The 54327-nt window shown below is 35.2% G+C and carries 55 protein-coding genes and 1 pseudogene (1 of these 56 cut by a window edge); 43 read left to right on the forward strand and 13 right to left on the reverse strand.

Annotated elements, in window-relative coordinates:
* From BMW29_RS07570 to BMW29_RS07615, 10 genes and pseudogenes are all read left to right on the forward strand, one after another.
* Positions 1–490 carry the 3' end of an aminotransferase class I/II-fold pyridoxal phosphate-dependent enzyme gene (locus tag BMW29_RS07570; protein ID WP_092652026.1) on the forward strand. Its footprint begins 935 nt before the window's first position, so 490 of the gene's 1425 nt are visible here — the last part of the coding sequence; the start codon falls outside the window, past its left edge; the stop codon is at positions 488–490.
* A gap of 58 nt (positions 491–548) precedes the next feature.
* A complete protein-coding gene (gene tmk, locus BMW29_RS07575; RefSeq protein ID WP_092652028.1) occupies positions 549–1190 on the forward strand; it encodes a dTMP kinase in 642 nt (213 codons plus the stop codon).
* A gap of 22 nt (positions 1191–1212) precedes the next feature.
* The gene (locus tag BMW29_RS07580; RefSeq protein ID WP_092652030.1) at positions 1213–1542 is read left to right on the forward strand and encodes a cyclic-di-AMP receptor; all 330 of its coding nucleotides are present in this window, start codon (positions 1213–1215) and stop codon (positions 1540–1542) included.
* A 15-nt stretch (positions 1543–1557) separates the two neighbouring features.
* Entirely contained in the window at positions 1558–2544 is a 987-nt protein-coding gene (gene holB / locus BMW29_RS07585) for a DNA polymerase III subunit delta' (RefSeq protein ID WP_425431595.1), read from the forward strand.
* 40 nt (positions 2545–2584) lie between these two features.
* Positions 2585–3391, forward strand: a complete 807-nt coding sequence (locus BMW29_RS07590) for a PSP1 domain-containing protein (RefSeq protein ID WP_092652034.1) — start codon at positions 2585–2587, stop codon at positions 3389–3391.
* Positions 3392–3461: 70 nt separating this feature from the next.
* The gene (locus BMW29_RS07595; RefSeq protein ID WP_092652136.1) at positions 3462–3803 is read left to right on the forward strand and encodes a DNA replication initiation control protein YabA; all 342 of its coding nucleotides are present in this window, start codon (positions 3462–3464) and stop codon (positions 3801–3803) included.
* An 88-nt stretch (positions 3804–3891) separates the two neighbouring features.
* Positions 3892–4407 carry an NUDIX hydrolase gene (locus tag BMW29_RS07600; protein ID WP_092652036.1) on the forward strand — a complete coding sequence of 172 codons (516 nt, stop codon included), beginning with the start codon at positions 3892–3894 and terminating at the stop codon, positions 4405–4407.
* A gap of 252 nt (positions 4408–4659) precedes the next feature.
* Positions 4660–4893 carry a type II toxin-antitoxin system PemI/MazE family antitoxin gene (gene mazE, locus BMW29_RS07605; RefSeq protein ID WP_092652038.1) on the forward strand — a complete coding sequence of 78 codons (234 nt, stop codon included), beginning with the start codon at positions 4660–4662 and terminating at the stop codon, positions 4891–4893.
* Positions 4886–5231: pseudogene (locus tag BMW29_RS14220) on the forward strand (type II toxin-antitoxin system PemK/MazF family toxin). Before mazE ends, BMW29_RS14220 begins: the two are co-directional and overlap by 8 nt.
* A 209-nt stretch (positions 5232–5440) precedes the next feature.
* Positions 5441–5755 carry a hypothetical protein gene (locus BMW29_RS07615; protein ID WP_092652040.1) on the forward strand — a complete coding sequence of 105 codons (315 nt, stop codon included), beginning with the start codon at positions 5441–5443 and terminating at the stop codon, positions 5753–5755.
* 59 nt (positions 5756–5814) lie between these two features.
* On the opposite strand, the gene BMW29_RS07620 is transcribed toward BMW29_RS07615, so the two are convergent.
* Positions 5815–6066 (reverse strand): GlsB/YeaQ/YmgE family stress response membrane protein, encoded by a 252-nt coding sequence (locus tag BMW29_RS07620; RefSeq protein ID WP_092652042.1) that lies wholly within the window; start codon positions 6064–6066, stop codon positions 5815–5817.
* Between the two features lie 160 nt (positions 6067–6226).
* On the opposite strand from BMW29_RS07620, the gene BMW29_RS07625 reads away from it, so the two are divergent.
* The 6 genes from BMW29_RS07625 to BMW29_RS07650 all read left to right on the forward strand — a co-directional run bounded on the left by BMW29_RS07625 (position 6227) and on the right by BMW29_RS07650 (position 11228).
* Complete coding sequence (locus BMW29_RS07625; RefSeq protein WP_425431597.1) at positions 6227–6973, forward strand: tRNA1(Val) (adenine(37)-N6)-methyltransferase; 747 nt, start codon at positions 6227–6229, stop codon at positions 6971–6973.
* Entirely contained in the window at positions 6957–7301 is a 345-nt protein-coding gene (locus BMW29_RS07630) for a GIY-YIG nuclease family protein (RefSeq protein WP_092652046.1), read from the forward strand. The genes BMW29_RS07625 and BMW29_RS07630 overlap by 17 nt, the downstream gene beginning before the upstream one ends.
* Positions 7291–8175: a 16S rRNA (cytidine(1402)-2'-O)-methyltransferase gene (gene rsmI / locus BMW29_RS07635; protein ID WP_092652048.1), complete on the forward strand. Its 885-nt coding sequence runs from the start codon at positions 7291–7293 to the stop codon at positions 8173–8175. Before BMW29_RS07630 ends, rsmI begins: the two co-directional genes overlap by 11 nt.
* Positions 8176–8189: 14 nt before the next feature.
* Complete coding sequence (locus tag BMW29_RS07640) at positions 8190–9389, forward strand: MFS transporter (RefSeq protein WP_092652050.1); 1200 nt, start codon at positions 8190–8192, stop codon at positions 9387–9389.
* A 10-nt stretch (positions 9390–9399) separates the two neighbouring features.
* Complete coding sequence (locus BMW29_RS07645) at positions 9400–10242, forward strand: Cof-type HAD-IIB family hydrolase (RefSeq protein ID WP_092652052.1); 843 nt, start codon at positions 9400–9402, stop codon at positions 10240–10242.
* A 266-nt stretch (positions 10243–10508) separates the two neighbouring features.
* Positions 10509–11228: a DUF554 domain-containing protein gene (locus tag BMW29_RS07650; protein ID WP_092652054.1), complete on the forward strand. Its 720-nt coding sequence runs from the start codon at positions 10509–10511 to the stop codon at positions 11226–11228.
* Here BMW29_RS07650 and ybaK read toward each other — a convergent pair.
* A complete protein-coding gene (ybaK, locus tag BMW29_RS07655; RefSeq protein WP_092652056.1) occupies positions 11225–11710 on the reverse strand; it encodes a Cys-tRNA(Pro) deacylase in 486 nt (161 codons plus the stop codon). The genes BMW29_RS07650 and ybaK overlap by 4 nt on opposite strands.
* A 192-nt stretch (positions 11711–11902) precedes the next feature.
* Here ybaK and metG point away from each other — a divergent pair, with 192 nt between their 5' ends.
* The gene (metG, locus tag BMW29_RS07660) at positions 11903–13933 is read left to right on the forward strand and encodes a methionine--tRNA ligase (RefSeq protein WP_092652058.1); all 2031 of its coding nucleotides are present in this window, start codon (positions 11903–11905) and stop codon (positions 13931–13933) included.
* A gap of 114 nt (positions 13934–14047) precedes the next feature.
* Here metG and BMW29_RS07665 read toward each other — a convergent pair whose 3' ends face one another.
* Positions 14048–15283, reverse strand: coding sequence for a glycosyltransferase family 2 protein (locus BMW29_RS07665; protein WP_092652060.1), 1236 nt, complete (start codon positions 15281–15283; stop codon positions 14048–14050).
* A gap of 255 nt (positions 15284–15538) precedes the next feature.
* The gene (locus BMW29_RS07670) at positions 15539–16837 is read right to left on the reverse strand and encodes a nucleotide sugar dehydrogenase (protein ID WP_092652062.1); all 1299 of its coding nucleotides are present in this window, start codon (positions 16835–16837) and stop codon (positions 15539–15541) included.
* Positions 16838–17313: 476 nt separating this feature from the next.
* On the opposite strand from BMW29_RS07670, the gene BMW29_RS07675 reads away from it, so the two are divergent.
* Positions 17314–17682, forward strand: coding sequence for a DUF6483 family protein (locus BMW29_RS07675; protein ID WP_092652064.1), 369 nt, complete (start codon positions 17314–17316; stop codon positions 17680–17682).
* 66 nt (positions 17683–17748) lie between these two features.
* Positions 17749–17949: a hypothetical protein gene (locus BMW29_RS07680; RefSeq protein ID WP_092652066.1), complete on the forward strand. Its 201-nt coding sequence runs from the start codon at positions 17749–17751 to the stop codon at positions 17947–17949.
* Positions 17950–18007: 58 nt separating this feature from the next.
* Here the strand turns inward: BMW29_RS07680 and BMW29_RS07685 are convergent, their stop codons facing one another.
* Positions 18008–18457, reverse strand: coding sequence for an ASCH domain-containing protein (locus BMW29_RS07685; protein WP_092652068.1), 450 nt, complete (start codon positions 18455–18457; stop codon positions 18008–18010).
* A 249-nt stretch (positions 18458–18706) separates the two neighbouring features.
* Between BMW29_RS07685 and BMW29_RS07690 the strand changes: the two genes are divergently transcribed.
* The 5 genes from BMW29_RS07690 to BMW29_RS07710 all read left to right on the forward strand — a co-directional run bounded on the left by BMW29_RS07690 (position 18707) and on the right by BMW29_RS07710 (position 22283).
* Entirely contained in the window at positions 18707–19477 is a 771-nt protein-coding gene (locus tag BMW29_RS07690; RefSeq protein WP_092652070.1) for a TatD family hydrolase, read from the forward strand.
* Positions 19474–20037 carry a ribonuclease M5 gene (rnmV, locus tag BMW29_RS07695; protein ID WP_092652072.1) on the forward strand — a complete coding sequence of 188 codons (564 nt, stop codon included), beginning with the start codon at positions 19474–19476 and terminating at the stop codon, positions 20035–20037. Before BMW29_RS07690 ends, rnmV begins: the two co-directional genes overlap by 4 nt.
* Positions 20027–20914 carry a 16S rRNA (adenine(1518)-N(6)/adenine(1519)-N(6))-dimethyltransferase RsmA gene (gene rsmA, locus BMW29_RS07700; RefSeq protein WP_092652074.1) on the forward strand — a complete coding sequence of 296 codons (888 nt, stop codon included), beginning with the start codon at positions 20027–20029 and terminating at the stop codon, positions 20912–20914. The genes rnmV and rsmA overlap by 11 nt, the downstream gene beginning before the upstream one ends.
* Positions 20915–21036: 122 nt before the next feature.
* Positions 21037–21294 (forward strand): Veg family protein, encoded by a 258-nt coding sequence (locus BMW29_RS07705; RefSeq protein WP_092652076.1) that lies wholly within the window; start codon positions 21037–21039, stop codon positions 21292–21294.
* Between the two features lie 350 nt (positions 21295–21644).
* Positions 21645–22283: a VanZ family protein gene (locus BMW29_RS07710; protein ID WP_092652078.1), complete on the forward strand. Its 639-nt coding sequence runs from the start codon at positions 21645–21647 to the stop codon at positions 22281–22283.
* A 14-nt stretch (positions 22284–22297) separates the two neighbouring features.
* On the opposite strand, the gene BMW29_RS07715 is transcribed toward BMW29_RS07710, so the two are convergent.
* From BMW29_RS07715 to BMW29_RS07725, 3 genes are all read right to left on the reverse strand, one after another.
* Entirely contained in the window at positions 22298–22876 is a 579-nt protein-coding gene (locus BMW29_RS07715; protein WP_092652080.1) for a TetR/AcrR family transcriptional regulator, read from the reverse strand.
* Position 22877: 1 nt separating this feature from the next.
* Positions 22878–24368 (reverse strand): phytoene desaturase family protein, encoded by a 1491-nt coding sequence (locus BMW29_RS07720; RefSeq protein ID WP_177165711.1) that lies wholly within the window; start codon positions 24366–24368, stop codon positions 22878–22880.
* A gap of 158 nt (positions 24369–24526) precedes the next feature.
* Positions 24527–24961: a GNAT family N-acetyltransferase gene (locus tag BMW29_RS07725; RefSeq protein WP_092652084.1), complete on the reverse strand. Its 435-nt coding sequence runs from the start codon at positions 24959–24961 to the stop codon at positions 24527–24529.
* 183 nt (positions 24962–25144) lie between these two features.
* Between BMW29_RS07725 and BMW29_RS07730 the strand changes: the two genes are divergently transcribed.
* From BMW29_RS07730 to BMW29_RS07745, 4 genes are all read left to right on the forward strand, one after another.
* Positions 25145–26323, forward strand: a complete 1179-nt coding sequence (locus BMW29_RS07730) for a class I SAM-dependent rRNA methyltransferase (RefSeq protein WP_218139656.1) — start codon at positions 25145–25147, stop codon at positions 26321–26323.
* Between the two features lie 31 nt (positions 26324–26354).
* On the forward strand, positions 26355–27179 hold the full coding sequence (locus BMW29_RS07735; RefSeq protein WP_092652088.1) for a Fic family protein: 825 nt from the start codon (positions 26355–26357) through the stop codon (positions 27177–27179).
* A gap of 168 nt (positions 27180–27347) precedes the next feature.
* Positions 27348–28265: an ABC transporter ATP-binding protein gene (locus tag BMW29_RS07740; protein WP_092652090.1), complete on the forward strand. Its 918-nt coding sequence runs from the start codon at positions 27348–27350 to the stop codon at positions 28263–28265.
* Position 28266: 1 nt separating this feature from the next.
* The gene (locus tag BMW29_RS07745; protein ID WP_177165712.1) at positions 28267–28962 is read left to right on the forward strand and encodes an ABC transporter permease; all 696 of its coding nucleotides are present in this window, start codon (positions 28267–28269) and stop codon (positions 28960–28962) included.
* Between the two features lie 263 nt (positions 28963–29225).
* Here BMW29_RS07745 and BMW29_RS07750 read toward each other — a convergent pair whose 3' ends face one another.
* Together BMW29_RS07750 and BMW29_RS07755 are read right to left on the reverse strand one after the other, a co-directional pair.
* On the reverse strand, positions 29226–30290 hold the full coding sequence (locus BMW29_RS07750) for a hypothetical protein (protein WP_092652094.1): 1065 nt from the start codon (positions 30288–30290) through the stop codon (positions 29226–29228).
* Positions 30291–30430: 140 nt separating this feature from the next.
* A complete protein-coding gene (locus tag BMW29_RS07755; protein ID WP_092652096.1) occupies positions 30431–31702 on the reverse strand; it encodes a BaiN/RdsA family NAD(P)/FAD-dependent oxidoreductase in 1272 nt (423 codons plus the stop codon).
* Between the two features lie 184 nt (positions 31703–31886).
* On the opposite strand from BMW29_RS07755, the gene BMW29_RS07760 reads away from it, so the two are divergent.
* The 8 genes from BMW29_RS07760 (at position 31887) to BMW29_RS07795 (ending at position 42510) form a co-directional block, all read left to right on the forward strand.
* Positions 31887–32762 (forward strand): GRP family sugar transporter, encoded by an 876-nt coding sequence (locus tag BMW29_RS07760; RefSeq protein ID WP_092652098.1) that lies wholly within the window; start codon positions 31887–31889, stop codon positions 32760–32762.
* Between the two features lie 21 nt (positions 32763–32783).
* Entirely contained in the window at positions 32784–34169 is a 1386-nt protein-coding gene (locus BMW29_RS07765) for an amino acid permease (protein ID WP_092652100.1), read from the forward strand.
* Positions 34170–34439: 270 nt separating this feature from the next.
* On the forward strand, positions 34440–35111 hold the full coding sequence (locus BMW29_RS07770) for a Fic family protein (RefSeq protein WP_092652102.1): 672 nt from the start codon (positions 34440–34442) through the stop codon (positions 35109–35111).
* Between the two features lie 244 nt (positions 35112–35355).
* Positions 35356–36057 carry an ABC transporter ATP-binding protein gene (locus BMW29_RS07775; protein WP_092652104.1) on the forward strand — a complete coding sequence of 234 codons (702 nt, stop codon included), beginning with the start codon at positions 35356–35358 and terminating at the stop codon, positions 36055–36057.
* Positions 36058–36072: 15 nt separating this feature from the next.
* Positions 36073–39387 carry an ABC transporter permease gene (locus tag BMW29_RS07780; protein ID WP_177165714.1) on the forward strand — a complete coding sequence of 1105 codons (3315 nt, stop codon included), beginning with the start codon at positions 36073–36075 and terminating at the stop codon, positions 39385–39387.
* A 347-nt stretch (positions 39388–39734) separates the two neighbouring features.
* The gene (locus BMW29_RS07785) at positions 39735–40253 is read left to right on the forward strand and encodes an NfeD family protein (protein ID WP_092652108.1); all 519 of its coding nucleotides are present in this window, start codon (positions 39735–39737) and stop codon (positions 40251–40253) included.
* A gap of 26 nt (positions 40254–40279) precedes the next feature.
* Positions 40280–41731, forward strand: a complete 1452-nt coding sequence (locus BMW29_RS07790) for a flotillin lipid rafts scaffold protein FloT (protein WP_425431598.1) — start codon at positions 40280–40282, stop codon at positions 41729–41731.
* A gap of 104 nt (positions 41732–41835) precedes the next feature.
* Positions 41836–42510: a YisL family protein gene (locus BMW29_RS07795; RefSeq protein ID WP_092652112.1), complete on the forward strand. Its 675-nt coding sequence runs from the start codon at positions 41836–41838 to the stop codon at positions 42508–42510.
* A gap of 243 nt (positions 42511–42753) precedes the next feature.
* Here the strand turns inward: BMW29_RS07795 and BMW29_RS07800 are convergent, their stop codons facing one another.
* A complete protein-coding gene (locus BMW29_RS07800) occupies positions 42754–43278 on the reverse strand; it encodes an FUSC family protein (protein WP_092652114.1) in 525 nt (174 codons plus the stop codon).
* A gap of 593 nt (positions 43279–43871) precedes the next feature.
* Entirely contained in the window at positions 43872–45347 is a 1476-nt protein-coding gene (locus tag BMW29_RS07805; RefSeq protein WP_092652116.1) for a helix-turn-helix domain-containing protein, read from the reverse strand.
* A 368-nt stretch (positions 45348–45715) separates the two neighbouring features.
* Here BMW29_RS07805 and BMW29_RS07810 point away from each other — a divergent pair, with 368 nt between their 5' ends.
* From BMW29_RS07810 to BMW29_RS07840, 7 genes are all read left to right on the forward strand, one after another.
* A complete protein-coding gene (locus BMW29_RS07810) occupies positions 45716–47872 on the forward strand; it encodes a WxL domain-containing protein (RefSeq protein ID WP_092652118.1) in 2157 nt (718 codons plus the stop codon).
* A gap of 16 nt (positions 47873–47888) precedes the next feature.
* Positions 47889–48236: an LPXTG cell wall anchor domain-containing protein gene (locus tag BMW29_RS07815; RefSeq protein WP_177165715.1), complete on the forward strand. Its 348-nt coding sequence runs from the start codon at positions 47889–47891 to the stop codon at positions 48234–48236.
* A complete protein-coding gene (locus BMW29_RS07820; RefSeq protein WP_092652122.1) occupies positions 48220–49026 on the forward strand; it encodes a WxL domain-containing protein in 807 nt (268 codons plus the stop codon). Before BMW29_RS07815 ends, BMW29_RS07820 begins: the two co-directional genes overlap by 17 nt.
* 22 nt (positions 49027–49048) lie before the next feature.
* Positions 49049–49840 (forward strand): WxL domain-containing protein, encoded by a 792-nt coding sequence (locus BMW29_RS07825; protein ID WP_092652124.1) that lies wholly within the window; start codon positions 49049–49051, stop codon positions 49838–49840.
* 74 nt (positions 49841–49914) lie between these two features.
* The gene (locus BMW29_RS07830) at positions 49915–51015 is read left to right on the forward strand and encodes a WxLIP family cell surface protein (RefSeq protein WP_092652126.1); all 1101 of its coding nucleotides are present in this window, start codon (positions 49915–49917) and stop codon (positions 51013–51015) included.
* A 264-nt stretch (positions 51016–51279) separates the two neighbouring features.
* Positions 51280–52194: an undecaprenyl phosphate translocase family protein gene (locus BMW29_RS07835; protein ID WP_092652138.1), complete on the forward strand. Its 915-nt coding sequence runs from the start codon at positions 51280–51282 to the stop codon at positions 52192–52194.
* 62 nt (positions 52195–52256) lie between these two features.
* Positions 52257–53144, forward strand: coding sequence for a GNAT family N-acetyltransferase (locus BMW29_RS07840; protein ID WP_177165716.1), 888 nt, complete (start codon positions 52257–52259; stop codon positions 53142–53144).
* Between the two features lie 63 nt (positions 53145–53207).
* Here BMW29_RS07840 and BMW29_RS07845 read toward each other — a convergent pair whose 3' ends face one another.
* Positions 53208–53483, reverse strand: coding sequence for a hypothetical protein (locus tag BMW29_RS07845; RefSeq protein ID WP_092652130.1), 276 nt, complete (start codon positions 53481–53483; stop codon positions 53208–53210).
* Positions 53484–54327 lie beyond the last annotated feature (844 nt).

Below are 54327 nucleotides of genomic sequence, written 5' to 3' on the forward strand. Positions count from 1 at the left end.
CTTGATGAAGCTCATCGTGTTTAAAGAAGCTGTTTCTGGTTCAGCGTTAGCTACTTTTTTAGAGAAAGATGGGCTCTATGCTGAAATGGCAGATGCAACCAAAGTAGTGCTGACATTGCCATTATTAAAAGTCGGGCAAGTAGTGAAGCGGCCAAGCTTAACGCAAACAATGGCTAGCTTAAAGGAATATTCAGCTGCTTCAGCGGTTTTACCTTATGGGCAGTGGCAACCAGTAGCAATGAGCTTATTAGCGCTGACTTATCAAGAACAAGCTGAACGAGCAGTGGAGAGTATCCAATTAGCCCAAGCAGTACAACGAGTCGTAGCAGAAAATATCACGATTTATCCACCAGGGATTCCTTTTAAGGTTGCTGGAGAGGTGCTAACAGCTGCTGATATTGTTCAAATAGCTGATTGGCGCCGAAAAGGGTTAAGGGTTGTTGGACTGGATGCAGCAACAACAGAATTGGCTGTTTACCTCCTAGATTAGACGTTCAGAAAAAAGTACAGTATAATGTAGTTATTAATTAAAGTAGGTGTGTGCAAACGTGAAAGGGATATTTATTACCGTAGAAGGTCCAGATGGCGCAGGAAAAACGAGTGTCATTGAACGATTGATTCCAATGTTAAAAGAACAATTAGTGCCAGCCTTAGTTTCAACTAGAGAGCCAGGTGGGGTTCGGATTGCAGAGGAAATTAGAGAAATTATTTTAGACCCTAAAAATACTGAGATGGATGAGCGAACGGAAGCGATTTTATATGCTGCTGCAAGAAGACAGCACTTAATCCAAGTTGTTTTACCTGCTATTAATGCTGGAAAAGTCGTCTTATGTGATCGTTTTGTCGATAGTTCAATTGCTTATCAAGGTGTTGGTAGGGGGATTGGTGTGGCAGAAGTTGCAGATTTAAATGAATTTGCAACAGAGGGCTTAGCGCCAGATTTAACCTTATATTTAGATGTACCAGCTGAGGTTGGTTTAGCGCGAATTGCACAAAATAAAGAACGTAAAAATGACCGTTTGGATCAAGAAAAATTATCTTTCCATGAAAAGGTTAGAGCGGCTTATCTAACGATTTATGAGCAGCAGCCAGAGCGTGTGTTATTAGTGGATGCAACGCAAACTATTAATCAGGTAGTTGCAGTCTGTTTGGATCAAATCAAAGCAAAATATCCAACTGTATTTAAATAGAAAATGGAGAGGATGGTTCATAATGAAATTAATTTTAGCGATTGTACAGGATAAAGATAGCAACCGATTATCAAATAAATTTATTGATGGGAATATTCGTGCGACAAAGCTTTCAACAACAGGTGGTTTTCTAAAAGAGGGCAATACGACTTTTATTGTTGGGATTGAAGAAAAGCGTGTCAATGAAGTGCTAGATATTATTCGTGAAACTTGCCAAGCAAGGGAGCAATATATGACACCTCCGATTAGCTTAGATTTAACAATGGATACACAAATGCCTTATCCAATTGAAGTTCAAGTAGGTGGCGCAACAGTCTTTGTGATGCCGATTGAACAATTCCACCAATTTTAGAAATGAGACTTGATGATGGTGAATAATGAAATCAAAAGATTACAACCTCAATTAACTGAACAATTTAAAGCAAGTGTAAAGCATGGGCAATTAGCACATGCTTACCTTTTTGAAGGCGAGCCTGGGACTGGGAAAAAGGCTATGGCCAAGTGGTTAGCCATGGCGAAATTCTGTGAAGAACAGCTTGATGATGAGCCTTGTGGTGTGTGTCATAACTGTTTGCGGATTCAAGCAGAGGAACATCCTGATGTGATGATTGTTGCACCAGATGGTCTTTCTATTAAAGTGGATCAAGTGAGAGAGTTAAAAACAGCTTTTTCTAAAACAGGTGTAGAAGGCAGTCAAAAAATCTTTATTGTTGAAGATGTTGAAAAAATGACAGTTGGTGCAGCCAATAGTTTGTTGAAATTTTTAGAGGAGCCAGATGGTAGCGTCAGTGCTTTTTTATTAACCACAGCCAAACAAAAAATCTTGCCAACTATTTTATCCAGATGCCAAGTCGTGACCTTTTTCCCGCTTGCTAAAAAAGACTTATTAAAAGCTTTAGAAGCTGCTGGTATCAACCCTGCTAAAGGCGCTTTATGGGTTCATTTAACAAATAATTTTCAAACAGCAGTTGAAATGGAGCAAGATGAGTGGTTTAATGAAGCTAAGCAGATTATTTGGAAGCTGTTTCAAAATATTGCAAGTGGCGATTATCAAGGGTTCATTATGATTCAAACACATTTTATGCCTCATTTTAAAGAGCGAGAACAGCAGCTCATAGGATTAGACATGCTTGTGTACCTTTATCGCGATTTGTTGATGTTATCTTATGGAACAGCACAGATATTGGCTTATCCAACAAAAGAGCAAGAGTTGCAGCGCATCATAGAAAAACAAACAGGTACCAAAACCAATATGCAACTGGCGTTTATTTTGAAGGCAAAACGTAAATTAGAAAGTAATGTTGGTGCACAAGGCGTTTTTGAGCAACTGGTGTTACAACTAATTAAAAGCTAAGAGCTTTCTGACTAGCTGAACAAAGCGAGGGAAAAAATAGATGGAAACAGTCATAGGTGTGAAACTAAAGAATTCCGGGATGATTTATTATTTTTCTCCTGGGAAGCATCATGTGCAATTAGGTGATTATGTTGTGGTGGAAACGCAACAAGGTGTTAGTGTAGGGCGTGTTGTCAAAGGAAAGCATGAAGTACCAGAAGATGATATTGTCAAACCACTTAGAAGTATCACTTCAATTGCAAATGAAAAAGATATGGCACAAGTCCATGCAAACAAAGAAGATGCAAATGCAGCTTTTAGTGTGGGTGCTGAAAAAATTAAGAAGCATGGATTAGAAATGAAGCTAATTGATGTTGAATATAGTTTTGATCGTAGTAAAATGGTTTTTTATTTTAGTGCGGAAGGTCGAATTGATTTTAGAGAATTAGTAAAGGATTTAGCGAGTATTTTTAGAACACGGATTGAGTTAAGACAAATTGGTGTACGCGATGAGGCCAAATTACTTGGTGGTATTGGCCCATGTGGCAGAATGCTCTGTTGTTCTACTTTCTTAGGAGACTTTATGCCAGTATCCATTAAAATGGCAAAGGATCAAAACCTTTCATTAAATCCAACCAAAATATCAGGTCTTTGTGGTCGTTTAATGTGTTGCTTAAAATATGAGAACGATGAATATGAAGCAGCCAAAAAAGAATTACCTGATTTTGGTAAAAAAGTCAAAACCCCTGAAGGTGAAGGAACTGTGATTGGCTTAAATATGTTAAGTCGTATTATCAAGGTTCGTTTACAAGGTAGAGAAACACCCTTAGAATTTACATTAGAAGAATTAAACGAGGCAAAAGCTTAGGTTATTGTCCTAAGAGAAAATAAAAAGAAAGGCTTCATTTTCATTTCATGGAGAAAAGATGGTGAACATATTGGATAAAAAAACATTATATGATACAGTGAGCCAGCTTGAGCTAGAGACTGAAGTGATGTTGAAGCGTCTCTCGAGTTTTCGCTCAACGATTGGTGAGTTGGTTGAACAAAATGCAGCCTTGCAAATTGAGAATGAACACTTACGTTCAAGGTTGGCAGAAATTGAAAAAGATGGTTCAATAGAGCAAGCAGAATCAGGCATGACAAAGTCTAGAATGAATTTAGAAAAATTATATGAAGATGGTTTTCATGTTTGTAATATGTTCTATGGTTCAAGAAGAGTAGACGATGAACCCTGTGCCTTTTGTTTAGATGTTATTTATGGTGAACGTGAAAGATAATGAGTTAAGATAATTGGAAAGCTTATTTTCCGATTGTCTTAGCTTTTTTTGTACATCATGAGCAGTTGAATTAAAAAAGGAGGACAAAATGAGAGAAGAACAATTAGATATTTATACTAGAGAAGGTCAGTTAACAGGCAGAACTTTTACGAGGGGAACACGTTTGCATAAAGGAGATTATCAATTAGCAGCGAGTGTTGTTTTAATAGATGATCATAACCGCTATTTATTGACACAGCGGCATCCTGATAAGCAAGCTGGATTATTATGGGAATTTTCTGGTGGTGCTGTTGGAATAGGAGAAACTAGTTATCAAGCAGCATTTAGGGAGCTATATGAAGAAATTGGTGTTTCAGTGGAACCAGATGAAACACTATTTATTGGGACAATCTGTGAGGAAGCGGAGTCTCTACTAGTAGATGTTTATTTAGCTTATCATCCAGTTTCTGTAGCATCATTGGTCTTACAAGAGAATGAGGTGATAGCTGCTAAAAAAGTAACCACATTAGATATCATGAAGATGCAGGATAAAAAAGAGATCACTACTTTTGACTGGAAAATTTTTTGTTTGGCAGATGAATATTTGAAAAAGGGGCATAAGTAAGCGAGTGCTGAGAATAGCAATTGGTGTAAAATACATAGTCTTAGTATGACTTAACTGTTTTTAACCGCAACATGATTGGTTGTTTCTTGAACTAACGTAAGAATATCTGTTTACCTCAGTTAAACCTAAATGCACCAAGACATTCATGCGCTTATCCAATATGAAGAAATGCTACTACTTTTTGTTTTGCATTCCAAATGGAATTCATGTAATTACATGATATGCTAGTAGTGTAGAGGGGAGTGTTCTATTATGGATACAGTGAGGGCGAGAAAACAAGGTAACTCTATCATGGTTACTCTATCAAGCAAATTGGAAGTAAAAGAAGGTCAAGAATTTTTTTACTATAAAGATAAAGAGGGTGTCATTTCGCTGATTCCAAAGGTTTTAGATTATTTTGAAAAAGCTGAAAAAGGTGAATTTGTTGATGAGGAAGATGACCTAATAGCAGATTTTTACCCAGTTAAGAGTGAGTTAGATGATTAAGCAAGGGGATATTGTAACGATTAATTTTGATCCTTCAAAGGGAAGTGAAATAAAGAAAAGACGACTAGCTTTAGTGATTAGTCGTGATGAATACAATCTTTCTTCAAATTTAATTATTGTTTGTCCGATTACTTCAACACAAAAAAAAACGACCCTATTTTGTTTCTATAAATAATGACGCTTTAATGAAGGATAGCAAAGTGAATATAAAGCAAGTCTTCTCACTGGATTGTACAAAAGATGGAAAACGTCATGTTAAAGTGATAGGGGCTGTTGAAGCAAAAGAGTTCTTGAATGTCGCACAACATTTTTTATTAAATTTCAATTTTCCATTTTAAAAAATAAAAGTTTGTGATAATGTGAATAGATAAATGCTATTAAAATTAGGAAACAAGTTGAGACAAAAAGTCACCACATTAGATATCATGAAGATGCAGGATAAAAAAGAGTTGACTACTTTTGACTGGAAAAATTTTTGTTTGGCAGATGCATATTTGAAAAAGGGACAGAAACAATAACGTTTAGACTTATTAAAGGGGGAAGCATGATGTATTTAACCTTATATGATTTTTATGAACATTATTGGTGGGCAATGACAAGTATTTTTATCCTAATTGGACTGCTCATCACAATCAATTTTTTTAAAGTACAGCTTTTTCGCAAGAAAACATTATTTAAAGAGAAAATGTTTGATTTGGTGGGGTCTTTTATTTTGTTATTGATCTTAGGTTGTGCTAATTTTTTTACAGCGATTTTGTATGATGAATTTAATTTACCAACAGACGATATACTTCTTTTGCTATCAGGATACGCAGTTTGCGTCTTTATTGCGCAAATTGTTGTAACGGTGAGGGATACATGAATCAATGACGTAAAAAAAACTTTGTAGCAATTATTCGCTACAAAGCTTGTATTCATTGATTAACGAGAGCGTGTTTTCAAAATAGCTGACACAATAAAAATTAATAAGACAGCCCCAATTAATGCTGGGAAGAAAGCAAATCCTCCAATGGTTGGTCCCCAAGTTCCAAAAATCAATGTACCTAACCAACTCCCTACAAAACCAGCAACAATATTTCCCCAAATACCGCCTGGTACGTCACGACCAAGAATCATCCCTGCAATCCAACCAATAATACCACCAATAATAAGTGACCAAATAAATCCTATCATAAAAATCTCCCCCTATTCCTTTTATTACCTTTATTTTAACGCTCTTGTTTCTAGACTACAAATAATTAGACTTGAAAAGAAAATAAGATAAAAATTAAAAGGGGAATTTGTGCTATAATAATGGATGACTTTATTTAAGAAACAAGGGAGTGAAAAGAGATTGGTAGAAATTTATCAAGATGAGCGGCTGGATCAGTTAATTGCTGAAAAATTACAGATTATCCAAAGCAGCAGTGTCTTTTCATTTTCGTTAGATGCCGTCTTACTTGCCAATTTTGCGCAAATCCCTACAAGGGCAAAAACCATTGTGGATTTATGTACTGGTAATGGTGTCATTCCACTATTTTTAAGTCCTAAAACCAGAGGCAAAATTATCGGTGTAGAATTACAAGAGCGCTTAGCAGATATGGCACAAAGAAGTGTTAAACTGAATCATTTAGAAGACAAAATTACGATTATTCAAGATGATTTAAAACAAGCTCCTACCCTAATTGGCAAAGATAAAGTGGACATTGTGACCTGTAATCCCCCTTATTTTACTAGCCGACCAACAAGTCAGAAAAATCCAAATGAACATTTAGCAATTGCTAGACATGAAATTCATACGAATTTAGAAGAAGTGATTCGAACGACCAGTGAGCTATTGAAAATGAATGGCAAAGCTTATTTTGTTCATCGTCCAGAACGTTTAGTTGATATTTTAACCACCATGGCTAGCTATCGTTTAGCACCTAAAAAAATACGTTTAGTCTATCCAAAAATGGGGAAAGATGCGAATATTTTATTGATTGAAGGGATTAAAGATGGCAAGCAGGGACTAAAAATCCAAGCACCATTATATGTTTTTGATGAAAATGATGACTATTTACCAGAAGTGAGAGCGATGTTATATGGAAAAGAAGAGTAGTTTTTTTTATGTTTTATTTTGTCAAGATGGCACTTATTATGGTGGTTATACAACAGACATTGTTAGACGTGAGAAAGAGCATAATGATGGGGTAGGTGCGAAATATACCAAGCCTCAGTATAGAAGGCCACTAAAAATGATTTATGCTGAGGAATTCGTGACAAGAAGTGAAGCGACTAAAGCGGAATATGCTTTTAAAAAACAACCTAAGTTTAAAAAACAACAATTTCTAGCGCAGCAAGGAATTGCTTTTCCACCAGATATGCATAAAAAGTGTGTGATTAAAACCTTATCAGAGAAAGGGGAAACGAAGCAGTATGATCAATAGTCAAAAAAGTTATAGTATACAGCCCTTTGGCCAGCTTTATTTGGTACCAACACCAATTGGTAATTTAGAAGATATGACCTTTCGTGGGGTAAGAACCCTTTCAGAGGTTGATTTAATTGCAGCTGAGGATACTAGAAATACACAAAAATTATTGAATCACTTTGAGATAAAAACGCCACAGCTTAGTTTTCATGAGCATAATTCAAGAGAACGAATTCCTCAGTTAATTGAACGCTTAAAGAACGGCGAAAGTATTGCACAAGTGAGTGATGCTGGGATGCCTTCTATTAGTGATCCGGGGCATGATTTAGTGCTTGCCTGTCTTCAGGAGCAAATTGCCGTGATTCCTTTGCCAGGTGCAAATGCAGGGGTGACTGGATTAATTGCGTCAGGACTTGCACCACAGCCTTTTTACTTTTATGGTTTTTTACCTCGACAAAAAAAGGAACGCAAAGAAGCTTTGGAGCAATTGAATCAGCATCAAGAAACCACGATTTTATATGAATCACCACATCGTTTAAAAGAGGTGTTAAAAGCGATGGTTGATGTATTTGGGACGCAGCGTCAGGTGGTTTTATGTCGTGAATTAACGAAAAAATTTGAAGAATTTTTAAGAGGAACACTAGAGGAAGCTTTAACTTGGGCCAATGAATCTGACATTCGTGGAGAGTTTTGTTTATTTTTAGAAGGAAATAAAGAAGGATCAAGAGTAACTGAGCAAGATGCTGAATGGGAAAATTGGTCGATTCTTGAACATGTTGAGCAGCTCATAGCTAACCAATTAAGTAGTAAAGAAGCGATTAAAGAAGTGGCGAAAGTACGTGGTTTGAAAAAGCAAGAAGTCTATCATGTGTATCATGTTGAAAATGATTAGGGGAGAGCAGAAAGATGACAAAAGCACCAAATTATAAACAAGCAATTGCCATTTTATATTTGAATTATTTGATTCATGGTATGGGTGTACTGATGCTTTCACAAAATATGGGCGCTTTAATGACCCAATGGCAAACAGGTAGCGATGGTGTTTTCTTTGTAGCATCTGCTTTAGGGATTGGCCGATTATTGATTTTGCCAGTTTCAGGCGTGCTATCAGATAAGCTTGGTAGAAAGCCAGTCATTATAACAGGAATGTTGGTTTATATTGGGTTCTTTTTAGGTATTTTAGTGAGCCCAACGATTCAAATTGCTTTTGCGGTGGCCTTATTAGCAGGTGCTGCAAACTCTATTTTAGATTCAGGCACTTATCCGGCATTAATGGAGGCTTATCCTGCGGCGGCGGGGAGTGCAGGGATTTTAGTCAAGGCCTTTATTTCAATTGGACAATTTCTATTACCCTTCCTTGTGAATTTAATTGCAAAGCAGCAGGCTTATTATGGCCTCACCTTTTTATTGAGTGCAGGGATTTTATTCGTCAGTCTATTATTTTTAATCAAAGCCCCCTTTCCAACTAGCCAAATCACTCAAAAGCAACAGTCAAGTGATGAAAAAATCATTCCTTTTGTAAAAAAAGCACATTTATTACTAGACGGATTGCCTCTTATTTTAATTGGGTTTACCTCCACAGCAACTTTTCTACTTGTGTCAAATGGCATCGGACAATATGCTCAAAGTGTGCTGCATCTGTCTGAAGCTACAGGAAGACAACTGGTTAGTTATTATAGTGTAACTTCTTTATTAGGAGCGGTTCTGACCTCAATTTTTGTAAAAAAATGGGTAAAAGGTACCGTTTTATTAATCATTTATCCATTCATTTCATGTCTGTCTTTATGCAGCTTATACTTTTTTCCATCTCAACAAATGGTGACGATAGTGACGGCTCTTGTAGGGTTTTTCGCAGCAGGTGGGGTGCTTCAATTAGCCATTACAACAATGTCCGAATTATTTCCACAAGGAAAAGGACGGGCAACTGCAATGGTGGGGATTGCTTCTAGTTTTGCTTCGTTTGCAGCACCCGCAATTTTAGCCATTATTTCAAAAAGTGATGTTAGTTTAATGATTTTAATTGATGCTGGAATTGCTTTATTGGGTTGTTTATGTGCAATCATTGTTTATTTGCGTTATCATAAGTTGTTAGGACATGTAAAGTGAGGGTGTAAAAATGAAAAAAATTGTATTTTTTGATGTAGATGGTACCTTGTTAACACCTCAAAGAGAAGTGCCTAAAAGTGTAAAGTCGTCTATTCAAGCTTTGCAAGAGCAGGGGATTATTTGTGCGATTGCGACAGGTCGACCACCTTTTGGTATTTTCCCATATTTAGAATCTTTAAATATGGATACCTTTGTTTCTTTAAATGGTCAATATGTGATATCAAAAGGTGAAGTTGTTTATGCCAACCAAGTAAACCATCATTCATTGAAGCAGCTAGTTGAAGTCGCAGAACAGCATAAGCACCGCATTTCATTTGTGACACCAGATGAGATGATAGGGAATGCACCCAATTGGTATGGCTTGATGCAATCAAAGAATTTTTTGATTAAATTGGGAAGTTTAATTGTACCTGAACGGATTCAAAAGAAAGTAGCAGAATTTGTAACAAGACATCACAAGTACCAAAAAATAGTACCTTCAGACTATGAAGGTAAAGAAATCTATCAAGTGATTTTACATGCACCTGAAATTTTTGATAGCTACTATCAAGAGAAATTTCCAGATTATCGTTTCACAAGATGGGGTTCAGGCTCAATGGATGTTTGTCCAGATAATGGGTCAAAAGCAGTTGGAATTGAAGCGTTACTTGATTATTTGGAGATTGATTTAGCACATAGCTATGCTTTTGGTGATGGCTTAAATGACATTGAAATGCTGCAATATGTTGGGACTGGGGTTGCCATGGGAAATGGCCGTGTAGAATTAAAAGAAGTCGCAGATGTGATTACGGCAGATGCTAAAGATGATGGAATTTTAAAAGGGCTACAAAAAGTTGGCTTACTAAAAAAATAATAATTGTCATGCCTCTTAGGATTTTTAATCCTTAGAGACATGATACAGATCAAACACAGTTTGACTCTGAACCTTATGAAGTTGTTGTGATCGAAGCGGAGTAGGTACCAATCTGTATTTGTTCAACTCATTTACAGTGGTTCTTGACAATTGCAAACCAAACCAAATTTTTGGACACCGTTTATAGAAGCAATTTACGCGGTTGTGATAAAACTTTAGAGTTTTGTTACAACCACATTTTAATGAATCAGAAAGGATGTGCGTTTATGCTACCAGTTGGACCAATTGTCGATTGTTTAGGAGCGTTATTAGGAGCAGTTTTAGGATCAGTAATCGGACATAAAATTCCGAGTAGAATTAGAGAGGGGTTACCATTAACCTTTGGCATTATCTCGTTAGGCATGGGGATTAGTATGGTGATGAAAGTACATAGTTTACCACCAATTATTTTGTCATTGTTAATAGGAAGTGTGATTGGAGAAGGCTTTCGTTTAGAGCAATTGGTTGAAAAAATCGCATTTAAAGTGAAAAGACCAATTGATAAGCTATTTCCAAATAATCAATCTTCAGAGTCAGATGATGTATTTATGCAAAAATTTGTTGCAGTATTAATTGTTTTTACAGTGGGACCTACTGGGATTTTTGGGGCTTTAAATGAAGGGATTACTGGAGATGCGAGTATGTTGATTTCTAAAGGGTTATTAGATTTTTGTACCGCCGCTATTTTTGCTGCCGCCCTAGGCTATATTGTTTGCTTAACTGTGATTCCTCAAATGATTATTACCTTTGGCTTGTTTTTCTTAGCGGGTGTTATTATGCCACTGACCACTCCTGAAATGATTGCAAACTTTTCTGCTTGTGGTGGCATGATGATGATGGCAACAGGATTTAGAATTTCAGGAATTAAAAACTTTCCGATTACGAATTTAATTCCTGGTTTAATTCTTGTGATGCCAATTACAGCATTATGGATGATGATTTTTTAAGAAGCCTCAATTGTACTGATTTGTGCAAGGGTTGCGTGAACGACTGTGGTTAAATCAAGAGGGGAAATTTCAATTTGCATCCCTCGTTTGCCAGCAGAAATGTATAAGCTCTCTTCTTTTATTGCCTCTTCGCAAATAAAAGTTGGGTAGCTTTTTTTCATGCCGATGGGGGAACAACCACCACGAATATAACCAGTATATTTTTGTAAATCTTTCATCGGCAGCATCTCAATTTTTTTATGTCCACTGACTTTAGCGAGTGCTTTTAGATTTAAATGATGATGTGCTGGGATACAGGCAACGACGATTTCTTTTTGATCGGTGGTGGTAACCAAGGTTTTATATAAACGGGTAGGTGCAATCTGGAGTTTTTGTGAGACTGAGACAGCATCTAAGTGTTCTTCATCCCAAGCAATTTCATGGGTTTCATAAGGGATTTTTTGCTGATCTAGCAAGCGACAAGCATTGGTTTTTTGTACCATTATTTTTCCTTCTTTCTTAAGCAATAGCTGATTGTATTATAGCGTACAGAAACATTTTGAGCAAAATCGGTTATGGTGTCTTAGAAAATCCTGAATCTATCAAAAAAACAAGAGAATTTATGGTATAATGCAAAAGAGCAAACTCACGAGTTATTGTGATGTTTAATGAGATTACTTTTAGGAGGCAACGAAATGGCTGAAAAAAATACATTTTATATTACGACACCGATTTATTATCCAAGTGCAAAAGCCCATATTGGACATGCATATACAACGATTGCGGCAGATGCTATGGCGCGTTATAAACGTTTAAAAGGCTTTGATGTGTTCTTTTTAACTGGAACAGATGAACATGGTCAAAAAATCCAACAAAAAGCAGAAGAACAAGGTGTAACACCACAAGCTTATGTGGATGAAATCGCAGCTGGTTTCCAAGAATTATGGAAAAAATTAGCGATTACGAATACTGATTTTATTCGTACAACTGAGCCACGTCATAAAAAAGGCGTTCAGAAGATTTTTCAACAGTTGTTAGATCAAGGGGATATTTACTTAGGTGAATATGAAGGCTGGTATTCTGTTTCTGATGAAGAATATTTTACTGAAACACAATTAGAAGAAGTCTATAAAGATGAATTTGGTAAGGTAATTGGTGGAAGAGCGCCAAGTGGTCATGAAGTAGAGCTGGTAAAAGAAGAGTCTTATTTCTTCCGTATGAGCAAGTATGCAGACCGTCTAGTTGAATACTATGATAGTCATCCAGATTTTATTTTACCTGAATCACGTAAAAATGAAATGATTAATAACTTTATTAAACCTGGTCTAGAAGATTTGGCTGTTTCAAGAACAACCTTTGATTGGGGCATTCCTGTTCCAAGTAATCCAAAGCATGTGGTTTATGTTTGGATTGATGCGTTAAGTAACTATATTACTGCACTTGGTTATGGCTCAGATGATGAAGGCAATTTCCAAAAATATTGGCCTGCTGATGTGCATGTGGTTGGGAAAGAAATTATTCGTTTCCATACAATTTATTGGCCGATTACATTAATGGCGTTAGGCTTACCTTTACCGAAGAAAATCTTTGGTCATGGCTGGTTATTAATGAAAGATGGCAAAATGTCTAAGTCTAAAGGGAATGTTGTCGACCCAATTACGTTAATTGACCGTTATGATTTAGATGCTTTACGTTATTATTTATTGCGTGAGGTACCTTTTGGTTCAGATGGTTTATTTACACCAGAGGACTTTATTGCTCGCATGAATTATGATCTTGCTAATGATTTAGGAAACTTATTAAATCGTACAGTGGCAATGATTAATAAATATTTTGATGGTGAAATTCCTGCTTATCAAGGTGCGATGACTGAGTTTGACAAGTCAATTGAAGCTTTTAAAGATGAAACTGTGGCGTTATATGAAGAGAATATGGAGGAAATGCAATTTTCTGTTGTGCTTTCTCATGTTTGGGCTTTTGTTTCGCGTACGAATAAATATATTGATGAAACAGCGCCTTGGGTTTTAGCGAAGGATGAAGCGAAAAAAGCAGAGCTAGGGAATGTGATGGTTCACTTAGCAGAAAATCTTCGCATGATTGCAGTGATGCTACAACCATTCTTAACCAATGCACCAGAAAAAATCTTTGAGCAATTAGGCTTAACAAGTGAAGACGCTAAAACTTGGACATCACTTTCAGGTTACGGACATATTCCAGCTGGTACAAAAGTCGTTGCAAAAGGTGTGCCAATTTTCCCAAGATTGGATGTGGCAGAAGAAGTAGCTTATATTCAGTCAACCATGTCAGGTGGCGTAAAACCTACTGAGGAGGAAACCGCAATGTCAGAAGAAACCGTTTGGAATCCAGAAGAAACAGAACTTGTTTCAACAAAAGAAAAACAAATTAAGTATGAAGACTTTGATAAAGTAGAATTAAAAGTCGCTGAAGTCATTGCTTGTGGTAAGGTTGAAGGTGCTGACAAATTACTACAATTCAAATTAGATGCAGGAGATAAAGGCCATCGCCAAATTCTTTCAGGAATTGCTGAATGGTATCCAAATCCAGAAGCTTTAGTTGGGAAAAAAGTTGTGATTGTCGCGAATTTAAAACCACGTAAAATGCGTGGTCAAATTAGCCAAGGCATGATTTTATCGGCTGAAAAAGATGGGAAATTACAAATTGTAGAAGCACCTCAAGAAATGCCAAATGGTGCTGAAATCGCATAAGAATGTTGGATAAGGTGCCTTTGCTTAAGACAATAAAAATAAAAAACACATGAAATGCTTGTCTGCATTTCATGTGTTTTTTTTTAGATTTATATTTTTTCAAAAGCAATCAATTTAGCCTCTTGTTAACCAGCCGTCTTCTTTTAAGCTTAATAAAGACATAAATTTTACAACAACTAAAATAAAAGAAGATAAAACAACCTCTAAAGGTGTAATCAATAACCAGGTTGCAAATTTTTCAAGTGGCTTCATATGTGGTGCACCTATTAAGTATAAAGCGGCTTCCAAATAGCGAATCGTTAAACGCATGATGATATAAAAAATCACAAAAGGATAGTAGCCAACCCAAATGGCATAAAAAAATGTGACCATAAAAACAGGTGTAGCTAGCCATTGAACCATACCAATAAAAGGAAAGAATAAATCAACAACTGAAAGATTGGTAACTTGAAATGGAAAATATTTCCAGCCACCTTTTCCCCAACGTTTGCGTTGGTTTACTAAACCAGAAAATGTTTCTGGCATAGCAGAGTAGACCACGGATTCTTGAACACCTGTAGCTTTTCCTGTCATCACACAGTATAAACAAAGCTGTCTATCATCACTATAAGTACCTGCTGTGATATAGTGGTCAATATTATCAAAAAAGATTTCTTTACGATACATTGCCAATGCGCCGGAAGTCGTTTCAAGTGAGCCAGTGATGGAACGTGATGGGCGTGTGATGACACAGGAAATCCCAATATTTAAATCTGAAATACGTGTAATCAAATTATGATTATAATTTCTTGTAACGACAAAACCTGTACAGCCTTTTAATTTTTCATCTTGTTCAAAGGCCAACATTAGTTGATAGACAGCATCATCTTCTAAAACAGAATCTGAATCCACCGTTAAAATGAAATCAGTTGTTTCGGAATCAATGGACTTTAGAGCCAGTGCTTGAGCTAGCCTCTTCCCTTTATTTTCTTGTACATGCCAATGAACACCTGGGCAATCAAAAGGGATAACGGCTGGTTTGGAGCCATCATCTACCACATGGATTTCTGCCACAGAGTAGCTTTGTCGCTTAATAGAAAGAATGGTTGCTTTTAATAAATCGGCATCTTCGTTAAAAGCTGGAATAATAGCAACGACTTTAGCATTTTTTAGCTTATCTAGTTTAGCGTTTTTAGGTAGCCAGCGAAAAGTATAAGTATAAAAGAAAATTAAAACAATAATAGCCCCTGAAATCCAAACGAAAGTAGTGACATAGGAACTTTGATTTAAAAATAAAACCCATAAAACAACTGCAAAGATAATGGTCATTGTGATGGATATCATGAGATTTAAAAAAAATCTATTTCTCAATGCTTAGCACCTCTATTTTTTATGTATTTCTCTTTTCTTGTTAAGATTTTATAAATAAGACATCCCAATGCTAATAAAATAGCAATCCATAAAGTAATTAGACCTGTTAGGTTAAGCATTATTTTCCTCCTGAAATGAGTTATTCTCAAAGTATTCAAAGTGTTGAATGTTATCACTATATAATAGCGTTCCCCTGTACTTGTTGCAAGCTAAAAATAGAAGGCCTATTCTGTAAACAGAGTGGGAGAGCTAGCGTTATAAATAAAAAACATGTTCTTTATTCGCTAAAACTCCTTTTGTATCAAGGATTAATTTACTATTATTGACAATTTCAGTTTGGTTAAATGCCTGATGATCGACTAAGAAAACGACTAAGTCATAAGTATGTAATTGTTGATAGTCTACTTTTTTGATAGCTCTCTCGTGCTGATTGATTTCAATTTTATCAACTAAAGGATCCATGATATCCACGATTGCACCATAAGCTTCTAATTCTTGAACCAATGTGTGGACCGCAGACTCTCTTGTATCAGAGATATTTTTTTTATAGCTAGCGCCTAATATGATGAGGCGACTATTTTTGATTGCACGCTCACTTTCATTCAATATTTTAATGATTTTTTGTAAAGTGTAAGACATCATGCTGTCATTAATGTGTCCTGCAGCTTGAATAAGACGTAAGTCCACTCGATATTTTTGAGCATGCCAAATGAGGTAATACGGATCGACAGGAATGCAATGACCACCAATTCCAACAGTTGGATAAAAAGGCATAAAGCCAAATGGTTTGGTTGCTGCAGCTTGGATAACCTCATAAGGATTGATTGACATTGCATTGCTAATTAGTGCTAATTCGTTCGCAAGGGCAATGTTAACAAAACGAAATGTGTTTTCATATAATTTAGTCAATTCAGCTGTTTGTGTATTTTTTACAAGATATGTATTTTCTCCGATAAAGGCTTTTGCTAATGCTGCACAATTTGGCGTATGCCCACCAATTATTTTACATGTATTTTCATGTGTATAAAGATGGTTTAAAGGGTCTATACGTTCTGGGGAATAAGCAACAAAAAGATCTTCTCCAATTATATAGCCTTTATTTTCTAATGCGGTTACTAAATAGTCTTCAGTTGTGCCAGGATAGGTTGTACTTTCTAAAATAATCAGTTGACCTTTTCTTGCATATTTGACGATATTCTCAGCAGCTTCTTTTACATAAGATAAATCTGGTGTTCTGTTATCGTGGACAGGCGTTGGTACATCAATTAATAGAATATCTCTGCTATGTATTTCTGAAAAATCATTTGTTGCAAGTAAAGTACCTTTTCTTACCTGTTCTGATAGTTCATTTGATGTCACATCTTCAATATAGCTCAGCCCATTGTTTATATTCGCTACTTTTAATTCATCAATATCAAAACCTAAAACATGATATCCTTTTTTTGCATAGGTTAGACAGGTGGGTAAGCCAACATATCCTAAACCAATAATTCCTATTTTAGCTTGATAATTTGTAATGCTTGTCAATAATTGATCATATTCTATCGTACTCATGAGACACACTCCTTTATTTTATAGCAATATCTATCATCAATTTTGTGTGGACGCGAAATATTTGATGATGATTTGCAATTTTTTAATGCGTCTCTTGTTGGGGCGAGAAGAATAAATATTCTTGAACCTTACCATTATGCTATTAATTAATAATTAAATGTTACTTTAAAGATAATGGTAGAAGCGTTTTTTAAAGTTTCTTCTCAATATGTTTTTAGTATATTGTTTTATGCTTTAATAGTTTGGTTTTGTGGAGAAAAACTTTAAAACAGCTGTTTTCCTCTTATTTGTCAAAGATTTTAATAATATTAGTATAACTTTTTTTAGAGGGAATGTGAACAGTTTTTTATAAGTTTTTCTGTTTTGTTAAATAGTTGATTTTAGCAGCGAGAATATTTTTTAGACTGCTATTCTTTAAATGAATAGATACTTTGTTTGTCTAAATGTGTATAATAAATAATACGAGGGGGGATAACATGAAAATGAATGAAGATTACCTTATGAGAGAATTTGAAGGGAGTTCCTTGATGGCTGGAGCGCTATTTAATAAAAAGGCAGAGACCGTTGAGTTAAAGCTAGAAGCAGATGCACAAGGAGATGGTTTGTCCATTCAAGAAATGATGATGCGAATGATTGTAGCACATAAGATTAATGCAGCAGAAAATTATTTATTTGCCCTAAAAGAACAAATTTCTGACAAAGATATGCGACTATTAGGGGAGTGGTTTTATATGGAGTTGGAAAAATTAAGTGATGAAGCGTTGGCTGCTGCTGACTTCTCTAAAGCTGAAATGATTCAAGGGAAAGAAGAATTATTGGCTTCATTAAATAAGGCTAAGGACTGATGTAGAAGCTTAATGAAATCAGTTATAATAAAAACAGCATGATGAAGTGGCAGAGGAGGAATGAAGATGTCGGAGGATGTACAACTAGAAATTGAAAGATTACGTTTGGAAAATGAAAATTTACGGTTGAAATTAGATCAAGCGGATTTGGAAGCAGAATCAGGAAAGTATCATTGGGTATGGGTATTTGTACCACTAGCTGGTATTATTGGCATATTTGGACCAGGACTTTTGGATGCCATTTCAAAATTTATAGGCAGCTGGTAGATAGGATACATAGTTTTAGATGTAGAATAAAAAATAACCGGAGACTATGTGTCTCTGGTTATTTTGTGTCTACAACTTTAAATCGTTCACAGACGAGTAGTAAATCTTCTGAAAATGACTGGTCAATTTCTTTTAATGCAGCAGTAAAAAAATCACGATGTACTTGGTACCAATAGTCATAGCTACAATCTCCTTCACCCTCAGCTATAGCAAAGGCAGCTGGGACTTGGTTCATTGGAAGTTGGGTTACATCAGTTGTTTGGATAATAGCCACAGGTAAATCCTGACGATTTAAAATGATACTATATTCATCAATTCTAGGATAAGGCTCATTTTCCAGCTCATAAAAAATGGCGGCGGAACAAGTAGCTGTTTTAATACCAGCTATCACAAGTTGTGCCAATTCATCAGGAGCTGAACCGAATTGCCAGGCAGTGACAGCCGTTGATGTGGGTAATTTTTTTCTTGCTACAAAGGTTTGCCAATAGTCTTTTGTCTCTTGGTTCATATCATTGCCACCTTTTTTAATGGATTATACCATATAAAAAGTAGTATCAACAAATATAGGATAAAATCATAAGCAGTAAAGCTTTTTTTAAAGACAGATCAAAAGGCATCACACCTTTTATTTACTTAAAATGACCGAATTCTTTCGTTGTTCGCCTAGTGTTTTTCTGTTGTTTTCATAGCAATAATTCAGTTCACGTGATAGTATAAAGACTATAGAAAAGCAAGTTGTTAGAGAGGGAGTAAAGACATGTTATTTGATACACATACACATTTAAATGATGTGGCATTTGAAGCAGAAATTCCAGAAGCTGTTAGGCGTGCAAAAGAACATGATGTCAGCAGAATGGCAGTCGTTGGTTTTGATGAAGCAACAATTAACCGTGCTTTGACACTAAGTAAAGACTATTCAGAGGTTTATAATATATTAGGTTGGCACCCAACAGAAGCGATTCATTTCTCAGAGAAAAATGAAGAATGGCTTTGGTCCTTATTTGACCAGCCGAAAATCGTAGCAGTAGGCGAAATGGGCTTAGATTATCACTGGGATACTTCCCCTAAAAATGTTCAAGCAGATGTTTTGAGAAGACAGCTTCGCATGGCAAAACAAATGAAATTACCTGTTTCCATTCATATGCGAGATGCAACGGAAGATACCTATCGTATTTTAAAAGAGGAGCATGTAGAGGATATTGGTGGGATTATGCATACTTTTGGCGAAACACCCCTTTGGATGGAACGCTTCTTAGATTTAAATATGCATATTTCTATTAGCGGTGTAGTAACCTTTAAAAAAGCTTTTGATGTTCATGAAGCAGCGAAAAATGCTCCGATTGATAAATTGCTCATTGAAACAGATGCTCCTTATTTGGCTCCTGTTCCTTATCGTGGCAAAAGAAATGAACCAGCTTATGTGCAATATGTCGCAAAAGAAATTGCGAAGTTAAGGGACATGAGTTATGAAGAAATTGCCACAATCACAATGGCGAATGCCAATCGTTTATTTGGGTTAACTGAATGAAGAAAATCAAAGAAATTATTGTCGTTGAAGGCAAGGATGACACAAGACAAGTGAAGTTAGCTGTAGAGGCAGATACGATTGAAACGAGAGGTTCTGCAATTAATGAAGAAATTTTAGAAAAGATTCAAATAGCGCAAGAAACCCGGGGTGTGATTGTGTTCACTGATCCAGACTTTTCAGGTGAAAAAATCAGGAAAATTATTGCTAAAGAAGTACCAGGTGTCAAGCATGCTTTTATTACTGTTGCAGAAGGTGTGCCCGATAAAAAAGGCAGTCTAGGAATTGAACATGCTGCAACAGAAGTGATTCAGCAGGCGCTACTCAAAGCTTATCCTGCTTATATTGAAACGAAGCAGCTGATTGCAGATGAATTACTACTAGCAGCAGGCTTAATTGGCGGTGCCAATGCGAAAAAAAGAAGAGAACGATTAGGTGAAATTCTGAGAATTGGTTATACCAATGGAAAACAGCTAAGTAAACGCTTAGAGATGTTTCAAATTACCGAAGATCACTTTATTCAAGGAATGAGACAAGTTTTGGAGGAAGAAAATGACGGATAGAAAAGATATTGCGACACCAACTAGAACCAAAGAGATTCTAGAAAAATATGGTTTTTCATTTAAAAAAAGCTTAGGGCAAAATTTTATTGTTGAGCCAAATATTTTAACCAAGATTGTTCAAGCAGCTGGCTTAGATAAGGAAACCAATGTGATAGAAGTGGGGCCTGGTATTGGTGCTTTAACAGAGCATTTAGGAAGGGCGGCTCATCAAGTCATGGCCTTTGAAATTGATGATCGCTTATTGCCTGTTTTAGCAGATACTTTATCGCCCTATGACAATATCAAAATTGTGCATTCAGATATTTTAAAAGCGAATTTGCCAGCATTAGTGGCAGAAAACTTTTCTGATGAAGGACGTTTAATGGTTGTTGCTAATTTACCTTACTATATTACAACGCCGATCATTATGCATTTTTTAGCTTCAGAAGTGAAAATTGATGGTTTAGTCATTATGATGCAAAAAGAAGTAGCGGATCGCATTACAGCAAAACCTGGTACCAAAGCTTATGGTTCATTATCCATTGCGATTCAATATTATATGACAGCAGAAGTAGCATTTATTGTGCCAAAAACAGTCTTTATGCCACAGCCCAATGTAGATTCGGCCATTATTCGACTGACACGTAGAGCAGTACCAGCGGTTACCGTTCAAAATGAAGTCCATTTCTTTAAATTAGTCAAAGGGGCATTTGTGCAAAGAAGAAAAACGCTTTGGAATAACTTGCTTGCAACCTATGGCAAAGAACCAGCTGTTAAAGAGGCTTTAGAGCAAGCCTTACAAGTAAGTGGGATTGATGCAAAAAGACGTGGAGAGACGCTGACAGTAGCAGAATTTGGTAAGCTATCAGATGCAATTTACCAATTTTTATCGCGCTAAAAAACGGTAAATAAAAAACTAGAAAGAAAATAGACTTTTTTATTGCAGGCCGATAGCTGTTATGATATAATTGACAATTCTGTTTTTTTAGTGTATACTATTAGCTAGTGAGGTGAATCTATATGCCAGCAACATTAGCAAGTATTAAAAAACACTTGGATTGTCAATTAGGTAAGAAGATTATGCTGACCGCTCAAGTGGGACGCAAGCGAAAGACCGAACGTAAGGGTATATTGAGAGAAACCTACCCTGCAGTTTTTGTAGTCGATTTAGATCAAAGAGAAAATGCTTTTGATCGCGTATCCTACAGTTATGCAGATATTTTAACACAAGCTGTGGAGATTCAATTCTTCGATGAAGCAAATAGTCAATATGCGTAAGTATGTATGTAAGCAAGCCTTTTAATTAGCTTGCTTTTTTTTATTGCCAAAATTAAGATATCAACGTAGCTTTTAAATTCTAATCTAGGGTGTGTCTGAAAACTATGGTGGCATCCGAATTTTTCAGTGATGATTGTGGAAATCTAGGGAAAAAACACAGTTTATGTGGTGCATAAGCGAGTATTTCTGACGACGAGTTACAGAAGCATCGCGAAAATATTCGCCGCCGTAGTTTTCAGACAAATCCTAATCTTTAGAAAAAATTAAATGATGATTGATGATCATTTAATCCTATTTTAAGGATTATTTAGTATAATGAAGATATGATTTTATGAGGAGGTTCCCTGGATATGTTTTTTTTACAAGGTCTATATGACTGGCTAGAGCAACTTGCTGGGGGCCGCTATAATCATTTTTGGTTAGTTCATTTAAGCTTTAGAAGTTTGGATAAAGCTTTGCAAGTTTATCTCTTTTGGATTATTTATCGCCTGATTTATTTATTGAGAAAAAAAAGTAAACAAGAAATCGTTCGAAAAAATAAAGAAATCATTTTGTGGCTTTTTGTTTTTTATGTCATTTTACTGTATCAATTAACTGTTTTTAGATGGGGATTTAATTTTAGTACTGCATTTGAACAATTAAGAAGCTTAGATCATGTGAATTGGCAGCCCTTTGTTGAAACGCTTAAATTAACTAATGGCTTAACATTATTTGATTTTATTTATAATTTGTTTGGTAATATTTTTTGGTTTGTACCAATGGGATTGATGTTGCCAGCTTTATTAAAAAAATCAAAACAAATAAAAACCTTGTTGATTGGTTTTGGCGTTTCATTATCAATAGAAGTGATGCAATTCATTTTTCAAACAGGGATTTCAGATATTGATGATGTGATTTTTAATACTTTAGGGACATTGCTTGGTCTTTTAGTATTTAGTGGGATTTCTTGGGTGAAAAACAAGGTGAAAAATAGGTTAAAAGAGGATTGAGTGCCCCTTTTAACCTATTTTTTTAGAATAGCAACAATCCATTCGGCTTTTGGAATCGGAAGATCAGGAAAACAAACTAAGCTTTCGGCAATCCCTTGAATGGCTGAATAAAAAGCCATAGATAAAGCAAGTGGCTCACCATCTTTGATTTCGCCTAGTTGCTGCCCAGCTTCGATTAGTGGTACAAAAGCATTAATGGCATTCATGCTTTTAATGATTTCCTGCATTTCCTCTGTTAAATAAGTTGCGCTTAAGGCTTGTTTAACCAGTAAAAAATAGTTAGTACTTTGAGGATAGGTTGTAAAAGAGTCAAAAATCATCTCGCTGATCTTACTAAAAATCGTTAATGGTGTTTGATTTTCAAACGACATCTGTTGAGTAAAAGAAGAGCCTTGAGCAGCATACTTCAATAATTCTGTATAAAGGACTTCCTTACTCTCAAAATAATGAAACATCAAGCCAACACTCATATTTACTTCTTTTGCAATATCGCGAATCGTTGTTCCATGATATCCTCGTGTTACAAAGTAGTTCAGACTGACATCAAGAATCTGCTGACGACGTTCTAATTTTTGTTCTTCCCTTTTTCCCATTTTAACTGACCCCTTTAAATGTTAATCCTTCTTTTTTACAAATTTTTTGAATGGCAAATTTTCCTGATAAGGCAGCTGTAGGTAGTCCTCCTGAAAGCATCGTCCATTGTGAAGCAAGAACCACATTATTTAAATGTTTTATACTATTTGATAAATACTGTTTTTTTAACGCTGGTGTTAATTCTACGCCCATATAAGCACCTTCGAAAGAGCTACAGTAGCGCTCAATTGTTACAGGTGTACTCATATCAACCATTTCAATTTTTCCTTCTATCTCTGGTAAAACCTCAATCAGTTTTTGCCTATACATTTGCTGCAATTCTTTCTTTTTTTGATAGTAACTTCTTCGATCTAAATTCTTCCATAATGCATAATCTTTTGTAGGGATACCGATTTTAAGAATACTTTTCCCGGTGGTTGCAGTGAAGTCATCATCTTCACAAAAGTGTTCAAATGCAAAAAAATCAGTCTCTTGCTGGTTAGCATCTAAATAGGTCTCGCCTTTTTTGATATAAAAGGAAGGATACTTACTTAAATCCAAATCAACACCAAAAAATAATTGAATCATACTATGAGTTTTTCCTACTTCTGGATTAGAAATCAGCTGTGCATAATCTTTATTGGTATATTGCATTGGTAAAAAATGCTGAAAGGTAAGTGCTGGATCACAGGCAGCAATCACAAAATCTGCATGAATGTGTTCTCCATTCTCTAATTCTACCCCAATTGCTTGTTGATTTTCTACAAGAATCTTTTTAATTCCTTGATCACAATAGGCAGTCCCACCTACATTTTCATATTCTTTGATGAGGTTATTGACAAGAGTCTTAGCGCCACCATAAATTTTAGCTGAATAGTTGGTTGCGAAATTAGCAGCGGTTGTCATAAAGGCCATTGCTTGGAAACCACTAGGTACAAATGCTGTAATGATTTGGCGAATCAATTCATTTTTAAATTGGTTTGCTAATTCAATAACCGTCATTTTTCGATATTTATTTGATATTTTTAATGCAGGCCCCATTTGTTTTATTTGCTTCATCCAATCCAATAGATGCATACTTTCCATGGATTTTTTTGCAGGAATTTTAATATGTTGCATTAATTTAATATCATGAATGAGTGTTTGAATATGTAGTGTATCTTCTGGTGCGACTTCTATTAAATGCTGTTCTAATTTATCTAAATCACGATACCAGTGAAGCTGAGCTGTTTCATTTTCTACAGTAGCAAAAACATCTTGGTAGTGAATCTCCTCATCTTTAAAGGCCTTTAATTCTTGCCAAACTTGATAAAGATCTTCGTTAGGTTTCACTCCTGTTAAATAAGAAATACTACCATCTATGGTATAACCTCTACGGTCCCAATAGGTACAGTGCCCACCTAACATTGTATGTTTTTCATAAATTGTTGTTTCAAATCCATTTTTTTGTGCGTAGATGCCAGCTGATAAACCTGAAATACCGCCACCAATAATAATTATTTTCTTTTTCATCATATCCTCCGTTCGTTGAACAATTGTTCATTGGTTTAATTGTAAACGATACCGGATGAATAAGTCAAGATTTTATTGAACGAATGTTTAATGAAAGTGAAAAAACATCCCTTTTTCTATCTCATATGTTAGAAAAGATAGAAAAAGGGACATTCGTTTTAAGCTTGAAGAACCATATCAATATGAGGGATATCATCTTCTAAATAGGGTTCTGAAACAGCTTTAAATCCAAAGCTTCCATAAAATGCTTCTAAATAGGCTTGCGCCTGAATTTTCACAGGTTGATTTGGATAAGTATATTCAATCTGTGTTAAGACTTCACTGATAAGTGCTTTAGCTAAGCCATTGCCACGTGCTTCTTTTTTAACAATAACACGACCAAAATGAATGCCATCTTCTTCAGGTATAATTCTAGCATAAGCGATAACCCGTTCATCCTCTGTTTGAAAAACATGTGTGCTAATCAGATCAGCATAATCTACTTCTTGATAAGGACAATTTTGTTCAACAACAAAAATTTCAGTACGCGCATAATAAATTTCAAATAATTCTCGTGTTGAAAGTTCATCAAATTTTTTTACTTGCCAGTTCATGATTATGCCCCCTTTTCTCAGTAATTAAGGTTAGTATACCCTATTTTTAATAAATAATTAACAGAAAGACCATTCAACGAATGAAATTTATGATATAATAAAAAAGTAGGGAAATGACAAAAGATGAATAGCTTTCGTTTTGAATAAATAAAATATAGAGATAATCGAGGAAATAGAATGAGTATGAATATTCAGTTGAGAAGAAAAGCCATCTCACATGTAAAGCGGAAGTATCCGCTTTTAGTGAAAGACGATTTTGTAAAAGTGCCAAATTATCAAGAAGGTGATGTGGTTACATTAGTTGATCAGGAACATCATTTTTTAGCAACAGCCTATCTTGCAACCCAAAATAAAGGGGATGGTTGGGTTCTGAGCTTTCAACCAAATGAAAAAATAGATGTTGCTTTTTTTACGAAAAAATTTCAACTTGCTTATCAAGAACGAGCACATCTGTATCAAGATGAAGCAACCACAGCTTTTCGTTTTTTCAATGGAGAAGGCGATGGTTTAGGTGGATTAACGATTGATTATTATGCAGGTTATTATCTGTTTTCTTGGTATAGTGAAGGAATTTATCGTCATCATGAGATGATTTTACAGGGCTTTAAAGAAGCCTTATCAGATATTATTGGGATTTATCAAAAATTTAGATATGAGTTACCAAAAGGGCAAACAAGAGCTTCTTTTTTATGGGGTAACCGAGCACCAGAACCATTAATCATCAAGGAAAATGGCATTCAATATGCCACTTATCTGGATGAGGGGATGATGACAGGGATTTTCTTAGACCAAAGAGAAGTCCGTAGAACCATTCAAGAACAGTATGCAGCAGGTAAAAATGTGTTAAATACCTTTTCTTATACAGGGGCATTTTCTGTTGCTGCAGCAATGGGCGGTGCTACAACCACTACAAGTGTTGATTTAGCAAATCGCAGCTTAGAAAAAACAAAAGAGCAATTTTTAGTGAATCAACTACCACTTGAATCACAGAAAATTTATGTGATGGATGTTTTTGATTATTTTAAGTATGCAGTCAAAAAAGAACTCACCTTTGATACGGTCATATTAGATCCACCAAGCTTTGCCCGTTCAAAGAAAAGAACCTTTAGTGCAGCAAAGGATTATACGAGCTTGTTAGAAGATGCTATCGCGCTTACTGAACGCAATGGCATCATTGTTGCTTCAACGAATGCAGCTCAGTTTAATATGGATAAATTTAAGGAGATGATTCATCAGGCCTTTCAACGAACTGGAAAAGCCTATCAGATTGAAGCAGAGTATCAATTGCCAGTGGATTTCAAAGTTGCTACAAGCTTTCCAGAAGGGAATTACTTGAAGGTTTGCATCATTCGTAATAAATAGTAAGATAAAAATTAAATAGAGAAGGGAAAAAATGAGTGTGACAAACAACTTAGAACCGACATCAACATTTTTTCAAAAGCATTTTCATTCCATTATTCATTCTATTGAATTAGATGGAACCCTGTTTTCAGAGGAGCAAACACAAATCTGCCAGGCATTTTTGCTGCAACAATCAACCTTTGAGGAGAGTTTAGCGGCGTTAAAACAAACACCTAGTGAACCGTTAACGATAGAAAAGGTTCGCACCATGCTTAGTCAGCCTAGATATAGGACGTATTTTTCAACAACTGATTTCAATGAGTATAAACATATTGAACGGTTATTGATCTTAAAGCGATTAATGGAATTAATCGATGTGGAAATTTATCGAAATCAAGCAGCAGGCACCTATATCCAACAAATGCATGCATTTATTTATCAAGATTTATACCCTTGGGCAGGAACTTATCGTAAAGCAAGACGAACAAGAGGTCATACTTATTTTCTCTTACCAGGTCTTATTCCAGAAGCAACGAGAGATTTTTCTTTAGAATTAGAGATTATGGCTGCTCATTATTTTCCAACAAAGCAAGAATTTATCAAAAAATATGCACCTTTAGTGAAAGAGCTTCATTTTATTCATCCGTTTACTAAAGGGAATGGCTTAGCTTCAAGAGCTTTGTTTAGAAAAATTGCCATGCATCATGGTTATCACTTATATTATCAACGGATAAAAGAGAGTGTCTATATGCAAGGGATTGAGGACTGTAAAACAGATTTTATCGAATCTTATTTATCTCAATCAATTTTAAATGAACAAGCCGATCAGCAATTAATTAAAGCCACAGCTTTAAAGAGAAAAAAGGATAAAAAATAATAAGCAGTCATGTTATGATTGATGATGAGCTAACGCAATCCGTTAGCTTTTTTGTTGGCTGCTGGATTTGTAAGAATTTTGTAAGAATTAGGTAAGAGATCTGACAGGTCTGCCACTTATACTAAAGGTAGTTCAGCAAGAGCGATAATGAGGAAAAGAGGAAAATACATGCAGACAGTAATTGAAGTAAGAGAATTAAATAAAAGTTTTAACGGACAAGCGGTCATTTCAAATGCAAATCTTCAAATCAACAAAGGCGAAATTTATGGTTTCTTAGGTCCCAATGGTTCTGGTAAAACAACCATCATGAAAATATTGTTAAATTTAGTTAAACCAACAACTGGTATCGTAAAAGTGTTTGGTGAAACGCTTAAAGAAGATGATTATACCTATTTAAAACGTATCGGAAGCATGATTGAATACCCAATATTTTTCGATAAAATGACAGCAGCAGAAAATTTAGCTATCCATTGTGAATATGTTGGCTTTTATGATAAACAGGTCATTCAAGAAACACTAGAAATTGTGGGCTTAGCAGATGTGGGTGATAAACGGGTCACAGAATTTTCCCTAGGAATGAAGCAACGACTTGGGATTGCAAGAGCGATTATTACCAAACCAGAATTATTAATTTTAGATGAGCCAATTAATGGTTTGGATCCAATTGGAATTAAAGAAATTAGAGAACTGATTTTAAAACTCTCTCATGAATATGGTATAACAGTACTGATTTCAAGTCATATTGTGTCAGAAATTGAACAAATTGCAGATACAATTGGGGTTATTAATCATGGGAAAGTGCTAAAAGAAGTGCGGTTATCAGAAATTAAAGCAGAAATGACTGCTTATTTAGAACTATCCGTTGATCAAGCTGAGAAAGCTAGTTATATTTTAGCTGAAAAATTAGGGCTTAAAAACTTTAAGGTATTAGATGGACAAACCATTAGAATTTATGAGCAAACACATGCACAAAGTGAAATAAATCAAGTACTTGTCCTCAATCAGATTTTAGTAGAAAAGATGGAAGCAAAACAGAATACACTAGAAGACTATTTCTTAAATATGATCAATGGGAGTGGAAAATAAGATGCAGAAATTAATGAAATTAGAAATGAAAAAGCATAACATGATGGGGTATTGGAAAGGAGTGGTAATGTCAAATATCATCATTGTTGCAGTGATGTTATTGATGATTATTGGTGGGAAATTGTCAGGAGAAAGTATTTTTGAAGATTCAGAGCTTACATTAATGTCACTCAATAGTACTTTGTTATATGCCACGTTTATTATCTTTTCAGCAGTCGTGTTGGCGCGCGTTGTCATTGAGGAATATCGTAATAAAATGATTCAAACGCTGTTTACTTATCCAATTGCTAGAAAAAAATTAATGCAAGCAAAATTACTGATTGTCTTTTCTTTCTCAGTTACAGCGATGATTTTTTCAAGTATCTTTCAAATCTTAGCTTTTTCGATTTTAAATCCATTGTTGAATTTGGTGCCAGAAGCCATTACACCAGCGATGTTAGGGGATCATTTTCTAGAAATTCTATTAAGCGCGATAGCTGTAGCTGGGATAGGTTTAATTCCGTTATTCTTTGGTATGCTAAATAAATCAACGATAACGACTATTACAAGTAGCGTTGTGATTGCGGTCATTTTAACTAGTAATAATGGTCAAGGTAGTTTATTCCAATTTGCAGCACTACAAATTGGCTTAAGTATTGTTGGGATTATCATTGGCATGTTGTCTTATCGTAAGATTAATCAAATAGATGTTTTATAAAATGAGTGGTATAAAGCTCTTAATAACCAAGACAGCAGCCATTAAGAATGATGCATATCAATCATGTGAAAACGAAAGAGACCGAAGCAAAACTACAAATTAGTTTTGCTTCGGTCTCTGATGATTTGTAGTGGTAACCCCAAATTAAGATTTTAAGGGACAAGATTCCTAAAAAAATGAGACAAAGTAGAGCTGAATAATAGCTGATTAGCTCAAAATCGCTCACTTATCTAAAATCGTTGTTTTATTTATCTAACTCAAGATTATTCTTCCTCATCAAGCTCTGAATCATTATCTGTCTGATAGTGCTTTTCAACGAAATATTGATTCAGTGTTTCAGTGAATTCTGCTTCAGGAATCACTTGGTTTTCTGCTGGTAGTTTAGGTGTCCCTTCAAAATCGATTGAATTGCTACTAAATTCAATTGTGATGGATTTAAACAGCTTAGCATCTTTTGGTGACATGGTAAGCGTTATTGCTGAGGCGTTGTTTTTTTGATTAATGGTTATGGTAAAATCAATTTTTTTAAAGTCAGAGAAAACATTCTTGCTCATCAGAGAATCAATCATATCAAGGTCAATTCCAGGGATAACACCTGCTATTGCAGCTTCATATTCAGGCTTACTATGAATGGTTTTTAGTAATAAATTTGATAATTTTTGATAATCATTTTTGTCTAATTCAACTGTTAGTAAATCACCTTGCTGCTTAAATTTTTTATTGCTAAGGTTGTGATAATAGTTGTACATTTCTTTTGAGAGTACTTGAGATAAGGCGGTCATATCTTTTTGGCTAGGTACTTCATTTTTATCTTCGCCTATAGCTTTAGCATTTAAAGATGTTTTGATATATTTGCCTTGCCAATGATTTTCCTTGACTAAGTCTCCGAAAAAGGCTGTTTCAGATTTTGCAGATGGATTGCTCAAACTACCCATTTGATTCATCAGGTCATACGTTGTTTGAAGAGACTCAATATTTGTATAAGTATAAGCCTCATCTGTTATTGACTCAAATGTCATATCTGATCCCATTAGACTTAATGTCATCATAGATTTTGAGATGTTTTCTTCAGGATCAAATGTATTGGTTCCGGATAGTTCAATTTTTTCTAACATGGACAAGCCCATTTTTAATGAAGCATCTGTTTCTTTAGAAAAGTCTATATTTGCAATAGCAAAGCTGTATTCCTTAGTCTGCTGTTCCTCTTTAGTAGGTTCTTTCATGGCTTCTAAAAAGCTTTTCTTAGCATTGTTTCCAGTACATCCGCTGAGAATCAAAAAAGTGAAGCACAAAATAGATAATAGATATGTATAGCGATTTTTTTTCATGTCACATCTCCTTATAATGGCACTAAATTTCTAACTATCTTAATTATAGCTGATTTAAGAAGCAACATAAACAGTAAAAAAAGTAAAATCAAAAAAACAACAGCTGACTGTTATTTTTTTGAGCTTTAAAGATGAATCAATTAGAATGAAGCACAACTTTGAGCTGCGTGCATTCCTGCGATATGTCCTGTAATGAAAGCAGCTGTGATATTATAGCCACCTGTATAACCATTAATATCAAGAATTTCACCAGTAAAATAAAGGCCATGCATCAGTTTACTTTCCATCGTTTTAGGCTGAACTTCTTTTGTAGAAATCCCGCCTCCTGTCACAAAGGCTTTTTCTAAAGGTAAAGTGCCATTGGCTTGGAATCGAAAATCCTTTAATAGTTGTTGCAGGATTTGTAATTTCTGCTCTTCTATTTGTTTCAGTGGTAGCTGCTCATTAATCGTTGCTTGTTTGCATAGAAAAAGTAAATACCGCTCTGGACATAGATTTTTAAGGGCATTTTTAAGGCTTTTATCGCCTTCATTTTTTTGAAATTGTTGTAACTGCTGATTTAAAGCAGGAAGAGAAAGTTCTGGTAACGCATCTAAACTCATCGTTACAGTATCCGTTTGGTCTTTTTTCATGGTTGTATGAACAAACATGGAGCAGCGTAAGGCAGCAGGACCAGAAACCCCAAAGTGCGTAAAAATCATATCCATTTGGTGACTAATGACTACTTTTTGTTTTTGACTGATGACTTTAAGTGCAATATTTCTAAGGGATAAGCCCTGTAATTCTTTGTTTTCAATAAAAGGCTCACTAGATAAAATTGGCGCTTCAGTTGGATAAAGTGGTGACAGGGTGTGCCCAGCTTTTTTGGCCCATTTATAACCATCTCCAGTTGAACCTGTGCGAGGCACGGCACGACCACCTGTGGAAATAATAACTTTTTGACACAAAATTTCGGTTTCATCTGCTAAACGCACACTTTTAACAGCTTGATTCTCATATTGTACAGCTGCAACTGTTGCATTTGTACGAATCTCAACACCTAGTGCTTTCATTTTAGCTAATAAAGCCTCTAAAATCGTTCTTGATTTATCCGTTACAGGAAACATTCTTCCATGATCTTCTTCTTTTAAGCGCACACCGTTTGATTCAAAAAAATTCATAATATCATGATTATTAAACTGATTAAATGCGCTATATAAAAAGCGTCCATTACCTGGGATGTGGGCAATAATGTCATCTGCATCACGATTGTTGGTAACGTTGCAGCGTCCACCACCTGTTACCAGTAATTTTTTTCCTAAAGTAGGATTTTTTTCCAAAACAAGGGTTTTTGCCCCATTTTCTGCTGCAGCAATCGCAGCCATGGTGCCACTTGTACCGCCACCAATCACAATTACATCATATTGATCCATTTATTTTAGCCATCCTTTATTATTCTTTTCTAGATAAATGTAACATATACTTAAAAGTTTAGACAATGAAAGGAATGAATTTAATGAGAAATAGATGAATATGCTTGCGCTGGAAGAGGTTTCATTGTTACATTAAGAGATGAGTTTAATTGAACGGAAAATGAAGTAAGGGAAGTGGAAAAAAATGACTTTATTGATTGCAATCATACCAGCTATTGCGTGGGGGAGTATTGGTTTAGTCAGTGGGAAAATGGGCGGAAATGCCTATAATCAAACACTAGGAATGACGATTGGTGCATTCTTGTTCTCACTAGGTGTTTTTTTTGTTTACCAACCAACAATGGATTGGTTTATTATTGGAGTGGGCCTATTATCGGGTATGTTTTGGGCTTTAGGACAAAATCAACAATTTCAAAGTATGAGCTTTATTGGCGTGTCCACCGCACTACCAATTTCTACCGGCTTTCAATTAATGGGAAATACCTTAGCAGGTGTGATTTTATTTAAAGAATGGGTCACAACAAGAGATACAATACTTGGAACAACGGCTTTAATCATCTTAATACTCGGTGTGGTTTTGACGTCACTTCGTGATAAAAAAGCGGCGCCAGCAGTAGGCTCTGGGGAAACTAAAAATGAGTTTAGCAAGGGATTTCGTGCGATTGCTATTTCTACAGTGGGCTATGTGCTGTATTCAGTGACAATTAACGCTTCAGGTGTGAATCCAATTGCAGTTATTTTACCTCAAGCAGGGGGCATGTTACTTGGTGGGATGCTGATGTCTTTTAATCAAGACGTTTATAATAAATATACGCTTCGAAATATTGTTTCGGGCATCCTGTGGGGGATTGGTAATATCTTTATGCTAATTTCAATGAAGTCAGTTGGCTTAGCAGTAGCCTTTTCTCTTTCTCAAACAGGTATTATTATCTCAACACTTGGTGGTATTTTATTTTTAGGAGAGAAGAAAACCAAGAAGCAATTTATTTCCATTGTGATTGGCTGCTTGCTGATTATTGTGGGCGGTGTGTTGATTGGCTATATTAAAAGTGGGAGTTAAGGAAAATGGAGGAAAATGAGCATGAGTTATTTTAGAAAAAAACCAATAGATCCAAATGCGCATCAAAATTCTGTATTGAAAAAAGAATTGGGTGCAATGGATTTAATTTTGTTGGGCATCGGTGCAATTGTTGGAACGGGTATTTTTGTGATTACAGGTACAGCAGCTGCTGAAACAGCTGGACCAGCACTCTCCTTATCTTTTATAATGGCTGGCTTCGCCTGTGTCCTATCAGCCCTTTGCTTTGCTGAATTTGCTTCTCGGATGCCGATTTCTGGTGGTGCTTATTCTTATGCTTATAGTACTTTTGGAGAGTTGATTGGCTGGATTACAGGCTGGCTTATGATTTGTGAATATACACTGGCCAATGCTTCTGTTGCAAGTGGCTGGTCTGGTTATGTTCATGGTTTGCTAAATGGCTTAGGCATTCATTTTCCTAAAGCGTTGACAGCTTCTTATAATGCTGAGAATGGCACCTATATTGATATTTTAGCTGTCTTGGTGATGTTTGTAGTTGCTTATTTGGTTACACAAGGAGCTAAGAAAGTCTTACGTTTAAACAATGTGATGGTTGTTGTAAAATTTGCTATTATTTTTTTATTTATTATTGTAGGTGTTTTCTATGTGAAGCCAGCGAATTGGACGCCATTTGCACCAATGGGCTTTAGTGGGATTACTACAGGTGCAGCTATTGTCTTCTTTGCTTTCTTAGGCTTTGATGCGGTCAGTATGGCAGCAGAAGAAGTGAAGAAACCACAAAGAGATTTACCAATTGGGATTATTGGCTCATTAAGTATTGCAACGGTATTATATGTAGTCGTGACCTTAATTTTAACAGGGATTGTTCCATTTGCTGAATTAAATGTAAAAGATCCAGTTGCATATGCGATGCGCTTTATTGGGCAAAATCAAGTCAGTGGTATTATTTCAATTGGCGCGATTGTGACCTTAATTACAGTATTGATTGCGATGATTTATGGGGAAGCACGCATGATTTTTGCGATTAGTCGTGATGGTCTTTTACCGAAGAAATTAAGTAAAGTGAATCCGAAAACGCAAACCCCAAGCAATGCTACTTTTGTAGTGGGGGCAGTGGCCGGTATTTTATCAGGTGTTGTGCCGTTAGAACGCTTAGCACAGCTGACCAATATTGTGACCTTAATGCTATTTAGTATTATTTGTATTGGTGTGATTCTATTAAGAAGAGATATGGGGCAGCCTTCAAAAGATGAATTTCGTGTTCCGCTTGTTCCGTTCTTACCAATTTTAGGTGCGGCAGTTTCCATTTATTTAATGCTGCAACTATCCGCTACCACTTGGCAGATCTTTATCTTATGGTTAGCCATTGGCTTGTTGGTTTATGCTTATTATGGATATAAGCATAGTCATTTGAATGGAAAGAAATAATAGTCAATCAGTTTGAATTGAGCTAAGTAGTTCTTGATAATAAAGTAAGGTAGTTGTATTTAAACTAATTTTTCTTTAGTTGATACATTGCCTTTTTTTATGACTCATTTCTACATGTCAATAATTGTCTTTTATGCTACAATAGCATGTGTATAAGGACGATTATTAAAGCATAACAATGAGCTGTATATAAAGTTTTATTGAGTAGAGATTAGTTGAATAGCGTATAGAAAAAATGGAAAGCCATTGAAAAAGAAAGGTGGAAAAGTAATGGAATATTTAGATAAATATCAATTAAGTGCAAAAGAATCTGAATACCTTTTGAAAAAGAACATTGTTGAATTGGTCTATAATGCAGGAAAGTTTGAAGGGCTAAATACGACATTACTACAAACTGAAGAAATTATAAAATATAATCGTGCAAATGGGGTTTCGGTTGATGAAGTACTTACAGTCGTTCATCTAAAACATGGTTTTGAGTTTATTCTTCAGAAGCCAGTTGGCGCTCTTCTTGATATCAGTAAAAAAATAAATGGACTTGTAGCAAAAGAAGATGCATTATTCCCAGGAGAAATTCGAACAGGTAGCGTAGAAGTTTCAACCTTACAAGGAAGGTATGTACCTCCAAAATTAACAGAAGAACAAATGAGAGCGACAATGGATAAAATCATGTTGTCACAAATGTCTGCAACCTATAAAGCATTAAAACTCTTTTTATTTATTTCAAAGAATCAACTATTTTGGGATGGTAATAAACGAACAGCACTTTTGACAGCTAACAAAGTAATGTTTGATTACGGTGTTGGTTTGTTTTCAATTCCTGAACAACAATTTATGAAATTTAATGAATTATTATCTGATTACTACAATGATAAATCTGATGCTAATGAAACAATCATACAGTTTATGTATGACTTTTGTATTTTTGGGATAGATTATTAAGCATGACTCATGAAAGCTAAAAATAGAATGGATAGCTGAGAAGGTTATCCTTGCAAAAGAAAGACTGATTCATTTTTGTTCACGACCTCAATTATAAAAGATTAAGAAGTCCATTTTATATAACTTCTTAATCTTTTTGATTTTATTAAATGATTAAAGCAAAATAACTGTTTTCACTAATAAAAAAAACGATTTAGTGGTATGATTTAGTTAATTAAAAATGAACAAAAGAGAGATGATAAAAATGAGCTTTATTCAAATGAAAGACGTTTATAAACGCTATAAAATGGGAGAAACAACAATTGTTGCCAATGATGGGATTGATTTCCAAGTAAATAAAGGTGAATTTGTGGTAATTGTTGGACCAAGTGGTGCTGGAAAATCAACCGTTCTCAATATTTTGGGTGGTATGGATACGGCAGATGAAGGGCAAGTTCTTGTCGATCATGTGGATATTGCTCAGTTTACTAAGAAAGAATTAACTGGCTATCGTCGCAATGATGTGGGCTTTGTTTTTCAATTTTACAATTTAGTTCCTAATTTAACTGCGAAAGAAAATGTGGAATTGGCGTCACAAATTTCTCCTCGAGCATTAGATGCTGTAGAAGTGTTGAAAGATGTTGGTTTAGGTGAGCGTTTAGGAAATTTCCCAGCTCAACTTTCTGGCGGGGAACAACAACGTGTAGCAATTGCTCGCGCATTAGCCAAGCAGCCTAAATTGTTATTATGTGATGAACCAACAGGCGCTTTGGACTACAACACAGGAAAGCAAGTCTTAAAATTATTACAAGATACTTGTAGAGAAACAGGGACAACGGTGATTGTGATTACACATAACTCTGCGATTGCCCCAATGGCAGATCGTGTCATTGAAATTAATAATGCAAAAGTGAGAAAAATGAGTGAAAATCCAAATCCGGTATCTGTCGAATCGATTGAGTGGTAAGGGGGAGCAAAAGTGATGAAAAAAACAGCACTTTGGAAGGATATCTTCCGTGAAATTTGGCAAACAAAAGCTAGATTCTTCTCTATCTTTGCGATTATTGCATTAGGTGTAGGCTTCTTTTCAGGAATTAAAGCAACAGGGCCAAATATGTTGGATACAGCCAATCATTATTATCAAACCCATCATTTAATGGATTTAAAAGTCCAATCCACTTATGGCTTATCAGAAAAAGAAATGGATTTTTTGAAGGGGCTGCCCGAGGTCAAGGCAGTAGAAGGAATGTATACGGCTGATTTACTCATGAAGGAAGCGAATGCAACAGCCAAAGTTTATGGCTATGAGAGCAAGGCAACCCTCAATCAATATGAAATAGTAGAAGGAAGGCTGCCTGAAAAATCAGGAGAGATTGCACTGGATGACACAAAAATAATGGCGAAGCACTATCAAATAGGTGATACGCTGAGCTTGGAATCTGGAGATGAAGCGAAACAACCAATTGCGGATGCCTTAAAAACCACAACTTATCAAGTTGTCGGCTTTGTAAACAGTCCACAATTCATTGAAAATATGAATCGAGGTAATAGCTCTATTGGAAATGGTACAACGAGTGCCTTTCTAGTCGTTCCTAATGAAGATTTTAATTTACCTGTTTATACAGAAGCCTATTTAACCTTTAACGATACAGCGAACTTGGCTGCCTATACGAAAGCCTATGATCAAAAAGTCACTGCTCATCAAACATTTATTGAAGAACAGATTGAACAAATTGGTAAAGAGCGTTTGGATAGCCTGAAAGTAGAAGCTGAGGAGCAAATCCAAACCAATGAGCAGCAACTAGAAGAGGGGAAAAAGGCACTAGCAGATGCTAAAACTCAAATTGAAGCTGCCAATGAGCAGTTAGTTGCAGGGCAAGCGCAATATGAGCAAGGGAAAAATACCTTTGAAGCAGGCATTGCTACAGGTGACCAGCAAATCAAAGAACAAGCACAATTGCTCACGCAAAAAGAGCAAGAGCTTGCAACAAATCAACAAACAGTTGAAGCAGGTCAAGCGCGTTTAAATGAAGGACAGGCGGCATTAGATCAGACAAAAGCTGAGAATTTACCTAAAATCGAACAAGGCCAAGCTTTATTGACACAGCTTGACCAGCTACTTGCTTTACCATTAGATCAAGTGTCTGCAGCCCAACAACAGCAAGCGATTCAATTAGGTGCCGCATATAGCCCTGACTTAGGCAATCTATTAATGGGCTACTTTAATGGACTGATGACACAAGCTGAAGCACGCCAAACAGTTCAAGGGATACAAGCAAACTTAGCTGCTAACGCACAACAGTTTGATACTGCACAAAATGAACTCAATACACAGCAACAAGTTCTTGAAAATGGCCGAGCGCAGCTCGCACAAGGCACACAAATGCTGACGGATGGAAAAGTACAATTAGCAGCAGCTAGACAAGAATTAGCTACTCAAAAGCAAGCCGGATTAGCTTCTCTAGAGACGGCTAAAGCAGAGCTAGCAGATGCAACAGCACAATATCAAACAGGATTAGCCCAATATGAAGCAGAAAAAGCAACAGGAGAAGCCAAGCTACAAGAAGGAGAGCAAAAATTATCTGAAGCAAAGAAACAAGTTGCCTCAATGGCTCTGCCAAAATATTATGTATTTGATCGTAGTATCCAGCCTGGCTATTTAGAATTCAATGATAATGCTGACCGAATTACCTCCTTATCAACCGCTTTCCCAGTCTTCTTTTTCCTCATTGCGGCGTTAGTCAGCTTAACCACAATGACACGAATGGTGGAAGAACAACGCTTACAAATTGGGACATTAAAAGCATTAGGTTATGGAAATGGAGACATTCTGAAAAAGTTTTTAGTTTATGCTTCTGTAGCGAGTATTGCAGCATCCGTAGTGGGACTGCTAGTAGGCTTTAATCTTTTCCCAACCGTCATTTTTAATGCCTATAGCACACTCTATAATTTACCAAGTGTTCGGATTCATTATTATGCATCCTATGCCATTTTATCTTTGCTTGTGGCCTTAATTTGTACAACAGCTACGGTTTTTGTTACCGTTCGTGTTGAGTTAAGAGCAAATGCTGCTTCCTTAATGCGTCCTAAAGCACCAAAAAGTGGCCAACGTATTTTATTAGAACGCATCGGTTTTATTTGGAATCGTTTAAGCTTTGCACAAAAGGTAACCGCTCGGAATTTATTTAGATATAAACAACGGATGTTTATGACCATCTTAGGTGTAGCAGGTTGTACCGCTTTAATTCTAACAGGATTTGGCTTACGTGATTCGATTGGAGATGTCGCACCTTTACAATTTGGAAAAGTCATGCAGTATCAACTAGCAGTTGGCTTAAATGATCAGGCAACCAATGATGAGAAAACAGACTATGAACAGTTGATTACCAAGCATCAAGACATTACTGGTACACTAAAAGTGGCACAGGAAAAAGTGAAAACAACTAAGAAAAATGGTAAGATTCAAGATGTAACCTTATTTGTTCCAGAAACAGCCAAAGATTTAAAACAATTTGTTGCACTTGAAAATCGCAAAACAGGAAAGCCGATCAAAATTGAAGAAAATGGCGCAGTCATTACTGAGAAATTAGCAAAAATGTATCAAGTTAAAGTTGGGGACAAGCTAAAAATAGTAGATACTAATAATGAAGAATATAACATTCCAATCACAGGTATCACGGAAAACTATGTACAGCATTATCTTTATTTAACCCCAGAAACTTATCAAACAATTTTTGGACAACAACCGACTTATAATACAGAGCTATTAACCTATTCAAAAGAAAATAAAGAATGGGAAGATCAGCTAGGAGAATCCCTTTTACAACAGCCATATGTTGTCGGTACACACTTTATTAGTCAGCTAAGTGGTGCCTTAGATGATACAATGTCTAGCATGAATATCGTAATTATGGTACTCATTGTTTCAGCAGCAGCATTAGCCTTTGTTGTCTTATATAATTTAACCAATATCAACGTTTCAGAGCGTGTTCGAGAGCTATCAACCATTAAAGTTTTAGGCTTTTATGATAGCGAAGTAACCGCCTATATTTACCGAGAAAATATTTTACTCAGTGTTTTTGGGATTATTTTTGGGTTAATCATGGGCATTGGTCTACATCGATTTGTCTTAACCACAGCTGAAGTAGATATTGCGATGTTTAGTCCAGTCATTAGATGGTGGAGCTATCTCTTAGCGAGTGCTTTAACTTTATTATTTACCTTGATTGTGATGTGGGTGATGCACTTTAAGTTGAAGAAAATCGATATGATTGAAGCGTTAAAAGCTGTTGAATAAGATTTTAATCAAAACGCCTAAAATGCGGGAAATTTCCGATTTTAGGCGTTTTCTTTTTTGAGCAAGGAGATGACCAAAGTTTCAAGCTATTTTGCGGTAGAATGCCAGTAAATAAGTGCTAAAACAACTTTTTATTTTCTGTAATAATTTTGTCACAATTAGCTAAAAATCCATTTTACGGATGACGATATTACTTCCATTTTCTGTGAGAATTGGTATAGTAAAGATAAGCTGAAACAAGGGGTGAGGACTTTAGAGTGCTAGTATCTTGTATCTGATAGGAGACAAGATTTAATGTTTCTAAAGGCTAAAAACTGTCGCAGCAAGAAGAAAGAGAGGTGTGGAAAATGCTCTGGGGTTATCCATTTGAGACCCTATATATGTATGCATTAATTGGGTGTCTCGTATTAACATTATTGTTATTTTTATTTAGTGGAGTCTTTGATGCTTTTGATGGACCACTAGATCCAGTAGTTGTTGTTCCATGGCTGGCTTTTATTTCTCTATTTGGCTATATTGGTGAAGCTTATACTTCGTTTGGAAGTGGGCTGATACTTGGGATTGCAGTTGTCATTGCAAGTATACTCGTCTTTCTCCTAAATTATTATGTGATTTTACCAATGAAAAAAGCAGATGCTACCATCTCTGTCTCTGAAAAGGAAATAGAAGGTCGAACAGCAACAGTGATTACACCGATTCCAGAACATGGGATGGGAGAAATTGCAATTGAAAGTGTGACAGGTAGGATGAATCGCCCAGCAACACTTTATGAGCCGGGAGAAGGTATTCCGGCAGGCGCAAAGGTATTGATTATTGAAATTAAAGAACGTGTTGCTTATGTCACCGTGTATCGAGATGTTTTTTAACAAAAAGGAGAAGATGAAAAATGGATATGTTATATATTTTAATTGGGATTGCAGCTTTAGTTGTGGTGATGATGTTAATTATTTTTATTTCCAAATACAAAACAGCTAATCCTGATGAAGCCTTAATTGTGAGTGGTAGTTACTTAGGGCGTCGCAATGTTCATAAAGATGACTCAAATAATAAAATTAAAATTGTTCGTGGTGGCGGTACTTTTGTCTTGCCTGTCTTCCAACGTTCAAATAGAATTAGTTTACTGTCAAGTAAGTTAGATGTATCAACACCTGAAGTATACACAGAGCAAGGTGTACCGGTGATGGCGGATGGTACTTCAATTATTAAAATTGGTTCTTCCATTGAAGAAATCGCGACAGCAGCAGAGCAATTTTTAGGTAAGACCAGAGAAGAATTAGAAAATGAAGCAAGAGAAGTTTTAGAAGGACACTTGCGTTCGATTTTAGGTTCAATGACTGTTGAGGAAATTTATCAAAATCGTGATAAATTCAGCCAAAGTGTGCAAGAAGTAGCCAGTGTTGATTTGGCAAAAATGGGCTTAATTATTGTCTCATTTACCATTAAAGAAGTAAAAGATAAAAATGGTTATTTAGATGCTTTAGGTAAACCAAGAATTGCGCAAGTCAAACGTGATGCAGATATTGCTATTGCAGAAGCGGATAAAGAAACGAGAATTAAACGTGCGGAAGCAGAGAAAAGTTCGAAACAAGCCGAGTTAGAGCGAGAAACAGAAGTCGCTGAGGCTGAGAAAGAAAAAGGCTTAAAATTAGCTAGCTATAAACAAGAACAAGATGTTGCAAAGGCCAAAGCCGACCAAGCTTATGGTTTAGAAAGTGCGATTGCCAAACAACAAGTAACCGAACAAGAAATGCAAGTTAAAATTATTGAGCGTCAAAAACAAATTGAATTAGAAGAAAAAGAAATTACTCGTCGTGAGAAACAATATGATTCAGAAGTGAAGAAAAAAGCTGATGCAGATCGTTATGCATTAGAGCAAGAAGCGCTAGCGAATAAAGCAAGAGAGGTAGCCGAAGCTGAAGCTGAGCAGTTCCGTGTTGAAGCAATGGCACAAGCAAATGCCAATCAAGTTCGTTTAGAAGGACAAGCGCTAGCTGAAGCGATATTAGCCAAAGGACAAGCAGAAGCTGAGGCAAAAGAAAAAATTGCAGAAGCCTTCAAACAATATGGCGAAGCAGCTGTTCTTTCAATGGTTATCGAAATGCTACCAAACTTAATGAAAGAAGCTGCGCAACCAATGGGTAACATCGAAAAAATTACAGTTGTGGATACTGGTCAAGGCGGCGAAGGCAGTGGTGCCAATCGCGTAACCAATTATGCGACCAATTTATTAGCCTCTACCCAAGAAACCTTAAAAGCAACAACTGGGCTAGATGTCAAAGATATTATCGAAAATTTAGCTAAAAAAGCACCACAAACAATTAAACAGGATATTCACTCAAGCTAAAAGAATCTGAATTTTGGCCACCGTTTATGGAAGTAATTTATGTGGTCGGAACAAAACTTTTGAGTTTTGTTCCGACCATTTTTATATCCAAAGGAGGAATAGAGATGAACGCATCAACCTGGCAAGCAGCAGAAACCTGGTATGAATCCCATGTATTACTATGGCTTATTTTAATAGTGATTTCAATATTTGGTTTATTATTTGTTTTATTTTATCGAGAAAGAAAACATGCAAAAAAATGGCGCCTCTTTTTTTGTCTAAGTTTGATTATATCTGGATTCTGGACAACTTTTCAAAGTATCAAGTATCAGTCCTATCTGGATTTAGTGACAAAGGTAAGCATGCAAATCCGTGATCGGAAAATGGGACCATTAGGCTATCAGTATTATCAAAAAAATGATAAAGAATTCTATACGAGATTGTACCTTCCTGATAAAATCCGGGCATTGCCTTTTTATCAAGAAGCCACTGTTCGTTATCCAATTACATATTTAGGGAAAAACCATGACAGCCATTATTTTAGTTATCAAGAGCAAATTTTCAGAGAAAGAAAATTTGTTACCTTTTCACTTGATGTCACAGAAACGGAATTACTTGGTAGCCAGTTTATTTTAGCTGATGAGGACTATCAATCAATCGGTTTTTTCTCTCCAAAATCTATTTATTATAAAGAGATTTTAGTGAATCAATCAGAGCAGGGAAAAGAATATGAGGTTCCCTATGGTGAATTAAAAGCAGGACATAAAATCTTTAACGACTGGATTTTCGCATCAAACTAAAGGAAAAATAAGGTGGAGACAAAAGTCGTTAAGGCTTGAGAAATTGGAGGAAAATCCAACCAATACGCTTTTTGTATTTGTTGGATTTTTTGAAATTTCCGAAAAGCCTGACTTTTGGCCACCGTCTATAGAGGTAATTTATGTTTTTTAGAAGTAATTTAAAGGGCTAGACAAAACGTTAACGTTTTGTCTAGCCCTTGTTTTCCTTTAGCTATTAAAAAGCTTAATCTTCTTTTAAATCTTCTATTTCTTTTTTTCTTCTGCTTTCTTGATCTCCACTACCTTATCAGCCTCAGGGGTAGGAATCAAATAATTGACACAAATGGCAATAAATGAACCGATAAAGGTATCGACAACACGTTCTACGACATAAATGATGCTTTGATCACTTGAGATGGTAAAGATAATAATCAGACAGCATGAAACTGCACCGATAATCCCATCATTATAATTTAGTCCGTCACAAATAACAATTAATAAGATAATGGCAATTGGAACCCCAACTACTTGTAAAAGTAGTGAGTCGCCTAGGTTTCTGGAAATTAATGTATAGAGTAGTGCAACAATTCCGCCGATTGTATTGCCTAGTGTACGATTTTTCCCAAATTGTACGGTTTTTTCTAAATCTGTTCGAAGCGCAAAGACTGCTGATAAACAAGCAATCATTGGTGTCCCACGACCCAATAAAGCAAAAATTAAAATACAACTTGCAACAGCTACACCTGTTTTAAACGTGCGCATACCGATTCTAAATTGACCAAACTGCATAATAAAGAAATCCTTTCTTTATCTTATTTACCTCATAATCATAGCTCAAATGGCTCTTTTTTTCAAATGAGATTAGCAAAAAAATCAAAAATAAGGTACGAGATAAAACTTTTCAGCTTTATCTCGTACCCTTTATTGTTTCTAAAAAACATAAATTACCTCTGTAAACGGTGGTCAAAAGGAGTGTTCGGTCTGCAATTGCTAAGAGTCACTGCGAATATAAGTGAGTAGATGATGGTTGGTATCTACTACGCTACGCTTCGATCACAACAAATTTAATAAGGATCAGAGTTGAACAAGTTCGATCTGTATCATGCTTCTTCTGTATTATGCTTCTAAGGAAAGAAAATAAGGATCAGAGTTGAACCATGTTCAATCTGTATCATGTTTCTAAGGATTAAAATCCTAAGAAGCATGACAAGAAGCATGACAAGAAGCATGACAAGAAGTATGACAAGAAGCATGACAATACTAGAGCTGAAGGGATTGGTGCTCGAACCTAAATATTTTTTGGTTCAGCTTCTATTTTAAATGATAGGTAAAGAATTAGAAAGATTGAGTCTTATTTTCAACTGAGCATAGTAGTAAATCTTTTACATATGGGGCATTCTCTTCTTTAACTTTTCATTATTGATACGAATGATTTGATTGCCTAAAGATTCCCAATCAGAAGCAAGAGGCAAAGTGTTCCAAATGAGTGTTTTACAATGAATATTTGGTAAAAGGATATCGGATAAATAGATATCTGTTTGTTTAGATAAGTAACGTTCTATTCGGATGTTAAAGAATTTAAATAATTTTATTTTTTCACCAATAAAGTGATTGTAGATAGGACCAGATGAAAAATCAACACAAATATGAATGGCTTCGTTAAAATAAGTATTCGGAATTATTTGAATCAATGCAAATAGATAGTCGTGAAGAAGACAGTCTTTATGAGGTTCTTCTAAATCACTTATTTGATTAGATAATGTTGAAATAAATAAGGTTGAAAATGCGTGAAAGTCTGGATAACATTCCTTAATAAACGGGTCATTTATTTTAAAATAAGACTTTAAATAAAAGGGTCTAATAAAAATAAAAGCATAATTAATTCTAAAAATTTCTTTTTCTAATGCTGTCGTTAACTTTTGAGATAAGGGCTTTTTAAAGTATTGTGTGAAACTATCAAAAAAGAGAAGTGTCATGCTTTCAATTTTAAGAAAAACATTATTTTTTTTGAAAAGAATATTTTCTTTATCAACCATTATTAATTTTTCGGAAATTAAGAATATTTGTAAAAATTGCGTTTCTGACTGAATGAAATCATCATTCATGGTTGTATGCTCTTTAAAAAAATCATTGATTGCTAAAGTAAAAGACGACTCATTTTGTAGAGTAAATGCTTCATCCTCTGTAAATGAAACATGGTGTTGTTGGTAGATTCTTTCAAAAGTAATCGCTGAGAAAAAAGTTAATTTTAATAATTGTGTTTCAGAAAGTTTCGTTGTAAGCAGCCCTTGTATCAATTGTGTAAATTGAGTCACAATCTTTTCAATAGTTGAACTAAAAGGATAAGAGAGCCCATTAAAACTAGTGAAATAAATTTGAAACAATAAAAAACGTACAGTGGATTCTTGTCCCGTGAAAGATAAATCCGAAGTAATCTGAATGCCATGCTTTTTTAATTCTTCTTCTATTTCTATTTTTAAAAGATACGCTTTCGAAAAGCTAATAAATTGTTGCTTTGCAAATGATTCTAGTGAAGTCAGGGATTTTTTGAAAATGGTGTCAAAAAGTTTAAAAGAAATAGAATCATTTATATAGTACCAAGAAAGCTTATGGAGAGAATCAGTTTCACTAAGTACTAATGTAGCCTTTTTTTCCTGTAACTGAATGGTTAAATTCTGTATTTTATAAGTTTCAATATCAGCAGCAATACCTTTAATCGCTTTTGTAACTAAAAATTCTGATAAATTTAAATCTTTTATGATATCAACAATATTTGCTGTCTTTGATTCACAAAATATTAAGTAAGATAGCACACTTAATTTTTGGTTGCTTTGTTTTTCTAATAAAAAATTAATCATATATTCTCCTTTTTTATAAATAGTTATAGATTTACTTTAGTATATTTTTTTAGAAATAACTAGTATAAATAATTATTCATGTTATCTATTGATAGTATATCATTTGAATATAATCAAGGAATATGCTTAGTTATCTATTTTATTTTTTTTTGATAAATGCATAAAAAAATAAAAGGAATAATGGCTTGTAATGTGTTATTATTGGTTTTGGGTCAGATGGAACGTATTTTGAATTTAAAAGAAATGGCTCAAGTTAAATCCGTTTCTTAGAAAAGATATGTTCTGATTAAATAGTTTTAAATGGTAATTCCGCTAATGCGACAATTATTTTAAAATAGGTAACAGTGATAATAAAGGAGAGGATGCTCATGAAAAAAAAGGTTACATATGTTGTTTTGTTATTTTTATTCAGTAGTATGATGAACCATCTGTCATTTGCTGAAATTGCAGATCAGAATAACAATGACATTTCTGAAATTAAACCTTCCGAAAGTAATACGGAAATAGAGCAGCAAGACAAGTTATCAAATAATAAAAACGAAAATGATCTAAATAATGAACAAGATAGTTCATTAGATACATCCATTTCAGATTCAGAAGTACATAATCAGGAAGAAGATCCTATATTAGAAGAAAAGCCTTTATTAGAAGAAGCGATTCAATCAGAAGAATTTTCACGGGTTCCAAATCAAAGATTAGATCCGTCGATTCCTCTAGAATATTCTCCTTTAAACACCTTAATCACACATGAGGGAAATGCTGTTGATAATAGTGATTTAAACCTTCCAGAAAATACAGTTGTATTAGAGTTTAACGACAATACAAGAATGTTATTAAATGGAATGCCTTTAGATTACGAAACTGAAATAAAAATTGGAGATATTTATAGATTTGAAAATGTTGGAGAATATAAAGGAAAAAAACTTATTGTAGAATGGACTGTTGAGTCACGTAATGAAGCGCCCAACCGATATTTTGATATGAGTATTTATCCAGTTGGGCATGAGATGCCTTCAGAAGGTATCATTACTAAACTGTTTCGAAATCAACAAATAAAATATTCACAAAAAGTTTATGATATGTTAGGCAACGAATTAGATATTTATTGCTTAATCCCTTATAAAATCACGGAGAATTTTTACTTGGAATTTAATAAAGATGATATTCTAAGAACTTTTTCATTACCTGATAATTTGTATAGTTATGAGGAGACTCCAACAACTTTTACACTTAGACGAAATACTGTCGGTGGACGTGAAGAGATTTATTTGTTAACCAAACCAAATATGAGCTGGAGCGTTACGGCATCACCTGAAATGGAGGCCCCTCCTGAGGAGTTGGGACAAATTGGCGGTTATGGGATTGTTCAAACCTTTGAGCATAGTTTTTTTACACCAGCACCTTATGAAAAGCTAACAATTACTGGAGGAATTAATACTCCTAATATGAAAGCTGAATATACCGTTGGACAAGTGCTACCTCAGCAAACAAGTAAAAATCTCTATCTAAATGGTTATGAAATGAATTTAAAAGTTGATGAAATTCTTAAGCTATCAGCCAATGATGTTGAAAAATTAGAGATAAAAAATGATAAGGGCGAAAATATGACCGCTCATTTCACCCTAACATTAGGGACTGAACACAATATTATCATTGCAACAACAAAAGAACAGCTACAGACAATGGAATACCAAAATTTAAGTATTGATTTAATACTAGATGTAGATGCTTATTCAGAAAAAGTTACTGATTATTTATCGGGAGATTCTTTAATCATTCCAATCAATGGATCACACAGTCAAAATTTTGAAAGTGTAACTGCTAATGCTACAGTGAAATATGCAGCTGTTCCAAGTGGAGAAGGAATTCCAACGACTGTTTCAATAGGTAGTAGTACAGATGATTTGATTCTTCCTGAACTAGTAGGAAAATTAACGAGTTCATTTCCTAATGATACGATTACAGTAGTTGGTGTTGTAGAACGTAAAGAATTTTTAGCGCTTGGAGAAACAACAATAGAAGTGACAATCAAAAGTAAGCTGTCTTCTATTGAAGTCACAGTCCAAGTACCTATTACTGTGATACAAGGAGAACTGACACTTGAAGAAGCACCTCTTCAAATTGTTTTTAAAGATTTGAAAATCAAAACAGTTCCTAAAGATTACTATCCGTTACCAATGACGGAATCTTTAAAAATTAAAGACACACGTTATCAAAAGCAAAAATGGACATTAAAAGTTGCAATGAGTGAATCATTACATTATGGAACGACTCAAGAACCCCTAGATGGGGGCATAATGTATCAATTTGAAGATGGCACTTCTAAAGAGCTGTCTGAAAGTCCGATAGATATCGCGATACACACAAATATAGATAATACAAATTATGATGTATCAGCAGGTTGGTTTGAACAGACTGTTTGGAAAAATGGCTTCTACTTACATGTTAAGCCAGGAAATGTCAAAGCAGGTCAATATAAAGGTTCGATGAAGTGGACATTAGCAGATGTTCCAGCGAATGAATAAGGGAGTGTGTGACAGTTTGAAAAAAAATAAAATGAGCTTCATTTTTATTTCAATAGGATTAATCTTTCTACTGTTTGTTCCTTTAAGATTAATTGAAGCTTCTGAAGATATTGAATATCGTAGTAGGATTGAAATTGGTTTTTATGGTAAATATGAACCTGAAACTGAATCCAAACCAGATTATTCTATTGATTATTCAGAAGTAATCCCATTAACACGCTCGCAAGAAATTCTCCCTTCAACAGGAGAAAAAAATTCCGGTTATTTAATGGTTATTGGCCTAACAATTGTTGGTTCAATACTATTGATAAATATAAAACAAAAAGTATCTAGGAGGAACGAAGAAAATGAAAAAAATAGTTAAAAATAGTGCGTTAGTAACATTAGCTTTACTGGTACTATCAAATAGTACACAAGCAGTTTTTGCAGATGAGACTGTGATAGATAAAAGCTATAACAGTAATGCGGTTGTTGAGTTTGAGGCGGATACAGAGTCTACAGGTCCAGTTGATCCATTAGATCCAGATCCTAATAACCCTGTAGATCCTTTTGATCCAACCAATCCACCAACATATGAACCAGATCCTGGTACAGGTGGTCCTTTAGGGATTGATTTTGCTTCATCTATTGATTTTGGTTCAAATAAAATAACATCTAAAGATGTTACATATTATGCTAATCCACAATATTACTTTAATGCAGATAAAACTGGTCCAGATTTGACTAGACCTCGTCCTAACTATATCCAAGTTTCTGATAAACGTGGAACAAATGCTGGTTGGACTTTAACTGTTAAACAAAATGGTCAACTAACAAATGAAGAAACACAAAATAGTGTTTTAACATCAGCAGCGATTACATTAGCGAACGGTTCTGCTGTTTCTAATGTGGAAGGTGTTATTGCACCAACTACTTATGAAGTTGAATTAAATCCAAATGGTGATAGTGCTAAAGTTATGGCCGCAGCTAAAGGAAATGGTAGTGGTACATGGGTTGATTTATTTGGTACTGTAGAAGATATTCAAGACGGTGAAGAAACAGTTAAGAAAAATAAATCTGTGTCATTATTCATTCCAGGAACTACACCAATTGATGCAGTGAAATATTCAACATCATTAACATGGACATTAGCTTCAACACCAAATAACGAATAAGAACTGAAAAGGGGTAATAAAAATGAAAAAATTTAAAATCATGACATTAAGCGCATTATTATTAAGCGCAGTTGTTTTAGGAAATAGCACAAATACATTTGCAGCTGAGGAAACACCAAAAACTAGAAATACAGATGCAGTGACAAACTTTACAGCAAATGAAGAGAAAACTGAACCAACTGATCCAACTGATCCAGGTAAACCAATTAAACCAGTAGATCCAACTGATCCTGATAAACCAATCGAGCCAGGAACAGATGGCCCGTTAAGTTTAGACTATGCTTCTGCTCTTGATTTTGGTTCAAACAAAATTTCAACTAAAGATGAAGTCTATAAAGCAAAAGCACAAAAATTAGAAGATGGTCGTTTTGTACCAAACTTTGCCCAAGTATCTGATACTCGTGGTACATTAAAAGGGTGGACATTAGGCGTTAAACAAAATGGTCAATTTGTTTCAACTTCTGGAAAAGTTTTAACAGGTGCTGAAATCAAATTTTCAAATGGTACATTAGCAAGTATTTCAGAATCAACTGCACCAGGAACTGTGAAAGCAGCATTTAGTTTAACTCCAGATGGCACAGGTGTTGTTGACAAAATTGTTGAAGCAGCTGATGGACAAGGTGGGGGAACTTGGTCGTATCTTTTTGGTGATGTAGCAGGTATCACTGAAGCACTAAATGATGATGGTAGTAAAGCAGGTTATTCTGTAACTGATAGCATTACATTATCAGTGCCAGGTACTACAGATAAGTTAGCAGAATCTTATTCAACATCATTAACATGGACACTATCTAGTCTTCCAGCAAATGAATAATTAAACTTTACAGGAATATGCCGATTGAGGCGTATTCCTGTATCTGACTTTCAAAAGGGAATGGGAAAATCAAAATGAAAAAAATATATCAATTAATCGTTATCACATTTGCTGCTATATTTTGTCTAATAGCAGGTACAACTTATGGACATGTAGCTGCATCGGAATTAAATTTTAGCGTTATACCAGTTATTCCAGAGAATCAGCAGGATAAACAAAAAACCTACTATGATTTACAGGTTACCCCTCTTACAGAGCAAACTTTAACGATTCAGTTAAAAAATGCGACAGATAAAGAAGTGACTGTTATTCCAACGATTAAAACAGCGACAACTAATCTAAATGGGGTTGTGGAATATGGTGTGTCAAATAGTGAACCAGATGATACAATTCAATATCGCATTGAAGATTTAGTTAAAAGCATAGAAGAAGAAGTCACAATTCCAGCAAAAGGAACTGCTGATTTACACCTAACGGTAAGCATACCCAAAGAAGCATTTGATGGAATTTTGGCCGGTGGAATTACTTTGGAACAAAAAGAAACGACTGAAAATAAACAAGAAAAGCAGGACAAAGAAGAAGCAAGTTTATCTATCGAAAACCAATATGCGTATGTAGTTGCTATTGTTTTGAATGAAAATGATCAGCCAGTTGCATCTGAATTAAAATTAAAAAATGTCATTGCTGAACAAATTAATAACCGAAATGTTATTTCTGCGACTTTACAAAATACAAAACCTAAATTTCAGAATAAGCTATTAGTAAAAGCTAGTGTAACTGAAAAAGGGAAAAAAGAAATTGTTTATGAGTCTGAAACCTCAGACATGCAAATGGCGCCTAATTCTTCATTTGCTTATCCCATTAAATTAAATGGGGAAGCTTTGAAAGCTGGTAAGTATACATTAGATTTAGTTGCAGAGTCTAAAGGTGAAACATGGCATTTCACTGAAGATTTTGAAATAACTAAAGACGAAGCAGATACACTAAACAAACAAGATGTAACCATCAAGAAAGAAGATTCAAATCTCTATCTTATCGTTGGTGGTATACTAGCACTGCTAGCTGTTGCTATTGTATTGTATATCCTTAGAAAAAAATTTAAAGAAAAAAATCGAGAAGTAGAAAAACTTCGTCATGAAATAAATGGTGAATCTAGATCTCGTAGAAAAAAATAAACTGATAAGAAAATCATTCTAATTAGGTCGTGTCTGAAAAATTCGGATGCCACTGTAGTTGTCAGACACGGACTAGATGAATCGCTACTTTTTCTCAAGAGAAATTGTAGCGATTTTTTTAATTTAAACAGCTAGCGGACATGGTTTAAGTTTTCCTTAAATCATTGAGTTCTGCTTATATAAACGCTATAATTATTGTTATATAACAGAATGAGCATATATAATCAGATTTGAAAATTAAAGGAGAACAAAATAAATATGGCACTGATCAATACAATTAAAGGCTTTTTAATCGGCATTGCACTTGTGATACCTGGCTTATCAGGAAGTATTTTTGCAGTTGTTGTTGGACTTTATGAAAAAATATTAGATGCAATTAACAACTTTAGACAAGACAAGAAAAAAGCGATTAAATTTTTATTCCCCATTGGAATTGGGGCAGCAATTGGCATTTTAGCTTCCACCAAAATCATTTTATGGGTCTGTGAAGCTTATCCTATCCAGTCTTACCTCTTTTTTGTTGGGCTCGTTATCGGTAGTATTCCCTTAGTTTTGAAAAAAATGAAGAAAATCCCCTTCAAGCCTGTTTACCTACTCGTTTCAGTAGCAGCACTTGCAGGACTAACCTTGTTAACGAAACTCGGTGAAGGTGGCAGTGATGCCTATATTGCCATTCCCGCATTAGATAGCTTTGATGATGCCTTTGCGATGCTATTTGCAGGAGGCTTTTCAGTTTCGTTGATGTCGATACCAGGTGTCAGCGGGAGTATTATGCTGATGGTTATCAACCAATACGGCACTGTTTATCATGCAGTTGGCCAATCAGTTGATATGGTTGCCTATCTGATTAAAGGCAATTGGGAGGCCGCAAACGAAGCCTTTCGCTCCACACTACTCATCATCCCATTTATGGTTGGTTCGGTAGTAGGCATTATTTTAGTGGCAAAATTAATGGGGTATTTATTAAAACGCTATGAAGCACAAGTTTATTATGGTGTTGCAGGTGTGGTCGTTTCGGCAATTATTACTTTGTTTGAAACAGGCGTAGTAAAGTTTTGGCCAACAACTGGGAATATCGGAAGTCAGCTAGGATTAATTGTGATGGCAGTTGTCTGTGTAGTTGTAGGAATTGTCTGCACCATTTTCTTGGATTCTCCGGAAGAGAAAGAAACAGTATAGCTGCTGTTTCTTTTTTTACATAGGTTAAACTGAAAATGGAAATAGCCAAAGGAGAGAACAAGATGAGCTACCAATTGATTGAAGATTATAAAGAAAATTTACAGCTAAAAGAGAGTTTTAATGAGCTAGCACAACTAGTGTTCCAATTAGATTTTAAACCATGGTATCAGCGCGATGCATGGGGAGAAAATTATATCTGCTATTCATTTGCTGATGAAGGTAAGATTATTGCCAATGTCTCAGTACATAAAATGGATTTGAGCATAGCAGGTAAAGCCTATCACACGATTCAAATTGGAACGGTTATGACTCATCCAGATTACATTGGACAAGGATTAGCAAGGCAATTGATGGATTATGTAATTGGAAAATACGAGCCACTTTGCGACTTTATTTATTTGTTTGCAAATGATGAAGTCTTGGATTTTTATCCTAAATTTGGCTTTGCAAGAGTGAATGAATGGCGGGCTATACAGTTAGTCAATCAACCGAGGAAAGCAAAAACGAGTGAACTAAAGAAGCTATCAATTGATCATCAGGAAGATTGGCTACTGTTAAAAGACTTTGTCAAAAATGCTCATTCACAAAAAGCAAATATAGAAGTTTTCCATAATACGCATTTGTTATTGTTTTACTTTATTGTCGTTTTTAAAGATGCGATTTATTATATTGAAGCGTTAGATGTTATCGTTTTGTACAGCATCGAACAGGGGGACCTTCAATTATTTGATGTCATTGGGAAGGCAGAGGTTGATTTAAATGATGTCTTAGATGTGATTGTGGATAAAGGTGTGGAAAAGATTGTCTTTCATTTTATGCCCAACTTACCAACTGATGAATTTGAAACAAGTGAGATACTAGATTTAGATGATGTGCTGTTTGTTCGTGGAAGCGATGCAATGAATTTATTTAGTGGCGCTTTTATGTTTCCGGTGACTTCTCATGGATAGGATGTACAAAGGCCAAAACAATACTTAAAGAGGTACTTTCCGTACCTCTTTATTTTCTTTAACTTAACACTTAACTTTTCCTTTCGCCATCGTCAATCCAGTACTTGCCATATAAATATACTGCATCAAATACATCAACTCACTCACATCTTTCCCAGTCTCTGCTGTCCCCTCAGCGACTCCAATCTCATACCACAACTGATCCATTCCTTCTTTTGCTAATGCTAAGTATTCTTGTGCCTCGCGATTTTCCCCTTCTTCCAAATAATCCACTACAGTATAACTATCATCAATCACTTTTCTCGACAATTCAATAATCCTTGCACCATTTTTTTTCAAACGAATTCCTCCTATCATTTTTGCGCATTCATAAAATAAAAAACGATAATGGTCAACTATACCAATACCGTTTTCAATAGATACACCAAAGAACCCTTATTGAAAAAATTCAAAAAATTAGGTACAATAAAGAAGCTAGTGCTTCGGTGCTGGCTATTGGCAACTTGTATAGGCAGTGTCTGCTGTTTATACAGGGCTTCATAGATTTGGTTTCCGCCAAGCTATGAAGTGCCATTTTTTTATGCTGTTTTTTACTTCTATCCTGCGACTTAAAATATAATACTCAAAACGCAGGATAGAAAATAAAAAAGGCATTGAGAAAATATCCCAATACCATCATCAATAATCTTTAAACAAAACCATAGCTAAATAAATATGCACCCAAAGAATGAACAAAAGTCCCACTAGAAAACCTATCCATTGTTGAGTACATTATTAAAAAGCTAACAAGCAATTGTTTGTGATTATTGGCAACTTGTTGGGCAGTGTCTGCTGTCTCTACAAGGCTTCTAAAGTTCGGTTTCCGCCAAACTTCGGAGTGCCAATTTTTTATTTATTTTGACGTTCTTTAAATTCTATCCTACAATCCTAAGTATAAATAAATAGTTCGGAATAAGCAATGGATAATTTAAAATAAGTTTATTTTGCCAATGGGGATAGAAAAAATGTAGCTTTTCTTCTAGTAAATTTCAAAACCATCCCTTTGTGGAACATGATTTTTTTACCTCATAGGCTATTTCTTCTCCTGCGGAAATTCTTTTTCTTTTGTCTTCAGATTGTTCTTGAACTTTTTTTCCAGCTTTAGAGTCAAAACCACCAGCTAGATTTTTTTTGATCATGGTAA

Source organism: Isobaculum melis (assembly GCF_900111355.1).
Taxonomy (GTDB): domain Bacteria; phylum Bacillota; class Bacilli; order Lactobacillales; family Carnobacteriaceae; genus Isobaculum; species Isobaculum melis.

What these genes read in the sequence shown, in the direction of transcription:
- BMW29_RS07615 (WP_092652040.1), top strand. Translation starts at nt 5,441, where the DNA reads ATGTATTTAACCTTATATGATTTTTATGAACATTATTGGTGGGCAATG.
- BMW29_RS07805 (WP_092652116.1), bottom strand. Translation starts at nt 45,347, where the DNA reads ATGATTAATTTTTTATTAGAAAAACAAAGCAACCAAAAATTAAGTGTG.
- BMW29_RS07645 (WP_092652052.1), top strand. Translation starts at nt 9,400, where the DNA reads ATGAAAAAAATTGTATTTTTTGATGTAGATGGTACCTTGTTAACACCT.
- rnmV (WP_092652072.1), top strand. Translation starts at nt 19,474, where the DNA reads ATGAAGAAAATCAAAGAAATTATTGTCGTTGAAGGCAAGGATGACACA.
- BMW29_RS07780 (WP_177165714.1), top strand. Translation starts at nt 36,073, where the DNA reads ATGAAAAAAACAGCACTTTGGAAGGATATCTTCCGTGAAATTTGGCAA.
- BMW29_RS07720 (WP_177165711.1), bottom strand. Translation starts at nt 24,368, where the DNA reads ATGAAAAAGAAAATAATTATTATTGGTGGCGGTATTTCAGGTTTATCA.
- BMW29_RS07630 (WP_092652046.1), top strand. Translation starts at nt 6,957, where the DNA reads ATGGAAAAGAAGAGTAGTTTTTTTTATGTTTTATTTTGTCAAGATGGC.
- BMW29_RS07795 (WP_092652112.1), top strand. Translation starts at nt 41,836, where the DNA reads ATGAACGCATCAACCTGGCAAGCAGCAGAAACCTGGTATGAATCCCAT.
- ybaK (WP_092652056.1), bottom strand. Translation starts at nt 11,710, where the DNA reads ATGGTACAAAAAACCAATGCTTGTCGCTTGCTAGATCAGCAAAAAATC.
- BMW29_RS07640 (WP_092652050.1), top strand. Translation starts at nt 8,190, where the DNA reads ATGACAAAAGCACCAAATTATAAACAAGCAATTGCCATTTTATATTTG.
- BMW29_RS07730 (WP_218139656.1), top strand. Translation starts at nt 25,145, where the DNA reads ATGAATATTCAGTTGAGAAGAAAAGCCATCTCACATGTAAAGCGGAAG.
- BMW29_RS07785 (WP_092652108.1), top strand. Translation starts at nt 39,735, where the DNA reads ATGCTCTGGGGTTATCCATTTGAGACCCTATATATGTATGCATTAATT.
- BMW29_RS07740 (WP_092652090.1), top strand. Translation starts at nt 27,348, where the DNA reads ATGCAGACAGTAATTGAAGTAAGAGAATTAAATAAAAGTTTTAACGGA.
- BMW29_RS07750 (WP_092652094.1), bottom strand. Translation starts at nt 30,290, where the DNA reads ATGAAAAAAAATCGCTATACATATCTATTATCTATTTTGTGCTTCACT.
- BMW29_RS07715 (WP_092652080.1), bottom strand. Translation starts at nt 22,876, where the DNA reads ATGGGAAAAAGGGAAGAACAAAAATTAGAACGTCGTCAGCAGATTCTT.
- BMW29_RS07600 (WP_092652036.1), top strand. Translation starts at nt 3,892, where the DNA reads ATGAGAGAAGAACAATTAGATATTTATACTAGAGAAGGTCAGTTAACA.
- BMW29_RS07810 (WP_092652118.1), top strand. Translation starts at nt 45,716, where the DNA reads ATGAAAAAAAAGGTTACATATGTTGTTTTGTTATTTTTATTCAGTAGT.
- BMW29_RS07755 (WP_092652096.1), bottom strand. Translation starts at nt 31,702, where the DNA reads ATGGATCAATATGATGTAATTGTGATTGGTGGCGGTACAAGTGGCACC.
- BMW29_RS07790 (WP_425431598.1), top strand. Translation starts at nt 40,280, where the DNA reads ATGTTATATATTTTAATTGGGATTGCAGCTTTAGTTGTGGTGATGATG.
- BMW29_RS07800 (WP_092652114.1), bottom strand. Translation starts at nt 43,278, where the DNA reads ATGCAGTTTGGTCAATTTAGAATCGGTATGCGCACGTTTAAAACAGGT.
- BMW29_RS07685 (WP_092652068.1), bottom strand. Translation starts at nt 18,457, where the DNA reads ATGAACCAAGAGACAAAAGACTATTGGCAAACCTTTGTAGCAAGAAAA.
- BMW29_RS07590 (WP_092652034.1), top strand. Translation starts at nt 2,585, where the DNA reads ATGGAAACAGTCATAGGTGTGAAACTAAAGAATTCCGGGATGATTTAT.
- BMW29_RS07675 (WP_092652064.1), top strand. Translation starts at nt 17,314, where the DNA reads ATGAAAATGAATGAAGATTACCTTATGAGAGAATTTGAAGGGAGTTCC.
- BMW29_RS07705 (WP_092652076.1), top strand. Translation starts at nt 21,037, where the DNA reads ATGCCAGCAACATTAGCAAGTATTAAAAAACACTTGGATTGTCAATTA.
- BMW29_RS07770 (WP_092652102.1), top strand. Translation starts at nt 34,440, where the DNA reads ATGGAATATTTAGATAAATATCAATTAAGTGCAAAAGAATCTGAATAC.
- BMW29_RS07825 (WP_092652124.1), top strand. Translation starts at nt 49,049, where the DNA reads ATGAAAAAATTTAAAATCATGACATTAAGCGCATTATTATTAAGCGCA.
- BMW29_RS07765 (WP_092652100.1), top strand. Translation starts at nt 32,784, where the DNA reads ATGAGTTATTTTAGAAAAAAACCAATAGATCCAAATGCGCATCAAAAT.
- BMW29_RS07760 (WP_092652098.1), top strand. Translation starts at nt 31,887, where the DNA reads ATGACTTTATTGATTGCAATCATACCAGCTATTGCGTGGGGGAGTATT.
- BMW29_RS07725 (WP_092652084.1), bottom strand. Translation starts at nt 24,961, where the DNA reads ATGAACTGGCAAGTAAAAAAATTTGATGAACTTTCAACACGAGAATTA.
- BMW29_RS07820 (WP_092652122.1), top strand. Translation starts at nt 48,220, where the DNA reads ATGAAAAAAATAGTTAAAAATAGTGCGTTAGTAACATTAGCTTTACTG.
- mazE (WP_092652038.1), top strand. Translation starts at nt 4,660, where the DNA reads ATGGATACAGTGAGGGCGAGAAAACAAGGTAACTCTATCATGGTTACT.
- BMW29_RS07620 (WP_092652042.1), bottom strand. Translation starts at nt 6,066, where the DNA reads ATGATAGGATTTATTTGGTCACTTATTATTGGTGGTATTATTGGTTGG.
- rsmA (WP_092652074.1), top strand. Translation starts at nt 20,027, where the DNA reads ATGACGGATAGAAAAGATATTGCGACACCAACTAGAACCAAAGAGATT.
- BMW29_RS07680 (WP_092652066.1), top strand. Translation starts at nt 17,749, where the DNA reads ATGTCGGAGGATGTACAACTAGAAATTGAAAGATTACGTTTGGAAAAT.
- BMW29_RS07840 (WP_177165716.1), top strand. Translation starts at nt 52,257, where the DNA reads ATGAGCTACCAATTGATTGAAGATTATAAAGAAAATTTACAGCTAAAA.
- rsmI (WP_092652048.1), top strand. Translation starts at nt 7,291, where the DNA reads ATGATCAATAGTCAAAAAAGTTATAGTATACAGCCCTTTGGCCAGCTT.
- holB (WP_425431595.1), top strand. Translation starts at nt 1,558, where the DNA reads ATGGTGAATAATGAAATCAAAAGATTACAACCTCAATTAACTGAACAA.
- BMW29_RS07710 (WP_092652078.1), top strand. Translation starts at nt 21,645, where the DNA reads ATGTTTTTTTTACAAGGTCTATATGACTGGCTAGAGCAACTTGCTGGG.
- BMW29_RS07745 (WP_177165712.1), top strand. Translation starts at nt 28,267, where the DNA reads ATGCAGAAATTAATGAAATTAGAAATGAAAAAGCATAACATGATGGGG.
- BMW29_RS07650 (WP_092652054.1), top strand. Translation starts at nt 10,509, where the DNA reads ATGCTACCAGTTGGACCAATTGTCGATTGTTTAGGAGCGTTATTAGGA.
- BMW29_RS07775 (WP_092652104.1), top strand. Translation starts at nt 35,356, where the DNA reads ATGAGCTTTATTCAAATGAAAGACGTTTATAAACGCTATAAAATGGGA.
- BMW29_RS07690 (WP_092652070.1), top strand. Translation starts at nt 18,707, where the DNA reads ATGTTATTTGATACACATACACATTTAAATGATGTGGCATTTGAAGCA.
- BMW29_RS07735 (WP_092652088.1), top strand. Translation starts at nt 26,355, where the DNA reads ATGAGTGTGACAAACAACTTAGAACCGACATCAACATTTTTTCAAAAG.
- BMW29_RS07670 (WP_092652062.1), bottom strand. Translation starts at nt 16,837, where the DNA reads ATGAGTACGATAGAATATGATCAATTATTGACAAGCATTACAAATTAT.
- BMW29_RS07830 (WP_092652126.1), top strand. Translation starts at nt 49,915, where the DNA reads ATGAAAAAAATATATCAATTAATCGTTATCACATTTGCTGCTATATTT.
- metG (WP_092652058.1), top strand. Translation starts at nt 11,903, where the DNA reads ATGGCTGAAAAAAATACATTTTATATTACGACACCGATTTATTATCCA.
- BMW29_RS07580 (WP_092652030.1), top strand. Translation starts at nt 1,213, where the DNA reads ATGAAATTAATTTTAGCGATTGTACAGGATAAAGATAGCAACCGATTA.